This window comes from Nitrosococcus watsonii C-113 (assembly GCF_000143085.1).
GTDB classification, from domain to species: Bacteria; Pseudomonadota; Gammaproteobacteria; order Nitrosococcales; family Nitrosococcaceae; genus Nitrosococcus; species Nitrosococcus watsonii.
In genome coordinates, this window is sequence record NC_014315.1 from 805,001 (window position 1) to 862,248 (window position 57,248).

Sequence of the window (57,248 nt, forward strand, 5' to 3'; positions counted from 1 at the left end):
AGTAATTACTCTCTTGAATGCTCTTTAAAAACGAGGGGAAGTTTAAGAGAAGAAGGCGCATGAGCGGAGAGCTTGTGTGGTTTATATGGAATGGCGTTATAGCCCAGGTTGTTTGGGGTTATATGGTCAAGCGAAGAAGCGCATACGGTGGATGCCTTGGCGGTAGGAGGCGAAGAAGGACGTGGTAGTCTGCGAAAAGCTTCGGGGAGTCGACAAGCGGGCGTTGATCCGGAGATATCCGAATGGGGAAACCTAGCCATTGTGAGATGGTTATCGGCATCTGAATGAAATAGGGTGTCGAGGCGAACCTGGGGAACTGAACCATCTAAGTACCCAGAGGAAGAGAAATCAACCGAGATTCCCTGAGTAGCGGCGAGCGAAAGGGGAACAGCCCAAAAGCTGGTAAGAGCCTAGTGGAACGATCTGGAAAGTTCGGCCATAGACGGTGATAGCCCGGTACACGAAAGGGTCTTACGAGTGAAATTGAGTAGGGCGGGACACGTGTTATCCTGTCTGAATAGGGGGGGCCCACCCTCCAAGGCTAAATACTCCCTACCGACCGATAGTGAACGAGTACCGTGAGGGAAAGGTGAAAAGAACCCCGTAGAGGGGAGTGAAAGAGAATCTGAAACCGTATGCGTACAAGCAGTGGGAGCACCTTGAGGGGTGTGACTGCGTACCTTTTGTATAATGGGTCAGCGAGTTACTTTCAGTGGCAAGGTTAACCGAGAAAGGGGAGCCGAAGGGAAACCGAGTCTGAACAGGGCGACTGTAGTCGCTGGGAGTAGACCCGAAACCGGGCGATCTAGCCATGGCCAGGGTGAAGGTGGGGTAATTCCCACTGGAGGCCCGAACCCACTGATGTTGAAAAATCAGGGGATGAGCTGTGGTTAGGAGTGAAAGGCTAAACAAGCTCGGAGATAGCTGGTTCTCCCCGAAAGCTATTTAGGTAGCGCCTCATGTATCACTCCTGGGGGTAGAGCACTGTTTCGGCTAGGGGGGCGTCTAGCCTTACCAAACCGAGGCAAACTCCGAATACCGGGAAGTGCAATCATGGGAGACACACAGCGGGTGATAAGGTCCGTTGTGGAAAGGGAAACAGCCCAGACCGTCGGCTAAGGTCCCAAAATTATCGCTAAGTGGGAAACGATGTGGGAAGGCGAAGACAGCCAGGAGGTTGGCTTAGAAGCAGCCATCCTTTAAAGAAAGCGTAATAGCTCACTGGTCGAGTCGGCCTGCGCGGAAGATGTACCGGGGCTCAAGCGATATACCGAAGCTGCGGGTGCGAATTCTCTTTAAGGGGAATTTGCGCGGTAGGGGAGCGTTCCGTAGGCTGTTGAAGGTGTGCTGAGAGGCATGCTGGAGGTATCGGAAGTGCGAATGCTGACATGAGTAACGATAAAGGGGGTGAGAGGCCCCCTCGCCGAAAGCCCAAGGGTTCCTGCGCAACGCTAATCGGCGCAGGGTGAGTCGGCCCCTAAGGCGAGGCCGAAAGGCGTAGTCGATGGGAAACCGGTTAATATTCCGGTACCTGTTATAACTGCGATGGGGTGACGGAGAAGGCTAGGCTAGCCGGGTGTTGGAAGTCCCGGTTCAAACGTGTAGGGAGCGCTCTTAGGAAAAACCGGGAGCGCCTATTCCGAGGCGTGATGACGAGCCTCCTTAAAGGAGGCGAAGTGGTTGAGGCCCTGCTTCCAGGAAAAGCCTCTAAGCATCAGGTTATAGCGGACCGTACTCGAAACCGACACAGGTGGGTGGGGTGAGAATCCTCAGGCGCTTGAGAGAACTCGGGTGAAGGAACTCGGCAAATTGACACCGTAACTTCGGGAGAAGGTGTGCCCTCGGTAAGTGAAGGCCCTTGCGGCTGGAGCTGAAAGGGGTTGCAGTGACCAGGTGGCTGCGACTGTTTATTAAAAACACAGCACTCTGCAAACTCGTAAGAGGAAGTATAGGGTGTGACGCCTGCCCGGTGCCGGAAGGTTAAGTGATGGGGTCAGCCGTAAGGCGAAGCCTTTGAACGAAGCCCCGGTAAACGGCGGCCGTAACTATAACGGTCCTAAGGTAGCGAAATTCCTTGTCGGGTAAGTTCCGACCTGCACGAATGGCGTAACGATGGCCACACTGTCTCCACCCGAGACTCAGTGAAATTGAATTGGCTGTGAAGATGCAGTGTACCTGCGGCAAGACGGAAAGACCCCGTGAACCTTTACTATAGCTTTGCACTGGATTTTGAACCTGCTTGTGTAGGATAGGTGGGAGGCAATGAAGCGTGATCGCTAGATTGCGTGGAGCCATCCTTGAAATACCACCCTGGCATGTTTGGAGTTCTAACCTAGGCCCGTTAACCGGGTCGGGAACAGTGCATGGTGGGTAGTTTGACTGGGGCGGTCTCCTCCCAAAGGGTAACGGAGGAGCGCGAAGGTACCCTCAGCGCGGTCGGAAATCGCGTAGTGAGTGCAAAGGCAAAAGGGTGCCTGACTGCGAGACGGACAGGTCGAGCAGGGGCGAAAGCCGGTCTTAGTGATCCGGTGGTTCTTAGTGGAAGGGCCATCGCTCAACGGATAAAAGGTACTCCGGGGATAACAGGCTGATACCGCCCAAGAGTTCATATCGACGGCGGTGTTTGGCACCTCGATGTCGGCTCATCACATCCTGGGGCTGTAGCAGGTCCCAAGGGTATGGCTGTTCGCCATTTAAAGTGGTACGCGAGCTGGGTTTAGAACGTCGTGAGACAGTTCGGTCCCTATCTGCCGTAGGCGTTGGAGATTTGAGAGGAGCTGCTCCTAGTACGAGAGGACCGGAGTGGACGGACCTCTGGTGTTCCGGTTGTCACGCCAGTGGCATTGCCGGGTAGCTATGTCCGGAAGGGATAACCGCTGAAGGCATCTAAGCGGGAAGCCTTCCTTAAGATGAGATCTCCCTGAACCTACGAGGTTCCTGAAGGGTTGTTGGAGACGACAACGTTGATAGGCGGGGTGTGGAAGCGCAGTAATGTGTGAAGCTAACCCGTACTAATGGCCCGTGAGGCTTGACCATATAACACCCAAGCGAGTTGGGCGTGTTGCCTAGAGAGACTTCTCTTTTTTGCCTGGTGGCCATAGCGAGTAGGTCCCACCCGATCCCATTCCGAACTCGGAAGTGAAACTGCTCAGCGCCGATGATAGTGTGGGATTACCCATGTGAAAGTAGGTCACTGCCAGGCGCCTTAAATAGAAGCCCCCAGCGGGATAACTCCCGCTGGGGGCTTTCCTTTTTCGCTAGAAATAGCTCTAGCGTGCCATCTTTCTGTTCGTACAGCCATTTTTGCTGTGTGCGAGGGGGGCCAACGTCTATCTTTATTACATCTCTCCCTACAGCATTCTTTTTAATTAAGCCAAAAAATGAGGGGGATTAGTTTGAGATGTTAGTGTTCTTTATGGGAAGGCTCTTTATCTCTTCAGCAACTTGACTAAATTGTTTGATTTGATTAAATCCTAAGCTTACGATCTTTGAGCCAAAATCCTTAATAATAAGGAAAAACTTTGGAATTTTATAACCAAGGTATATGATACTTGCCACTACTGCTGTTGCAATTACAATAGCAAAAAAAGCATGCAGTCCAAAAAAATTCAGAATATTAAATAGATGATAAATGCCTGCAAGGGGTATAAGAAACAGTGCCCCTATGTAAACGAACATAATATAAATATAAAATACTAGAGCGCTAAATTGAATGAATCTCACTAGCGCTAAACTTAAGCATCGTGCCATAGCTCTGTAATTTATCATGAATTATATAGTTTATACTTAATGCTGCTCAATGCAGCCCCTACCCCTTAAAAATTGCCCTCTGCGCTGGCCAGCTTCCAAATATTTATCATGGCATAATTGTCGCCTTACATAGAAGTTTATAGAAAGTTTCTTCCGTAAATAAATATTGCTACCATTTATTATAGCTGCACAAGCGTCTTTAAAGCGACAGAATTCTCGCTAGAAACCAAGTAAAGTATTATTTACCTGGGTTTGAGAAAAGCTTAAGGATTATAAATATACCCTAGCGAGGTGTGTTAATACAATACGTGTTTTAGGTAAACCTTCTGCCACATTATTTTTTGAATTATTTACGCAGTAAACTTTTAACTCATATTAAATTATAAGCAAATGCGCCGACTGATGATCAATGGACTATAGTTATAATGATGAGCGGTAAAAAATGGTTATGAGGACCTAATATTTTATTTTGGGGGAACTGGTTTTTCAGCAAATAAATAAAGAGGCTGCAAATTCTTATGAAAAAAACAACCGATAAGCCTAATCATTTAAAAAATACAGCTAGCCAATTGGAAGGCTTCTCTAAAGAAGAAAAAAGACAACGTTCCCGTTTGGATATTGAAGCGGTGCAAAAAGCTTATAAACGCTATGCAGCCCTCTATGACACCTGGTTTGGGCCGATAATGCAACGGGGACGCAAGGAGAACATTGCAAGATTAACCTGCCAACCGGGTGATAGAATTCTGGAGGTGGGCGTTGGAACCGGCCTTTCTTTGCCGCTATACCCTTCTTTTGTCCAGGTAACGGGAATTGATATTTCCCCTGAGATGTTGGAGCGAGCAGATGCTCGGAAAAAGCGTTTAGGGTTGGAAAATGTAGTCGAGCTACGAGTGATGGATGCCGAATATATGGAATTCCCTGATAATAGCTTCGATAAGGTTACAGCGACCTATGTGGCTTCTGTAGTCCCTCACCCTGGGCGATTAGTCGATGAATTAAAGCGCGTCTGCAAACCGGACGGAGAGCTTTTTATACTGAATCATTTTCAAAGTACCAATCCAGTGCTTGCTGGAATGGAACATTTACTTTCACCTCTTTCTCGATTTCTTGGATTCCACCCGGATCTTTGTTTAGATTCTTTTGTGAAAGAAACCGATCTGGAAGTCATTGATATTACTTCTACCAATCTCTTTGGTTATTGGAAATTAGTACGAGCACGGAATAATAAGCGGTTAACAGCCGGAGTTGCGGATCAGTCAGCCGTTAAAATAGCTGCCTCTCACTAGAATACCTTTAAAAAAGGAGGAAGGATATATACCCCTCCCCGAATATCTCTAAGACATTCTTTAAAAGCCAACGCCGAGGTACCCACCAACGGTCCAGAATTGATTATCAGTAAAAGTTTGGTCATCGGTCCAGTGCCATCGGCCATCAACGCCTACCTTTAATGCCTTCCAGATCGTGTACTCAGCACCTGCGCCAACCTGGAAGCCAATATCTAAAACTGTTACCGGATCGGAAGGCGGGCTAATCACATGGATATCGAGTCCGGCTGGGATAATCCAGGGCTGAAATTTCCCCCACTGCGTAAACTTGATCTTAGGTGAGGCGCTTACGGTTAGCATCGTGAGTTCAGTATTTCCAGTTTCTGGAGAGGGCTTTGCGAGTACGGAGAGTGCTGTGGGCTGGGATCGTGAGCCGAAATGTTTATACTCCAAACCTAACTCAGCTAGTATTGATGCGCCATCCCATAGTCCCCAAACGTCGTCGCTTAAGAGAAAATCAAAACCACCACCCACGTACCAGCCATTATCATCGTTGTTGGCGCTAGTTCCTAGATCGGTGAGCACCTGCCCGGTGCGGGGGTCATTCAGTTCGGTATAACCGCCTCGGAAGAAAAGCATGTGACCTTCATCTTGCGAGGTCTTTATTCTTTCTACCTTTGTCACCCGTTCTTCAAGCTGCTCTACCTGCTGCTCAGGATCTCTGGCTTCTGCTTGAGTACGCATTAATTCTCCACGTAGCCTCTGTAGCTCTTCTTCCATCTGTTGGACCCGTTTTTCTAGTGCAGAAGTAGATTGCTCTGCAGAAGTTATTGGTGGAAAAAATAATGTAATGCTCATCAGGAATGGAATGATTACTACTGCCCTCGTCTTAGGGGTTCTCCCATTATGGGATTGCTTCATGCCTTTCTTCCTCTTAAATATTTTTATTTTGGCGTAAAACTCGCTCTTAGATGCTGAGTTAAAAGCTCTCGTTAAGATCTAGGACAGCTTTTAAGGCAAAGCAATAGGGCATGAAAAAAAAAGCATGTTTTTCATTCAACTTAAAAATGGTTCGATCTTTAAATTATCTCTAGGGAGCTTCTAAAAAGCCGAGCACCGACCCAGCGAACTTATTGCTTACCAGCTACCCTGATGATTTTCACAGCGACGTGCCCTTTCTTTTCTATTTCTCACTGATCAAGCAGCCAACCACGCCAGACGGCGCATGTTGTAAACTAAGTTCATCATTCTGATCTTAACCTCGGCCCTGGATTGGCCAATAGTCCGTATCAAACGATCCGACTGCTGGACACACACATGCTCTACCCGTGCCCGCACCTTCGATCTCTTTCGATTGGCAGCTTTTTCCCGCTCATTAAGCGGTCGTTTTCGGGTTCCCTTCCGGTGTATATGACTTCGATAGTTCGCCGTTGGTAGCTCCTTTTCCCTTGCTGGGTCGCGATAGGCCGCATCTGCTCCGACATCTCCGCTGCTATTGTTCTCATCCAACAGCTCCTCTGCTTCTTGGTCCAGCGGGCATCAACATCTTTCTGCGCCGCCTTGGCATCACGCCAGCTTTCGGCAGTTTCTCCCTCCTTGATCTGGGCATTCTCATCCCCGCTGTTGCGCCGCTCGGGTGCCGGAACAATGGCTCCATCTACGAGCTCTCCCTTGTGGGCAGTGAAACCGGCTGCATCAATCTGGCGTAGCACCTCGGTGAAAAGTTTATCGACAAGTTCGAGCTTCTTTAGCCTCTCCCCCCGAAATACCCCCATCGTCTTGGCATCTAGCACCTTCCCCTCAGAACTCAAACCAAGAAAACGACAGAAACTGTAGCGATCCCGGAGCTGGAATTCAGTCTGATCATCCGAGAGATGTAGAAATGCTGCAGCACAAGAACTTTCAACCTCAGCACTGCATCAAAAGGAGGATGCCCTCCTTGACGTGGATCACCATTCCGATAGATCGATCCGAGTATTTTTCGGAATACCTCCCACTGTACCGTTCGCTCCAATGTTGGCAGCGGGCCTCTGAGGCGCTCAAGTAGATCGAGCCGGACTCCATTAAATAGTGATCAAATTTTCTCTCAAGTCGATTTTGTTGCACGATAAAACAAAGGCACGAAGAGCATGCCGGCAGTAAAACCACTTAAATGGACTTCCCATGCCACGGCTGTTTGCTCGGTGTCGGCGGATATTCCGTATAGGAGTTGCAGTCCATACCAGAATATAAGTACCCATTCTGCTGGTACTTGACCAAGAGTAGGATAAATCCCCCGTAGATAAATAGCGACGATTCTGGAATGGGGAAATAATCGGAGATAAGCGCCTAATACGCCTGAAATAGCGCCACTTGCACCAATGATAGGATTTTGGGAAGCAGGATTTAGAAGAATATATGGCATTATTGCTATAATTCCACATAGAAAATAAAAAATAATAAAGCGAACATGTCCAGTAGCATCTTCAATTGTCTTTCCGAAGATCCAGAGAAATAGTAGGTTGCTGGCTAAATGCCATGTACCAGCATGAAGAAACATGGAAGTAATAAGAGTAAGTTGGATAGGTATTGGGCTATCAGCCGGTGTTATCTTATTTAGAAAAAATACGGGAGTAACCGCAAAGTGATAGACAGCTTGTGCAAATTCCCTTGAACTTAATGAACATTCCCATAGAAAGACTATGATGCAGATTCCTATCAAGCCAATGGTTGTTACTGGTAAAGTCGAAGTTGGGCTGGGGTTTCTTATTGGAAACATATAATTCCAGGTTTATTTTAGAGAGAATAGCTCATTGTAGCTTAGCTTAGTATGAAATTATTGGCCCTCGATACCTCGACAGAAGCTTGCTCTGCAGCTCTGCTGATGGCTGATCAAATCTGCGAGCGTTTTGTGGTTGCCCCTCGAGGTCATTCAGATCTTATTTTAGATATGTTAGAGGCATTATTGGCAGAGGCAGGAGTTTCTCTGGGTGCCATTGATGCTCTAGCTTTTGGACAGGGGCCTGGTTCTTTTACTGGTGTCCGTATTGGCGCTAGCGTAGCGCAGGGGATTGCTTTTGCCCGTGATTTGCCTGTAGTACCAGTTTCTTCTCTGGCCGCTCTCGCCCAATTCTGTAAAGAAAAAAAGATACTGGCTGCGATCGACGCCCGGATGGGCGAAATCTACTGGGGCGTCTATGAGCGAGAGGCAGAGGGTTTGGTTCGGCTGATGGATAGTGAGCAAGTTTGTATTCCTGAAGCTGTTCCCTTGGTGGCGGGGAAGGGGTGGTTTGGTGCGGGCACCGGCTGGGGGGTTTATAAAGATAAGCTGTGTGCGCGTCTTGGTAGAAGAGTGGATGGCTGGGAAGTAGAGCATTACCCTCGTGCTAGCGCAACGGCTCGACTTGCTGCCGCTGCTTTTGTTCGAGGCGAGAGCGTAATGGCGGAACAAGCACTGCCGGTCTACCTTCGAGATAATGTAGTAAAAAAACCTTCAAGAGCAAAAATAAACAATAAATCACCCTAGCCGAAGTAAGAGGCATATAGATAGTTTAATGCACGCAACCCTACCTTTATTGCAAGTTACGGATTTTCCTGCCTTGAAGCGTAAAAATCTGGAAGCGGTGCAGGTTAACCTTGGTTATCGCTGCAATCAACAGTGTGTTCATTGCCACGTCGGTGCAAGCCCGCATCGTAAGGAGGTTATGACTCAGGAGACTATTGAACAGGTAGTCGCTTTTTTGCAAGCGTCTAATGTGACTGCTCTTGACCTTACGGGGGGAGCGCCAGAGCTTAACCCCTACTTTCGGGATCTTGTTACTAGGGCGCGAGATTTAGGCATTCGCGTGGTTGACCGCTGTAATTTGACTATCCTTGAGGAACCGGGACAAGGAAACTTAGCTAAATTCCTAGCGGACCAGAAAGTGGAAATAGTGGCTTCATTGCCTTGCTATTTAGAAGAGAATGTTAACCGACAGCGGGGACGGGGAGTGTTTGAGGCAAGTATCCGCGCTTTGCAAGCACTTAATTGTTTGGGCTATGGCGATGAGAATTCAGCTTTGGTGCTCAATTTAGTTTATAACCCACAGGGAGCTACGTTACCCCCTCCTCAAGGAAAATTAGAAGCGGAATATAAACGCCAGCTTCGAGAGCGTTATGGAATTGCTTTTAATAATTTATTTAGCCTAACTAATATGCCGATTCAGCGTTTTGGCAGTATGCTTGTTTCCAAGGGGATATTTGGAAAATATATGGCCCTGCTGCGGGAGGCCCACCAAGCGGAAAACCTGGCTTCGGTGATGTGCCGAAAACTTATTAGTGTTGATTGGCAAGGATATGTTTATGATTGCGACTTTAACCAAATGCTTGGCCTATCACTGGTCTATGCTGGTAAATCCAGACTTCATCTTTCCCAGCTCATGGAGGTAGACTTGGCAGGCAATCCCATCGCCATCGCAGATCATTGTTATGGTTGCAGCGCCGGGCAGGGTAGTAGCTGCAGTGGAGCTTTAGGCTAATGCGGTTACTGAATTGTAGCGCTATTTGGTTTAGCCTACAGAGATAGGTAGATGAGTTGCGCTGTCTTTTTTTACCCGTTTCCTTTTTAAAATAGTTAAGGGGTGTATCGATGTCACAGCAAGCTAGTGTCTTAGAACGATATTCAGAAGGTGCCCAGGCGCGCCAGGTTGGGTTATGCTGCGCGGTGGAGTACGATTCACGGTCGCTGCGGATACTGCCCCAGGAGATCATTGATAAAGACTATGGTTGTGGTGATCCTTCCCTCTATGTTCGGGAAGGGGATGTGGTGCTCGATCTCGGCAGTGGTGGTGGTAAAGTCTGCTATATCGCAGCCCAACTCGTGGGCAACAAAGGGCGGGTGATAGGCGTGGATATGAATGACGATATGCTGGCCCTGGCCCGAAAATATCAAGCCGAGATGGCGAAGCGGTTAGGTAGTGATCGGGTCGGGTTTAAAAAGGGATTGCTCCAAGATTTGGCCTTGGACTTAAGTGCCGTAGATGCCTATTTATCCGCGAATCCGGTAAGTGGCAGTCAGGATCTAGCTCGCTTGGAGGCTTTTAAAGCCCGGCAACGCAAGGAAAGTCCGCTGATTCCCAATGCTTCGGTGGATCTGGTAATTTCCAATTGCGTATTGAATTTAGTGGATGAAGGGGCAAAGGCGCAAATGGTTGCGGAAATTTTCCGGGTATTGCGCCCAGGTGGGCGGGTAGCTATTTCCGACATTATTAGCGATGAGGAGGTTCCCCAGCATTTACGTAATGATCCGAAACTGTGGTCTGGTTGTATTTCCGGGGCTTTTCAAGAGAAAGCATTCCTTGATGCTTTCGTGGCGGCCGGTTTCATGGCGGTAAGTTACGATAAATGGGAATCTCAGCCTTGGCAGGTAGTAGAAGGCATCGAATTTCGCTCCGTGACTCTTACTGCCGTTAAGCTTGAAGGCGTCGAGTGCATGGATAGAGGCCAAGCAGTGATTTATAAAGGTCCCTATACTCAAGTCTATGATGAAGAAGGTCATGTTTTCCCACGGGGAGAACGTATTGCCGTCTGTGAGCGCACCTTTTATTTTTTGACGATGGGTCCTTATAAAGATGATTTTATTGGTATTTCTCCAGTCGCGCTCCAAGAACCGACGCCCTGGTGCGCGCCTGCGGGGACTCTGCGGCCTGCGCGGGAAACCAAAGGGGGAGTGCATAAGGGAAGTTCCGGCGCAGGGGCAAGTTGCTGTAGCTAATAGCTATTAGCCCTCTCTAGCGGGTACCAGCGAGGTCTAATAGCTGTTTGAGTTCGTAAAGTTTCGTTAAAGCTTGCCGGGGAGTGAGTTCATCTGGATCTAACTCCCGTAGTATTTGAACGGCGGGATGCTCTGCGGAGAGCGCAAGCAAGTCTAGTTGAGCGCCGTCTCCATGGGTGGATTTTTGCTCAGCATTACTTTCCAATTTCATAAGCCGCTGCCGCGCTTGGGCAATGACTTCCTGGGGAACACCCGCCAGCGCGGCTACCTGAAGACCATAGCTTTGGCTGGCGGGTCCCTCTTTCACTGCATGGAGAAAAACGATACGTTCCTTGTGCTCGGTTGCCGTAAGGTGAAGGTTAGCCACGCCGTCAAGATGCTCGGGAAGAGCGGTGAGTTCAAAGTAATGGGTTGCAAATAGCGTTAGGGAACGCGCGTTGTTTACCAAGTAGGAGGCCACCGCCCAGGCGAGAGAGAGGCCATCGAAAGTGCTGGTGCCCCGGCCAACCTCATCCAGCAGGACCAAACTGTACTGGGTGGCATTATGCAAAATGTTGGCGGTCTCGGTCATTTCCACCATAAAGGTGGAGCGTCCCCCGGCAAGATCATCGGCTGCGCCAATACGGGTAAAAATCCGGTCAATAGGGCCGATGACAGCCCGGCGGGCGGGTACAAAGCTGCCAATATGGGCGAGCAGGACAATTAAGGCCGTCTGGCGCATATAGGTAGATTTTCCTCCCATATTAGGACCGGTAATGATCAGCATCCGCCGTGTTTCCTGGAGAGTCAGATCATTAGGCACAAAAGGATTCTCTAAGGTTTGTTCCACCACGGGATGGCGGCCCTCTTCGATCAATATCCCTGGTTGATCGCTCAATAGGGGGACCACATACTCTAGGGTTTTAGCCCGCTCGGCTAGGTTATGGAGAACATCTAACTCCGCCAAGGCATTGGCGCAGGCGCGCAAAGCGGGAAGCGGTTCCATAAATTGTTCCAACAGCCCCTCGTAAAGGGCTTTTTCCCGCGCCAACGCCCGTTCCCGGGCGCTTAATACCTGGTCTTCAAAGCCTTTTAATTCCGGGGTAATGTAGCGTTCCGCTCCTTTTAAGGTCTGGCGGCGGATATAGTCAGGAGGCGCTTGATGAGCCTGAGCACGCGTGATCTCAAGATAGTAGCCATGAACTTTGTTGTAGCCTATCTTAAGAGTCGGGATTTTTGTGCGTTCCCGTTCCCGCTGCTCCAATTCTACTAAAAATTGCCCAGCATTGCCGCTTAAATGCCGCAATTCATCCAGTTCGGAGTCAAAACCGAGAGCGATGACCCCGCCATCTCGAATGAGCACCGGCGGGTTTTCGCAAATAGCCCGTTGTAGCAGCTCATGGAGCTTGGGAAAGGGACCCAAATCTTCTTGTAGCGACTGAAGTAAGATACTGTCTCTGTTTAACTGCAACAAGCTCTCTCGGATTTTAGGCAATAGCCCCAAGGCTTGCCGGAGCTGGACGAGATCTCGCGGGCGGGCGGAACGCAGGGCTACGCGGGAGAGAATGCGTTCAATATCGCCTATTCCTCGAAGTAATTTTTGTAAAATATCGGTCAGTCCTCCTTCTAGGAGGGCAGCCAGCGCCTGTTGGCGTTGTTTGAGCAGGGTTTGATCTCGCAGAGGACGGTGGAGATAGCGCCGTAGCAGGCGGCTACCCATGGCGGTTGCCGTTCGGTCCAGCACCGCGATTAAGGTATTATGGTTTGAATGGCCGCTCAGGCTTTCTTCTAATTCCAGGTTGCGCCGGGTGCTGGGGTCCAGAATAATGCTGGTTTCTTGGCGCTCTACTTGGAGCGCGTGAATGTGGGGAAGGTGGGCGCGCTGGGTATCCTGAACATAATGCAGTAAGCATCCGGCGGCGGCAATTGCGGTTTTCATTTCCTCGCAGCCAAAACCGGCCAGGTTCTGAGTCCCAAATTGCTGGCATAGCTGGCGCTGGGCACTTTCCCTATCAAAATGCCAGGGAGGCAAAGGCCGCACCACCGCGTCAGTTTTGGAATCGACCAGGGTAAGCGCCAGGTCTTCGCTCACCAAAAGTTCCGCTGGCCGAATGCGGGCCAGTTCGCTGATAGTCGCCGATTCACTAGCTACTTCTAAAATATTAAAGCGCCCACTGCAAAGATCAAGCACGGCAAAGCCAAAAACATCCCCCTCTCTTTGGAGCGCGGCCAGCAGATTATCCCGGCGGGCTTCCAAGAGAGCTTCTTCAGTCACCGTTCCTGGAGTGATGATTCGCGCCACTTGACGCTCCACGGGACCCTTGCTTGTTGCCGGATCGCCTACCTGCTCGCAGATGGCTACCGACTCCCCTTGGCGAACCAGTCTTGCCAAATAGGAATCCAATGCATGATAGGGAATCCCAGCCATGGGGATGGGCTCGCCGGCTGACTGCCCGCGGCTAGTCAGCGTAATATCCAGCAATTCCGCAGCGCGTTGAGCATCGTCATAGAATAATTCATAAAAGTCCCCCATGCGGTACAGCAGCAAGGTAGCGGGATATTCTGCCTTAATCCGCAGATACTGTTGCATCATGGGTGTATGGGGTTTCTGAGGGTCATTTGCTGGCATATATAGAAGCTTTTATGGTCAGCGATATACTAAATAATATATGGACTAGAAATTTCGTTACCTGGGCAAGCGCAGACTAAAACCCTCGGTTAGAGGATAGCGTTTTTATGGTTGGGTCAATTATAGCAGGCGTGAATAATCGCAAAGGAGAGTGGCGGCGCTGGGTGGCAAAACTGGGAGGGAACGGTGATAATGACAGCCGGAAGTTGCGTGAGCTATAAATAGTATAAGTATTGACCGCACGACGTAGCTAGCATAGGGGCCATAGCCTTTGTCAGCGTTCACTTGGGCCGGCCTGGTCCGGGTCTAAACAGAAGTTGCGCAAGCTCAATGGCCAAACTAAAGAGCCCTTAAACTCACCGGCGGCAATGCAGCGTAGCGTAATGGTTGCCGGTAAAGCACCTTGTTAGGCTGTTTCTTGATGCACAAGCCTCAGCCGCTGGTTCTTTGCTTTGTAAGTTTCTATGCGGCCACGCCTTTCAAGGAGGCTGGCACTCTGTAGTGTACGTCGTTTAAATGCCTTCCAAGGTTTTCCCCGTGTTCGCACGCCCACCTCTTTGAGCACGCGGGCAGTAAGTGAGTCCAGCGTACATGATTGATTCGGACACTCCCACAAAGCTTGCAGAATCGCATTCTCTATTTCCGATGGGGTTATCTCCTCCGCTCGGCGGCCTGATGAATGGATACTTTTCTCCAGATTATTTAACGAATAGCGTGCATGGTCAGCTTTGGAAGCCTCGCTATGGGGTTCGTCGCAATCCTCTTTCTCCATATCGATTTCGGGATCTAAATCCTTATGCTGTCGGCTAGGGAAAATCTCTCGCTCCTCTAACATACGCCAGAGTCCTGCCAGCGCGTCATCTTTATTAGCGTAGAAGGCTGATTCCCTAACGCGAAAAAACTCCCAGCCGCATCGTTCCAATTGCCGCTGGCGTTGCATATCGGCTTCATAACGATCAGCGCCATGCCAATGATCTCCGTCGCACTCGACCGCCAAGCGCGCTTGTCCACCTTCAACCACCAGGTCAATCCGTCTGCCTGCAACTTCATGTTGGGGAAGAATGCGGAATTCCTTCCGCAGCAGTTCCAAGGCAACCTCAACCTCGAACCAACTGTCAAAGGGCACGGGAGGACTCACGATGCGCCGATTATCTTGGGCCGCCCGCCGCTCCAGTTCATCTCGCTCGATGCCGGCAATTTGTTGTGGCTGCGTGTTTGCAAAGAATTCAAGCAACCGCCGCCGATAGCAAGAGGCTCTGAGATCGTTAACGGTGACAGAGTAAAAAAGAATCATCTTGTCGCGGGCACGGCTGGCCGCGACATTGAAGCGCCTTTTATCTGCTGGTTTAGTAAGAGGGCCGATGCGCTTGTTGGCGGCAGCAACAAGGGATAAGAACATAATGTCGCGCTCGTCTCCCTGGAAATTGTAAGAGTTGCCACAGATTAAGCGACGCCGTTCCATCTCCTCGGCGCCCAACCGCTCGAGGAGGAGACCCTCAATCAATGTTGCCTGTGCTTCTCCTTGAAGCACGACTACCCCCATTGACTTGCTGTCATATCGGCTGTCCTCGCATAACTCAGCGATTCTAGTAACAATGGCGTCGGCTTCTGGGCGGTTAATCGTACGATTGTTAGAACCTTCACGATACCCTCCAGGCACGAACACGTGCTCAAGAGGCGGTAAGCGGTCTGGCTTATATTGCCGCAAGGGAATAAGAGGCGTATCCGAATAGCAAAGATCGTTGCTGAATCGAATGATCTCTGGCATGCAGCGGAAATGCTCGCGCAACGTAATCCGCTGTGTCCCATAGCGCAATTTTCCATGATCGAACAAGCTACTTTCAACATCGAATGACGATTTGAAGCGGAAATCGTAAAGGAACTCCTCCATCAGGCAATGTATTGTATCGCGAGACAAGCCTATGGTCTCCGGGCTGATCTGCTTATCGTCGCCAACGATCACTACTTTCTTTCCCAAATAAAGTAATGGCAGCGCCTCGAAACCGCATTGTGACGCTTCATCAACAATAATTACATCGAACATGCCTGGCGTAGGTGACACCATGTCCCAGATCCGATGAAGTGGCATCACCCAGGCTGGAACTGCTTCGCGGCATTCATGCAAATGCCCCTGGGCCTCGCGGCGATGATGCGGCGCATGCTTTCCGGTTCCTTTACCAAGCCGTCCCATAGATTGTTGCCAAGCCCCCATGTGGCGCCGGTGGCTTTCCGTAAGCCGCGAGAAACAGAAGGACCAGGCATGAAGCGAGGCAAGCTCTGCAATAATGTCATTAATGGTATCTTCGATCTGTTTAACGCGTTTGCCGAGCGCCGGAACGTCTGCCTGCCTGATATAATCCTCGATCCAACACCGTGCTTGCGCCCAATGCCAGGCGTCGCCAATATGCCGGCTTCGTTCCTCCCAGTAGGGCTCGTTGCAGGTACGTTCCAGGCAATCGGCAAGCTGCGGAAGCAGCCACCGGAGTCTGGAGAGATTTTCATCCTGTTTTAGCAGATATTGACGCTGTTTCTCCAAGTCCTGGATTTTGCTTACACACTGCGCAAATTCATCGCGCTCGCGACCTTGAATTGCACCTAACACATTCATGGTGACTGGATGCGCATTGTCCGTAGCGGCAATCTGAGAAACTGGGGTTTCAATGCCTTGGAGTTCCGCGGCGGCAAGCCTCTTGCGGATACGGGCCAATGCGAGGCGACACAAGGCGATGATCCTTTCAATTTGGGATTCGTCGTTCCACAGGGGTTCCTCCAGTGCCGGGCACGCCTGTACCGCGTTACGGCACTTGTCAATAATGCTTTGCAGCGACAAGGCTTTTTCTAGCGCGCCACGCAGTGACTTAAGCGTGGTCAGTTGCAGCACATAGAGTCCTTGAATTTTGTCGCTCTGGCCTGTCCAGCACTGCCATGCCTTCTCGCACTCAATGTCTACGTGTAGCACGTCGGCAAGAAGCGAGAAATGCTCAATCGTAGAACAAGGACGTCCACCCACCTGTACCGACTTGATTACATAAAGCCGCTCTTTCACCTGTTTGGGCCGAATCGGCCCCCAGCCTAATTTTCCACCACTTTCCAAGTGCTCTTTCAGCCTGCGGGCATCCTCATGCAGCACTCTGATATCATCAATAGGTTCAAGAAATTCGATGCTAGTATTATCAGCGCTGGCAACGAGTCCTTCGACTGCCGAAATAATGTGGTCCGTAACCCGAAAAAGCTCGCGCCACAGAGAAGAATGGCCGCTCAAGATATCGCGCAGCGCCTCTTTCATCCACGAATGGCTCGTCGCCATCAATCTTCGTCGAACGTCCTGAAAACTAGCGAACGCATCCCGAATATTTTCGATGGTGGCGGAGCTATGGTTTGCTAGCAGATCGGCCACGTGGTCATCAGCCTTATCCGCTAAGAGACGCTCTTCCTTGCTGGCTTTCGCCTCGTTCCCCACGAGCTGGGCAAAGCGTTCCGAGGACAGCGCGGCGTCAGGCCAGACAAAATTCAATTCTTCGCGTTTTTCCGGCGTGAAGTGGCGCAAGGCTGTCAGAATCTCGCGTAGATCGATTCAGATATCTGCAATGTCTTATCCAGAGGTACAGAATCCGTAAACCAACCGAAGGTGCTTCGATCCTTGTTGACGGCTTCAGCTATCCTGGCCGCCGTTCCGCGATAGGTTCCCTCCGCGACGGATTGTGGATGCGTTTCAGCTTCCCGGATAGCGTGGAGGCGGCGATTGATCTCCGCCTTCTCCTGGCGGAGTTCCTGGAGACGCGTTTCAAGCTCCCCGCGTTGCCGCCCAGCATCCTCCTTTTTCTATTCCTCACTCTTTCGGAGAATGCCGCTAACGCTGGCTTCGAGAGAGCGTCTTTCCTCAGAGCCATCGCCAAGCAAATTAATGCAGAGCGGGCGCAACTCATCGGGAACTAGCTCCCCAAGAACCTGAAGCGCGCGTGGAGTTTTGGCGGTGATCAGCGTACGTTGCCCGGTGGCCAGCAGATGGCATATCAAATTGGCGATGGTATGGGATTTCCCGGTTCCCGGCGGCCCTTGCACGAGAACGCCATTTGCCGATCGGAGCTTGTCAATGATGCGACGCTGCTCATCGTTTGATGGTTTTGGGAAGTAGACTTCTCCATCGAACGTTGCGCAAAGCTCTTCCGGCCCATCGCCTGGTCTCCATTCGTTCCGGGCGCCAATTTCGGCCAGATCTGCGAACTCGCCAGGAACATTTTTATCGTTTTCGATCTGCTTTTTAATGCGTCCTAAAGTCTCGGTCAGCCCCTTGGTGGAACGTTTTCGTAAAATCAAGGCAGGCGTATATTCCACGACGGGCTTTGCCGAAGCGCGGATGTTTTTCATCTCCAGCGAGCCATCATAAGTGCCCTGGGAGTTAATGGAATGCACCAAGGCTTGAAGGACGCTGTCGATGCGCTCTTTTGTCCATGGATCGTCTTCGGCTCCGCTCAATGAAGATTTTGCGGTTTCCTCGGCCCGCGCCGGTCGTTCTTCGATATCGAGCATATCGAGTTCAGGGCGCAGTTCTGGGCCTTCCGTATGAGGACGGACGGTAAATCTACCCAAGCGGGCTTCAAACTCCAGGAGGGCATTGGCGGCAAGCAAGTGCCGGCGAACGCGTTGCCCGGTAGGCGTCTGCCAGGTCAGCAACCCCAAACCGAGCACCAGTTCATATTCCTCGCCCAGGCGAAGCTGCGCTTGATGGATAGCAAAAAGCGCCGAATAAACGCTGTGGATTTGTTCCCATATATTATGTTCCTCCATCCACGGCAGCCATTCGTTTTCGAGATACTGATTCCATGCGTGTTGCACGCCTGGGTGTTCCTCAAGACGTTCGATCATTGGGACGGTTGCTGGTTGATCCCATTCTTCGCGCCAATGTGGATTTTGTATTTGCCGAATGATCTCGGGACGAAGCTCGGGCAAGTGGTCCTTGTCGCGAAGCGTTGCTTGATTCACCCATTCCTTGCATTGTTCTGGAACAATAGGCAACTCTGGTTCCCGCCGGTTTTGCACTGCCAGCCATTCATCCGGTTCATGTTCTTCATCTCGACCCCATGCCCTTGTGAAGCAGCCGCGTTCATGGGGAACGTCTGATATCCACAGAACCTTTTCGTATTCAGTGAGATCTCGAATCGGTTTTGAGCGAAGAGAGGCAAGATGGGTCAAATAGTGGATAAGGCGAATAACCTTTTGGTTGTCCACAAGGAGGTTGTTTGTATTCATAGGATCGTTGAGTTAATGCTTAAGTTAAGCTGGGCGTACGGGGGAGCGCGGCGAATGATTTGAACGCGTGCTAGGCTTTAGGCTAGCGAACCGATAATTGCAAGCAATCCTGCAACCAGCATGATTACTCCTAGCACTACGGCAGTTTTTGCCAATACAGCCCAAAATCGCGGGCCTTTATATTTATTTGCTGCTTTCCAGATTCCCATGAGCACGGGAATCTCATAGGTCGTATATGCGATAATGAAAATAACTAACCCCCCAATGGAGGAGATAAAATTGGACAAGAGGTTAACAACCATGCCAACCAATACCCCGTATATCCAATACGTTTTGGCCAGTCCAAAGTCCCCGTTTGCTAGTTTTTCAAAAAAGCCTTGCTCATTATTGATGGGGCTATTCACAGCAGATTTAAATTCAGCCATTATATTTCTCCTCGTTGGAAAGCGTAGCTCTTCGGGATAGATAAATTCTGGACAGGTCATGAATAAAGTACTGATACCACCCTTTTCAGCTATCGGTGGGCAACATCGAGTCTGAAGGGTGTCAGCACATGGGTTTTTAATTATTCTTTGCAATGAAACTAAAATTATTGGCGCAGCAGCTTGGCGAGGTCCTCCAGGCTCACGGCTTGAGGGTGGTAACCGCTGAGTCTTGCACTGGCGGGTGGGTGGCGACCGCCATTACCGATATTAAAGGGAGTTCCCATTGGTTTGAGCGGGGATTTGTAACCTATAGCAATGAAGCCAAGCAGGAGATGCTTGGCGTCAGCAGTGAAACATTGGCTTGCTTAGGGGCGGTAAGCGAGGCTACCGTCAAGGAAATGGCAAAGGGCGCCTTGCTCCATAGTCGCGCTGGCATCAGCGTGGCCGTAAGTGGAATTGCCGGACCGGCAGGAGGCTCTCCAGAGAAGCCCGTGGGAACAGTCTGGTTTGCTTGGGCGCTAAAGACAGGGGGGGAATGGACTGCGCGGGAGTGCTTTGCGGGGGATCGGGAGTCGGTGCGGAAAAAATCGGTAAAACGGGCTTTGCAGGGACTACTCGATGTCCTGGAGCAGCCCACTGCCTGAAACCCAGCGTTTATTTTTTGCCCTCTGGCCGGAAGTCGGGGTTCGGGAACAGGCGGCCCGACTTGCCCGGCGGATGCTGGGGAAGCAAGGCAAGCGCGTCCGCCCCGAGAATCTGCACTTGACTTTGGTTTTCTTGGGGAGTATGACGGAACAGCAGCGAGCCTGCGCCGAAGCGGTGGCTGATACGATTGACGGCCCGGCATTTACCTTGCGGTTGGAACAGATAGGGCATTGGCCCCGGCCACGGGTGGTTTGGCTTGCTCCTCAGGAGACACCGAAACCGTTGCTAGAACTAGCGCAGCAATTAAACCAGGGGTTGGCGGCGTGCGGTTATCAGCCCGAAGCTCGGCCTTATCGGGCCCACATGACCTTGGCTCGTAAGGTTGCGGGGTACTTTCCGGCCCGTGAGGTAGCGCCCCTTGTTTGCCCGGTTGAATACTTTTATTTGATGCAATCGGTGACCTATCCTAGGGGGGTAGAGTATCAAGTATTGCGTACCTGGCCGTTAGCCCCCTAAAGCAAGGGTGATGCTGACAGGCTAGGAAGCCTTAGCCAGACTATGGGATAATGCTTAAAATTTGAGGCGAAGGGCTATACGCCGCGAACAAACAGAGGTTAAGCAATGGACGAGAACCGGAAAAAGGCGCTAGGAGCTGCCCTCTCTCAGATTGAGAAGCAGTTTGGCAAAGGCGCCGTGATGCGTCTTGGGGATGCGAGCATTGTACGCGAGGTCGAGGTAATCTCGACGGGGTCTTTAGGGCTCGATATCGCACTTGGGGTAGGAGGATTGCCGCGGGGTCGCGTGGTCGAAATCTTTGGCCCGGAGGCGTCGGGCAAGACAACGTTAGCCCTGCAAGTAGCAGCGGAAGCCCAGGCGTTGGGGGGAACGGCGGCTTTTGTGGACGCTGAACACGCCCTTGATCCCCAGTACGCCGAGCGATTGGGCGTGAATGTTGAGGATCTTCTCGTCTCCCAGCCGGATACCGGAGAACAAGCCCTGGAAATTGCTGATATGTTGGTGCGTTCAGGGGCAGTGGATGTGGTGGTCATAGACTCGGTGGCCGCGCTGACCCCGAAAGCAGAGATTGAGGGGGAAATGGGGGACTCCCATGTGGGCTTGCAAGCCAGACTCATGTCCCAGGCCCTGCGCAAGCTTACCGCCAATATTAAGCGCTCCAATACTCTGGTGATCTTTATTAATCAAATCCGGATGAAAATTGGGGTGATGTTTGGGAGTCCAGAGACGACTACGGGTGGTAATGCGCTTAAATTTTATGCTTCTGTACGGTTGGATATTCGACGAGTAGGGGCCCTTAAAAAGGGGGATGAAATCGTTGGTAACGAGACTCGGGTAAAAGTGGTTAAAAACAAAATGGCACCGCCTTTTAAACAAGTTTCCTTCGATATTCTTTATGGATCGGGCGTTTCCCGGGAGGGAGAAATTATTGATTTAGGGGTCCGGGAAGGGCTTATCGAAAAGGCAGGCGCTTGGTACAGTTATAAGGGTGAACGGATTGGTCAGGGCCGGGATAATGTGCGTCAGTTTCTCAAGGAGCACCGGGATATTGCCCAAGAGATCGAAGCCCATATTCGGGAGAAGCTATTGCCGGGCAAGGCAGCACTAGAGGAAGTCGAAGAGGTGGGAACCTGACTTTTCCCATGGGCGATGGAATCGTAGCAGAGGCTAGAAATTTGCTGCTGGGGATGTTAGCACGACGGGAATATTCCCGCTGGGAATTGCAACGTAAGCTTACCACTCGAGGCTATCCATCTTGGGTGATTGAGGGGGCGCTGGCGGATCTTTGCCAGAATAACTTACAAAGCGATGAGCGTTTTACCGAGAGTTATTTCCGGTCCCGGGTAGAACGTGGTTTTGGCCCCCGCCGTATCGCAGCCGAGCTTAAGCAACGAGGCATTGGTGTGGCGCTGATTGCCGAGAGCTTAGCCCAGGAGAGAAAAAACTGGCACAGTCAGGCGATGACAGTCCGCAATAAGCGCTTTGGGCAGGCGCTTCCTAGTAGCCCCAAAGAGCGGGCCAGGCAGATCCGTTTTCTGCAATACCGGGGGTTTACCCAGGAACAAATTAATCATGCCTTAAGCGAAAGGGATGGCTGAGTCGCCTAATATTAAGCAATCAATCATGAAAAGCAGCGCCGAACTCCGAACAATATTCCTTGATTATTTTCGCCGCCAGGGCCATGAGATTGTTCCGAGTAGCCCCTTAGTTCCTGCTAACGATCCCACCTTGCTGTTCACTAATGCGGGCATGGTGCAATTCAAGGAGGTTTTTCTGGGCAGGGAAGCCCGCACTTATGATCGTGCGGCAAGTTCCCAGCGTTGCGTCCGTGCCGGGGGCAAGCATAACGATTTAGAAAATGTAGGTTATACCGCCCGCCACCATACTTTTTTTGAAATGCTGGGTAATTTTAGTTTTGGTGATTATTTTAAGCGCGAAGCTATCGGTTATGCCTGGGAATTGTTGACTGAAGTGCTTAAACTACCGCCTGAACGGCTGTGGGTAACGGTGTTCAAAGAGGATGATGAGGCCGCCAATATTTGGTTGCGGGGAATCGGGGTAAGCCCGGAGCGTTTCTCCCGCTGTGGCGCCGAGGACAATTTCTGGTCCATGGGAGAGACGGGACCCTGTGGCCCGTGTTCTGAAATTTTTTATGACCATGGGCCGGAAATTGCCGGCGGGCCCCCTGGCAGCTCGGAGCAGGAGGGGGACCGGTACACCGAGATTTGGAATTTGGTTTTTATGCAGTATGACCGGGATAAGGAGGGCCGGCTTTCTCCCTTACCTCGTCCTTCGGTGGATACAGGGATGGGCCTGGAGCGGCTGGCGGCGGTGATGCAGGGAGTGCATAATAACTACGATATCGATTTGTTCCGTCATCTTATCGCCGCTATTACCGCCCTTCCTGGCGTTCAAAACCAAGAACAAACTTCCTTGCGGGTAATTGCCGATCATATTCGATCTTGCGCTTTTTTAATCGTGGATGGTGTCCAGCCCGCTAACGAGGGGCGGGGATATGTTTTGCGCCGCATTATCCGGCGGGCCATCCGCCATGGGCACGTGTTGGGCTTGCGCGATCCTTTTTTCTACCATCTAGCGCAGCCGCTGGTCCAGGAAATGGGAGAGGCTTATCCCGAATTGGTTCGGCTTCAAAGCCAAGTAGAGCGGGTGCTGAAACTGGAAGAGGAGCGTTTTAATGAAACCCTGGAGCAAGGGCTTAAGATTTTAGAGCAGGATATTATTCATTTATCAGATGGCGTGATTCCTGGAGAAACAATATTTCGGCTCTACGATACTTTTGGTTTTCCGGTGGATTTAACTGCCGACATTGCCCGGGAACGGAAACTTTCCCTGGATATGAAGGGGTTTGAGCAAGCCATGGCTAGACAACGGGAGCGAGCCCGGGCCGCCAGCCGTTTCAGTGAGGAGTATAGCGCTGAAGAATTACAAATAAATTTGGAGACCGAATTTATCGGCTATGAACAACTCTGTGCCAAGGGCCAGGTTGTCGCGCTATTCTGCCTGGCTGAGACTATGGAGGCCGTGGAACAACTCAACGCTGGCGAAAGTGGTATGGTGGTGCTGGACCAGACCCCATTTTATGCGGAGGCAGGCGGGCAAGTGGGGGATCGGGGAACCCTGCACGGCTCCAGTGGATTGTTTAATGTGACGGATACTCGCAAGCAAGGCGCTGCCCATGTTCATCTGGGAGAGGTCCGCTTAGGCCAACTTCGGATTGGCGATTCAATTCAATCCGAGGTGAATCGGCAATACCGGACTCCTACCCGGCTCAACCATTCGGCAACTCATCTTCTCCATGCGGCCCTGCGGGAAGTGCTAGGAGAGAGTGTGGCTCAAAAAGGCTCTCTGGTGGCTTCCGACCGCCTACGCTTTGATTTCTCCCATCTTGAAGCCGTGCAATCTGGACAATTGCGCCAAATCGAGCATCTGATAAATGCCAAGATTAGGGCCAACTTGCCCGTAGAAACACAGCTTATGCCTTTGCAACAGGCCCTAGATGCGGGTGTTGTGGCGTTGTTTGGCGAGAAATACGGCGAGCAAGTTCGGGTTTTGCGCATGGGAGACTTCTCGATGGAGCTGTGTGGTGGTACCCATGTGGATCGGACCGGTGATATTGGACTTTTTAAGATCATTAACGAAATGGGTGTTGCCGCAGGAATCCGTCGTATTGAGGCGGTTACGGGAGAAGCAGCGCTATCCTGGGTAGAAGAGAGCGAAGTATGCTTGGAAGCCCTTATGGGTCGGCTTAAGGCCTCCCGGGATTCAGCAGTTGACAAGCTGGAGCAGCTGCAGCAACAGAACCGCCAGCAGGAGAAGGAACTACAGAGGCTGAAAGCGAAATTAGCCACCGCGGGAGGGGCGGATTTAAGCGCTCAGGCACAAGAAGTTCGGGGCATCAAAGTTTTGGCGGCCCGGATTGATGGGGTTGACAGTAAAACCTTGCGCGCCACGGTTGATCAGCTCAAAGGCAAACTTACCATTGCTGCCGTTGTACTAGGCACTGTGGCGGAAGGTAAAGTAGTTTTGATTGCTGGGGTAACTAAAAATGCCACTGATCGGATTAAGGCGGGAGATTTAGTCAATTTTGTCGCTGAACAAGTAGGTGGCCGGGGCGGAGGTCGTCCGGATATGGCCCAAGCAGGGGGCAGGCATCCGGACAATTTAGATGCTGCCCTTGGTTTAGTCCCGAAGTGGGTAGAGGGACAGTTAACTTCCGGAGCGCAATAGTTTGCTTACTCTATGGCATTAATTGTTCAAAAATTTGGCGGGACCTCCGTGGGGACCCTCGAACGTATTGAGGCGATTGCGGATAAACTGGTGGCGTTTCAACGGAAGGGCGATAGCCTTGTAGCCGTGGTATCAGCCATGAGCGGTGAGACTAACCGCCTGTTGGCGTTGGCTCATGAAATCCATTCCCGGCCTAATCCCCGGGAATTAGATGTCCTGCTTTCTACGGGTGAGCAAGTGACCATCGCTTTACTGAGTATTGCTATCGAGAAACGCGGGATTCCAGCTCGCTCTTACACCGGATCTCAGGTGCATATCCGTACGGACAGCGCCCATAATAAGGCCCGTATTCAAGAGATTGACGCCAAGCGTATCCATAATGACTTGAGACAAGGGCGAATTGTGGTTGTTGCTGGCTTTCAAGGGGCAGACGAGAAAGGGAATATTACCACTTTGGGGCGAGGTGGTTCCGATACGACCGCTGTGGCGCTGACTGCGGCGCTCGGGGCGGGTGAGTGCCAAATTTATACGGATGTTGATGGTGTTTACACGACTGACCCGCGCGTGGTTCCAGAAGCTCGGCGGTTAGCTCGCCTGACCTATGAAGAAATGCTTGAGCTAGCTAGTCTTGGCGCCAAGGTTCTACAGATTCGGGCGGTCGAGTTTGCTAGCAAGCATCACGTGCCCTTAAGAGTGTTGTCATCATTTGAAAAAGGGGAGGGTACTCTGATTACATCTGAGGTAGAGGGAATGGAAGAGCCGCTAATTTCTGGAATTGCCTTTAATATTGATGAAGCTAAGCTAACTATACTAGGCGTACCTGATAAACCCGGTGTTGCCCATCATATTCTTGGCCCTGTCGCCGATGCTAATATTGGGGTGGATATGATTATTCAAAATGTGGGTAGAGATGGCACAACGGATTTTACTTTTACCGTACATCGGAATGATTACCTGAAAGCCCTTGAGATTTTACGCGAATCCGCGTCGACTTTAGGCGCACGTGAGGTCCGGGGAGATGATAAAATCGCGAAAATCTCAGTAGTTGGTGTTGGTATGCGTTCCCATGCGGGTATTGCTAGCACGATGTTTCATACGCTAGCACAAGAAGGAATTAATATTCAGACCATTTCTACTTCGGAGATCAAAATTTCGGTGGTTATAGAGGAGAAATATTTGGAACTCGGAGTACGAGCTTTACACTCGGCATTTGAATTAGAAAAGGCGCCGAGTAGAATATCCTCCTCTCTTTAAGAGGAAGTTCGGTAAGATGGATATCATGGATTAAATTAATTTGGAGCTTGGAAGCTATCCAAATAGAATGCTATATATTACAATTCGGTAAAAATATAATAATAGTGCTTGCCGCAGGTAGGGACGTGCCACGAAACAGAACAGGGTACAGGTATGATATCCCAGTCTAAAAGTGGGTGTTAACCTGAATTCCTGTTATATGGAGGCTGCGAGACCATGGTCTGCTTGTAGCGAGGCCATTTTTGAGAAGAGGAGAAGGAGCTATGTTGATTTTGACTCGACGCGTCGGCGAAGCCTTGATGATTGGAGATCAGGTCACCGTGACGGTGCTAGGCGTAAAAGGTAATCAGGTACGAATTGGGGTGACAGCACCTAAGGAAGTCACGGTTCATAGGGAAGAGATTTACGCACGCATTCAGCGTGAAAAGGAGCAGGCTAACGGTAGGGGTCAAGTCAGCGAGTCAGAGCTTACGGAAGAAGCGTTCCGAGCTGCACCTGCTATCTCCGGAGGCAGCGAATGACTATCGATTATATTTAAAATGAATTTTTCTCGGAGAGATGGCCGAGTGGCTGAAGGCGCTCCCCTGCTAAGGGAGTATGGGGTTAGTAGCTCCATCGAGGGTTCGAATCCCTCTCTCTCCGCCATATTATTTTTGCTACAGTTTCATAGCCTTATTCTTTCATCCTACGATTTACCTCGCGATGGAGTTTTTAGGCTGGAGTTAGCCTAAAAACTCCTCTTACCCTCGCCTAGGACAGAAAATTTTTTAGAAATGCTTGAAACAAGTAGCTAGCGAGGTGAGCTGTGGGAAATAAAATACCTGATGAAGGTCCGCGTATCTATAATCTTTTCCCCTTGTTAGTGGGATCGATACCCGATTGGGAGCAGCGCCTTCCCGAGATTGCTGCCATGCAGTTTAATTGGGTATTTTTAAACCCTTTCCATGCCCCTGGATTCTCAGGTAGTTTGTATTCTATTAAGGATTACTATCAACTGCATCCTCTATTTCAAGGGGAGTCCCAGGAGTCAGCGGAGCAATTGCTGAGGGAATTTGTCCGCCAGGCGGAGAATCGAGGGTTGGCGGTCATGATGGATTTAGTCATTAATCATACCGCTAAAGATTCACCCTTGGTTTCCCAACACCCGGAATGGTATCTTCATGAAGAAGACGGTTCTGTGCATTCTCCTTTTGTGATAGCGCCCGATGATCCACAAAACGTTACGGTATGGGAGGATCTGGCTGAGATTGATTACCGGCAGAGACCGGCCCGGGAAGAGCTCTTAGCTTATTGGAAAAAACTACTCCAGCATTACATCCAACTGGGCTTTCATGGTTTTCGCTGCGATGCCGCCTATAAGGTGCCGGGAGAAGTGTGGGCGGATCTGATTGAGACCGCCCGGGAACTCAACCCGGAAATCCGTTTTTTTGCCGAAACCTTGGGAGCGCCCCTCCATCAAGTTGAACAACTCCATTCCGCAGGCTTTGATTATTTTTTTAATAGTGCCAAGTGGTGGGATTTTCATGCCGATTGGCTATTGGAGCAATACGAGCAATTTCGCCATATCGCCCCTTCCATTGCTTTTCCGGAAAGCCATGATACGGAGCGGCTAGTAGCTGAATGGGGGGGAGAGGAGCGATATTCCCGCCTCTGGTATCTGTTCACCGCTTTCTTTTCGGCGGGGGTTATGTTGCCCATAGGCTATGAATACGGTTTTCGGCGTAAGCTGCATGTAGTGGAAACCCGGCCGAAAGATTGGGAGGAGCCGGAGTTCGATCTCACTTCTTTTATTAGCGCGGTTAATGCCATGAAGGCAAATACGCCTGTTCTGAACGAAGAAGGTCCCCAAAGACGTTTCACTTCACCCGATCATCCCCTAGTGGGGTTGTTGCGTCAATCGGAGTACTCAGCTGAAAAAGTGGCAGGCTTGATTAACACGGATACCGAACACAGCCATGACTTTGATCTTGACGACTTAGGGGAAGCGATGGGCGTGGAGGTAGAGGCTATACAGGAAATAACGCCTTTCTACCCAACTGATTCTTTGGCAAGACATCAGCCGATTCAGGTTGCACCTTACAGCATGCGTATTTTCCATGTGCCTGAGCAGGGAAGTTAGCACGATTCCACTGAATAAAAAACTGCTGGCTTAGAAAAATAAGGCAAGTAACCCTCCAAGGGGCGCAAGTGATGTTGATATTCTTGCTCCTCAGATGGGCGAAGATTCATTCAGAGGCTATTCGTACCATTGTTTGGTTCACCCCTGTATTTCCTGTAACTTTGTCGTAAGCGTAGACTATCATTTCATAAATTCCAGGTTCCTTAATTGCGGTCTTACCTTGAAAAAGATTGGCAGTACCAGTAAAGGGGAGTGTTATCTCTCTCAATTTTTCGCTATTTTGCATGAGAATGGCTTTGACTTCCAGCTTATCCGGTGGCCATAAGCCATCCTTCATGATGGGACAGCCGCACATCATCGTGATCTTTGCATAGATGTGGACCTGATTATCTTCTGATACATGAGTCCAAGCATCTACAATAAAGCCAGGTAGATTGATAATAATGCCATCGCCAACAATATCTCTACCAGGAATCACCCAAGAAGTTACCGCGGCTTCTTGCTGGGATTGGCGAGCACCCGAGGGACCCCATATTCGGAAACGGAGCAAGCGGGGCCGCTCAATATTCACGGTAGCTAGGTAGCCCGCAGTAGCTTCCGTGGCTATTTGCTGGCTACGTTCAAGAGGGGTTTTCATGAGTAAAGTAGTGTCGCCAGTGCTCCCTCGGATCTGGCCTTCATCGAGAATAACTCCCGTCTCGGGGTCTTCTACCACAGCTCGCATGCCGCCTACGCCGCTGCCAATGAATTTAGCATCTACAGCGCGCGCCCGAATCATGATATGGGTTTCCTCGGCAAAGGCGGGGCTGGCTCCTCCTGCCATCGCTAGATACCCTGTTAGGATCAGCCAAAACCAAGCTGTCAGAGATAATGTTTTCATCGATATTTCTTTAGGTATGTTGTTGTAGTAATGCTTGAGTGATGTCTTCCCATTCTGTTGCCAAAGGCGATTGGGGTGGAGTTTGGCCAGCGCGGGAATACCAATAGGCGGCGTTTGAAAGGTCTCCTTCCTTTCGATGCAGATAGGCATGCACCCAAGCCCCGGCTTTATCTCCGGCTGATTGGGCAAGGTGGTGAGCGTGATGCCAATCCCCTTTAGCCTCGTACCATAATGCCTGAAGGGGTAAGGGGAAGTCCTGGGGAGGCTGGCTGGCACTTAGTAACTTTTTGAATTCTTGCAGTTTCATTGGAGTCTCTGTCCTCCATTAAGACGAGGAAAATCAATATCTCTTTCGCGCCCGATTCTCATCGTGAATGTTGATACGGCGTTTATTAAGCCATGATACTTCAGATATAAAGAGGCTGTTGCCGACAAGATATAGAGTATATAGCTTTGGTAGAGAAGATTGTAGCCAAACCTCTCCTTGATTGAAATTAGATACTTCCGGAACGTGAAAGGTTATGAAAATAGCTGTCTGTAGTGCCCAGCCCTATGATCGCCAATTTTTGTTAGCAGCCAACCGTGATATCGGCCATGAATTAGTGTTTTTTGAAACATCCTTATGTGAGGAAACTCAGCAAATGGTAAGGGGGTTTCCCGCCGTATGTGTATTTGTGAATGACCGATTGAATGCTGCCGTGCTCAATACTCTCGCGGGGCACGGTACTCGCTTAATCGCACTACGTTGTGCAGGTTTCAATAATGTGGATATTCTGACAGCAAACGATTTGGGACTGTATGTAGTAAGGGTTCCAGCCTATTCGCCCCATTCGGTAGCGGAGCATAGTGTGGCGCTGATATTGGCACTCAACCGGCACTTGCATCGTGCTTATAATCGGGTGCGCAATGGCAATTTTGCCTTACAGGGGTTACTCGGCTTTGAATTGCGCGGCAAGACTGTTGGTATTGTTGGTACCGGGCATATTGGTTCTGCTGTTGCCGGAATATTACACGGCTTTGGCTGCCGCTTAATAGCCCATGATCCGCAGCAGAACGCTGAGTGCCTCAATTTAGGTGTGGAATATGTTTCCCTGGAACGGCTTTGTGCTGTTAGCGATATTATTACGCTGCACTGTCCATTGACCCCAGACACGCACTACTTAATCGGCACTACCGCAATAGCCTGCATGAAGCAGGGGGTTATGCTTATTAATACTAGCCGTGGCGCCGTCGTCGATACGCGGGCGGTGATTGAAGGACTAAAATCCGCAAAAATAGGCGCTCTAGGAATCGATGTGTATGAGCAGGAGGGGGATCTGTTTTTTCAAGATCTGTCCGAACGTGTGATACAGGATGATATTTTTGGGCGTCTGCTTACTTTCCCTAATGTGTTGATTACCGGCCATCAGGGATTTTTTACCGAGGAGGCGTTGGCTAGTATTGCGCAAACTACGTTGCAAAACATCAGTATATTCGAACGGGATGGGGTATGTGAGAATGCAGTCACTATGGAGTTGTTACGGTGAGGATAAGTAGCGGAATTTTTATGAGCAGCCAGATTTTTCTTCCATGCTTAACCTATCTTACGGTAGCCAAGGATAGGATCGCTTAGCCTTTATGTTGGCTTATATTGTTCGCCGTATCCTCTATGCTATTCCAATCCTGGCGGGAGTCAATATTCTGACTTTTGCTTTATTTTTTGGGATCAATAGCCCGGATGATATGGCCCGAATGCATCTGGGTACTAAGCGCGTTACTCAGGAAGCCATAGATGCCTGGAAGCAGGAGCGAGGCTATGATAAGCCCTTATTCTGGAACAGCGATGGGAAGGAAGGGGATAAATTTACTGAAACCATCTTTTTTACTAAATCTATTTCTTTATTCCTCTTCCAGTTCGGCCATGCTGATGATGGGCGAGATATTGGCCATGATCTCCGAACCCGTATGTGGCCTAGTTTAGCTATTGCAGTACCTATTTTTATAGGGGGCCTGCTAGTAAATACTACTTTTGCGTTATTAATGGTTTTTTTTCGTGGCACCTATTTGGATTTAGGAGGGGTGGTGCTTTGTGTAGCCTTAATGTCTATCTCTACACTGTTTTATGTAATTATGGGTCAGTACTTGGTCGGTAAGCTGATGCATTTGGTTCCTGTTTCTGGCTACGTGGGTGGATTGGATGCTTTCAAATTCATTATTTTGCCTATCATTATTGGGATTATCTCAGGTATTGGGGCTGGCGCCCGGTGGTATCGGACCTTATTTTTGGAAGAGGTGGGTAAGGATTATGTCCGTACAGCCCGTGCTAAGGGTTTATCCGAGCTTAAGGTACTGTTTAAGCACATACTAAAAAATGCTTTGATTCCTATTTTGACGGGAGCCGTGGTGATTTTACCTACTCTATTTTTAGGTAGCCTTATTTTGGAGTCTTTTTTTGGTATCCCCGGTCTTGGTAGTTATACCATTGATGCCATCCAGGCCCAAGATTTTGCCATTGTGCGCGCCATGGTATTTTTGGGTTCAGTACTCTATATCCTGGGTCTGATTCTAACTGATATCTCCTATACTCTAGTAGATCCGCGAGTACGTCTTAACTGAAATAATGTCTTTTCAGCCCGTTTTTCTCTGGACCGATATTCTCATCTACCTGCTACTAGCCATGCTGGCAGTCGCCATAGTTGTGATTCGCCGACGCAAATATCTGCGCGCGGCCTGGAAACATGTTTTGCGTAGCCGTCGGGGCCAAATTGCCTCGGTAATTCTTCTCGCCTATGCTTTAATAGGACTTTTGGATTCGATTCATTTACGCCAGGCTTTAGCACTTCCCCCGACTCTGCAGGCAACTACTTCGGTTCAATATTCTTCCGAGGCACTCAGCCTGTTAGATCTGTGGGTTTCTCATTTGCGAGAACGGATGGAGACCACCTATTCGGCTCCCTTTGCTACTCATCTTTATACGAAAGCGTTAGTAACGCTGCCAGATGGAGAGCAGCTGCGAGCTTATCCTCGATTAAAATATGGAGGTGCCCATTTAGCCGATCCGGCAGAACGTTGGCGTGATATAGCCCGGACAGTATCCCTAGCCGTCGGGAAAGGCATCCTTTGCTGGTTGTTTTTCACCCTCTTGGGGTTGGCCTGGTTAGCGAAACGGCGGGGTGTAAGTTATTCCGTTTATCTAGGGTGGGTACTGCGGGGTAGCCCGAGTGCCCCGTGGCGGGTTGCTTTGACCACAGTTGGGATTATGTTGGTATTCGCCTTTATGGCTGCTGCCTTAAGCCAGGACTACCATATTTTGGGAACCAATAAAGTTGGCCAAGATGTTTTTTATCAGAGTTTGAAGAGTATTCGTACTGGGCTTGTGATTGGTACATTGACTACCTTGGTGATGCTCCCCTTTGCGCTGGTGCTGGGAATCGTTGCAGGTTATTTTCGGGGCTGGATAGATGATATTATTCAATATATATATACTACCCTTAATTCTATTCCCGGGGTATTGCTGATCGCAGCGGCGATCCTCATGCTGGAAGTCTATATTGGTAATCATCCGGAGCAGTTTGGGACTGTAGCCGAGCGGGCTGATCTGCGTCTTCTTTTTCTCTGCCTTATTCTTGGAATGACCAGTTGGACTGGACTATGCCGAATCCTGCGGGGGGAGACCCTTAAGCTTCGAGAAGCCGACTATGTTTTGGCGGCCCAAGCCTTTGGAGTCAGCCGGAGTAAAATTTTGCTCCACCATATTTTGCCTAATGTGATGCATATTGTGTTGATATCGGTAGTGCTGGATTTCAGCGGGCTTGTGCTTGCTGAGGCGGTATTATCCTATGTGGGGGTAGGGGTTGATCCTTCCACTATGAGTTGGGGCAATATGATCAACAGCGCCCGCTTGGAGATGGCCCGGGAACCAATGGTATGGTGGTCTTTAACAGCGGCTTTCCTGTTTATGTTTATCCTAGTTCTCGCCGCCAATCTGTTTTCTGATGTGGTACAGGAGGCATTGGATCCGCGAATGGGCTAGTGACCTGCCCTCACGCTAAAACAACGTTGCCGGAAGGTAATTTTGGGGCCGAAAATTGTTCTGAGCCTGGAGAGCAAATATGGTCATTATCTGAAATTAGATAAATTAGAATATTATTACCGTTTTTATTGTTGAAGCGGCTTTCAAATTTTACGTGGCCGCGCTTCCTAGCCATTGCCATTTCGGCAATGGCTAGGGGGTATTTGATTATTTCTTCGTTAATCTCCGTTATTCCCGAAATGTGTCTCGTGATCAGCGTATTGGTTTGCTCTATTCCTAGTATGGGTTTTATAGTCATTAATTTATTTATTGCTGCGTTCTTGAATAAGGCGGAAGCATTTGGACGATCTGCCGTATCTTCCCACGGCCAAAGAATTGTTTGCCGAACTACGGCAAGCCACTTGGTGGTGGTTGCGGAAGCGGCTGGAAGCGGTAATGGATGCCCGCCCGTGGGAGGGAGTAAGGAGTGTACCTTTGACTGAATCCCTGCTGCGAGTCGAAGGGCTTAAAACTTGGTTTGAAACCTCAGCGGGGACGGTGCGGGCCGTCGATGGAGTGGATTTTGAAATTAATCCAGGCGAGACTTTTGTGCTGCTGGGAGAATCTGGCTGTGGTAAATCCATGACGGCACTTTCGGTAATGAGGCTGATAGCTGTTCCTCCAGGCCATATAACCGCACAAAGAATAGTCCTGGGTAATCGTAATCTGCTAGAGCTGCCAGAAAGGGCTATGCGCAAGTTACGAGGTCGAAAGATTGCGATGATCTTCCAAGAGCCCCAAACCTCCCTGAACCCCGTTTTTACCGTAGGAGATCAAATCGGCGAGAGTTTACGTGTCCATCTTGGCCTGCGGCGCTCCTCTCTCCGTCAACGAGTTTTAGAGCTTTTAGAAGCGGTGGGTATTCCCCATCCCAGGCAGCGCATCGATGATTATCCCCACCAATTTTCGGGAGGAATGAGGCAGCGGGTGATGATTGCTATGGCCCTAGCTGGAGAGCCCGAGCTGCTGATTGCGGATGAGCCTACGACCGCCTTGGATGTAACTATCCAAACCCAAATTTTAGAACTGCTCAAAGGATTGCAAAGGGAACGGGGTCTCTCTATTCTTTTGATTACACACGATCTAGGAGTCGTGTCCCAGATGGCTGATCGGATCGGAGTAATGTACGCGGGGCACTTAGTGGAACAGGCCAGCCGGGAGCGTTTTTTCACTGACCCGCTTCATCCATATTCCCGCAAGCTCTTTGAAGCACTTCCTACCCATGGCAAGCGGGATCAGCGTTTGAATGTTATCCAGGGAAGCGTTCCTCCTCTCACCCAGCTTTTTAAGGCTTGCCGTTTTGTTGATCGTTGTGACTTTGCCTGGGAAGCTTGCCGAATACAGGCGCCTAAGTGGATGTTGGCTGAATCGGGCCATCATGTTCGTTGCCATCTTTATGATCCGGAGATTGCTCCGAGTCGGCCTTCAGAGAGCCAGAGTAATTATGCCCGATCGCCTTTGCCAGCGGCACAACCTGCGGGTCAAGTGCTGCTCAAGGTAAAAGATCTGAAAGTGTATTTTCCCATTCGCAAGGGAATATTACGGCGGATGAGCGGCCATATCAAAGCGGTTGATGGCGTTTCCCTGGAAATTCGTCGTGCTGAAACGTTGGCTTTAGTGGGGGAATCGGGTTGCGGCAAGACCACCACGGGTAAAGGGATCTTGCAGTTGTTGCCGGTGACTGCTGGTAGTGTGCGACTTAACGGTGAAGAATTGACTAGGCTTAAGGGACGCGCTCTGCGCCAGCGGCGGGCTGATTTCCAGGTTATCTTCCAAGATCCCTTTGCTTCCATGAATCCGCGCATGACGGTTGCTGATATCGTAGAAGAAGGCATGATTGTTCAGCGAGTGGGGGGAAGTGCCGAGGCCCGGCAAGAGCGGGTTGCTGAATTATTGCAGTGGGTAGGGTTGCCGGCTGAAGCTCGGGATCGTTACCCCCACGAATTTTCTGGCGGGCAGCGGCAACGGATCTGTATCGCTCGTGCTTTAGCAGTTAAGCCCAAGCTTATTGTTTGCGATGAACCGACCAGTGCTTTGGATGTTTCCGTCCAGGCCCAAATTTTGAATTTGCTGCGCGAAGTTCAGCATGAGTTGGGTCTGTCCTATTTATTTATTACCCATAATCTGGCGGTAGTTGAATATTTGGCCCATCGGATAGCGGTGATGCATTTAGGCCGCATTGTGGAAGAAGGTACGGTAGCCCAAGTGCTCCAGCAACCCCAGCATTCTTATACTAAAATGCTTCTTGCCGCGGTGCCTTCGGTAGAGAGGGATTAAAAAATATTGGGCTTAGGTCAGCAAGCGGCAAAGCGCCTACAACGGTTATTATTGATGGAAAGAACATATCCCTTTCGATGTTATAGTGGTCATCGCCGTATCCGAACGAATCTAGATGCAGATGAAATAAGGGATCGGAAGGCCAAATAGAAATCTGGCGATTACCCCCCGTTAAGTGTGTTCCTTTTATCGGCAGTGAGAATTAAGCTGGATAAGGCGGTATTTACCGTGCCGGGAGCTATTCTTGAGTCTGCTATAATTTTAATTACTAGCCTATCTTTCCTATCTTTTCTCAAATCGCCTGTATAAAATTATGTCTCAGCCCGGGCAGGATTCCTGTTCATCCTATAAAGCACAAGGAATAGCGTTTATGGAAAAAGGGACGGATCGCTGTGTCAGATGTGGATTGTGTTTGCCCCATTGCCCTACTTACCGTCTGACCGGTGATGAAAGTGAATCTCCCCGGGGCCGGATTTCTCTTATTAGGGCATTAGCACAGAATCAGCTAACGCCTACTCCGCCCTTATTAGGCCATTTGGAACGCTGCCTAACTTGCCGTGCCTGCGAGTCAGTCTGTCCTTCTGATGTTCCCTATGGGCGTTTAATTGATACCGTTCGTGCTCAAGTTCGAGGCCAGCAGTCTCGTGGGCAGCGGATTAAAAAACATCTCCTTCACCAGTGGCTAATTCCTCGCCCGACCCTGCTTCGTGGCCTTGGAGGAGTAATGAGACTAGCTCAGCGCATGGGGGTGGTGGGATTAGCTCGGCGCAGTGGGTTGTTAGAAGCTTTAGGATGGGCTTCGCTAGAGGCTTTGCTGCCTGAATTGCCTCCTCGGCAAAGTTGGCGGCCTTTTTTCCCTGCTCAGGGCGAGGAGCGGGGTCAAGTTGCTTTATTTACGGGTTGCGTTACTGATGTGGTGGATCAACCCTCATTAATGGCAGCGGTGCAACTGCTAAACCAGATAGGTTATGGGGTCCATATTCCCAGGAAGCAGGTTTGCTGCGGTGCTTTGGCGAGACACGATGGCGAGCCGGAACGGGCCTCGGCGCTAGCGGTTGAAAACGTTAAAGCGTTTGCTACTACTGGGGATGTTGAAGCGATTCTCTGCGTTGCCAGCGGTTGCACAACGAGTTTGCTAGACTATCCCCAGTGGTTGCAAGAGATGGGAGCGGAGACTGTCGCCGCTTGTGGTTTTGCTGGTAAACTTTGGGATATTAACCAATTTTTACTTCAAAAGGCTTGGCCGACAAGTGTAACGCTGAAGCCTCTAGCAAAACGGATTGCGGTACAGGACCCTTGCAGCTTGCGCCATGTTTTGTGCCAGCACGAGGCAGTATATGCCTTATTGCGCCGAATACCAGAGGCTGATATTTTACCGCTCCCGAGCAATGGACAATGCTGTGGCGCTGCTGGAAGCTATATGCTAACCCAGCCGGAATTCGCTCAATGTCTACGTGCCGAGAAAATAAACGCCTTACAGCAAATTCAACCTGATATTTTGGTGTCCTCCAATATCGGGTGTGCGCTGTACTTGGTGGCGGGGATAAAAGAGGCGGCCCTTCCCATTGAAACCTTGCATCCTGTGCAATTATTAGCTCGGCAACTTAGTTTTTAGTAATAATATATACTTGGGTTTTTTATTTTTGTATGGGGAAGTGATTAAGAACTTCTTGTTACCTAAGGTTAAGCGAGACTATTCTTAGGTTAATTGATAAAGCAGTAATGGAGTAGGGAATGGAAGGGAGAAGATTGTCGCAGCTTGACCATGCCATCATTAATTTTGATAGTGCTTTACGTACGGTTTTCGGACAACCTCGGGCAACCGAAAGGGCTAGTCCTGCCTCTGGTATTGCAGAAGGAGCATTGAGTGAGAAAGAACGGAGGCTTTCAGGGTGCTTGATGCGGGTCAATCATGCGGGGGAAGTGGCTGCCCAAGCTTTGTATCAAGGACAGGCATTAACTGCGCGCCTTACCGAGATTCGAAAAGCTATGGAGAATGCCGCTAGGGAGGAGAACGAACATCTCGTTTGGTGCCAGCAGCGAGTACAAGAGCTTGGGGCCCATACCAGTTACTTTGGCCTCTTTTGGTATGGGGGCTCTTTTGTCATCGGCGCCTTGGCGGGGATGGCGGGAGACAAGTGGAGTCTAGGCTTTGTGGCCGAGACGGAACGTCAAGTCGTTAAACACCTAGAACGACATTTAGATCGTATTTCCGCTCAAGATACCCCAAGTCGGGCTATCTTAGAGCAAATGAAAGAGGATGAAGCTCGGCATGCTACAGTGGCTTTAGAAGCCGGTGGAGTGGAGTTACCTTCTTCCATTAAGGCCTTGATGGGGGCCACATCGAAAGTGATGACCCGAACGGCGTATTGGATATAGCCTTTCTAACCATTGTCAAGAGTAGCTAATATAAATATAGGAGCAAGAGCTATGGCTGATTTTAAACGTGGCGATTCTAACTACGTACGGTCCGCCTACAGGCGGTCAGGTTCTGAACGGCCCGAATATGGGCGTTCTAAAAATCGTGGGCAGATTTGGTCTGTCATCATCGTGCTTTTGCTGATCGTCGTGTTGGCGGGAGGCGCGGTATGGATGTATCTCAATGGTAAAGGCGAAGAAGAAGCCGTGGTAAGCAAAGAATCTGAAGTTGCTAGCCCGCAAATAGCTGAGTCAAGTACCACCGAGATGGAGCCTTCCCAGCAAGGAGGCACTGAAGAAGGATTTACCTCTACAGCTCCCAGTGACGAAGATGAGTTTGCATCTTCAACTCCCAGCGAGGAAGAAGATGAATTTGCTTCTATTTTAGAAGAATTAGGGGTAGGGAATGAGCCCAGCGAAGAAGAAACTTCCGCCTCCTCCAGTACGGTAGAGCCGCAAGCAAAGGGATCAGCCGCTGAAGATAATACTGCAATGGGGGCTGCGCCGGAGGAGCCCCAGTCCTTTGCTGAGGAAGAAGAGCAATTTTCTACCGAGGAATTTACTATACCTGAAGAAGAGCAGCCAGAAGAAGCGGGTGGAAGGCAAACTGAACTGGCTACCGGTCAGCCTAGAGGGGCTGGGACTGAGCGGCAATTAGAGGAAACCCAAAAGAGAGGGGAAACTAATAAAAAGGGAGCAGAAGAGGAAAGCTTTGCTGCGGTAACCCCGTCATTTGAAGAAACTCCAGCCCCCAGTAAGCCCCAATCGGCAGGATCATTTCCAGAGACGGTCACTGTTCGGTCAGGTGATTCCCTTTCCGTTATCGCTGACCGTGTTTATGGTGATGCGGGTAAGTGGCGTTTAATTTATGAAGCTAATCAGGATCAATTGGAAAACCCTGATCAATTATTGGTAGGGATGAAGTTAACCATTCCTGCTCCAAATGATTAGTTAATATATCCGGTATCCGGCGGTAAACATTAGCTAAAAAAGAAGGGCGAATCGCTAGCGATATTCGCCCTTCTTTATATTATAAAAGTTAGGGGACACGCTGGTTAATAACTACCGATACTGGTTTGGAAGAGGTAGCTGGAATAATACCTTCGGCAAATCCTTCGAAATCACCACTTTGAGGCACCGGATTACCTGACCAAGAAACTCGAGCCCCAATTTGAAACTCGCTAAAATTCGACATCTTCATGCTCGGCATCATCGCCATGGAATCATTTAATACTACTGTGATAGGTAGATCCTTAACTTGATGCCGGGCGGCTGCTAAGGGCATGGGAGGACCTTTAGCTGCACGGGCAAAAACGAAGACGGTAGAACTTTCAGAGACCTCACTCTGGAGGGCGGGATCAAGCGCTACTTTCACTTCGATGCTAGGAGCCGGAGTATTTCCTTCCTTCGTGTTGGTAGCGGTTGCCGAAGCTCGCGTTTCTGTAGTAGCGCGAGCGTCTGTTGTTGCCCCACTAGTCGCCATTTCTGGTGCTAATTGCGCCAAATGGGCGCGCACCATACGCTCTTCCTCGCTACCTGGTGGGAGCTGGGAAGCGAGCTGCTGAAGGTAGGTTTTTGCTTCTCCGTCCTGGTTCGTTTGGAGCGCGTTTACCGCTGCTAGCCACAACGCTTTGGGATGTTGGGGGGCAAGCTCAAGCGCACGATGTACCAGTTTCAAAGGCGCTCCCTGCAGACGCCGTCCTTGGCTCGCGGCAAGGGCTTCCGCATAGTCCAAAATGACATCAGGATTTTGGTCATCCAAGGTATAGGCTCGGCCTAATGCTTCGGAAGCTTTCGCAAATTCATTCGTAGCCAAATAGGTGCGGCCTAGCAATTGCCATCCTCTGACATCTTCAGGGTGTTCTGCAAGCCGTGCTTTAAGCCCCTCCATGGCATGACGCATAGTATCCATTTCTTGCTGAGATCCCTCTTCCATAGCCCAAAAACGTGCAACTTGATCACCCGCCCCAAGCTGTTGGTAGGCCACGAAGGCCAGTGAGGGCGTGAATAAGAGCAGAAAGAGCGCAGTGATCCAATGCCGTTTTGATTTGAGTTTAGTAAGAGGTGTGGTGTCCGTAGCAAGATCGGCGGCCATGGCTTCTTCTAGCTCACGTCGGGCCAGAGAAAATTGTTCTTCGCTCAGAGTACTATTACGAAGCTCTGCGCGTAGTTCCCGTAGTCGTTCCCGGTAAACTGCGATCTCCGCCGTAGTTTCGTCAAGAACCTGTTGATTAGGGCGACGTAATAAAGGTGGGAGCAAAAAACTGAGCGCAAGAAGCACCATTATTCCTGCAGCTATCCAAAATATTGACATGGAAGTCATGAGTCCTCTTCTTCCAGTAGTTTAGCCATACGGCGATGTTCCGCTTCAGAAAGGGTAGGGGTCAAGGCCTGGTGGCGCCTTCGCATGACAATGATGAATACCCCAAATCCCAGCAATAAAAGTAATACAGGCCCAAACCAAAGCAAATAGGTGGTAGGCCGCATTGGCGGGCGGTAAAGGACAAAATCCCCGTAACGTTGTACCAGAAAATCAACAATTTCTTCATTGCTGGCACCCTGCTGCATCTTTTGATGAATTTCGCGCCGCAAATCGCCCGCTAGATCAGCATGGGAATCGGCGAGGGATTGGTTTTGGCAGACCAAACACCGCAGCTCTTCAGCTAATTGCTGGAATCTGGCTTCTTGGCTTGGGTTATCAAATTTGAAAATAGCAGGATCAGCGGCAAAGACTGCCTGTGATCCCGCCAGGGTAACCATCAACAGTAGTGTCCGAATCATCTTAACCCCCTTGAGTCCCGAATGACTGAATTAGAGGGAACAGCTTGTCTTCTACAACCTTCCAGGTTAGGGGACCAATTTGCTTATAACGAATGACGCCTTTGGGATCGAGAAGAAAGGATTCAGGAACCCCATAAACACCCCATTCGATACCCACTTGTCCGTCCGTATCGACAGCAATGGCCGTATAGGGATCGCCCAGGTTGGCTAACCATTGTAATGCGGCCCCTCGTTCGTCTTTGTAGTTGAGACCAATGATGGGCAACTGGGTTTCTCTCGCCAGCCGAATCAGAACTTCATGTTCCGCTCGGCAGGCAACGCACCAACTGGCCCATACATTGATCAGGGCTGGCTTACCCAGGAGGTCACTGCGGTAGATTTCCTTGTCAGGCGTTCTGAGCTGGGGAACCCCCAGCTCCGGGGCCGGTTTGCCGATAAACGGCGATGGCACTTGTCGGGGATCCCGTTGTAAGCCAACAGCAAAGAATAGGACTAGGCCCGTAAAAACGATTAAGGGAATAGTATAGCGCAACATTAGATTTCAGCCGTAGCCTCAGGTTGGGAGGGTTTAAGCTTAAAGCGCATTTTTTGTGCGCTCACCCGATAGCGCCGATCACTGGCGGCAACCGCGCCGCCTAGGGCCATCAATAATCCACCCAGCCAGATCCAGCGTACAAAAGGTTTAAATTGAATGCGTAGACTCCAAGCATTATTCCCAAGGGATTCTCCCAAGGCAACGAATAAATCCCGGAATAGCCCTGCATCAATACCTGCTTCCGTCATGGGAGAAGTTTGTACTAGGTAGATGCGTTTTTGAGGGTGGAGAGTTGTGATCAAATCTTCGTCTTTGAAAACGGATACAGTTCCTTCAATGGCCCGATAGTTAGGACCATCAACTTCATGAACTTTATCTAGGCGAAACTCATAGGCGCCTAATTCCGCTGTCTCGCCCACGGTAATGCCCACATCTCGGTCCTGTCCATAGATAGTAGTTAAGGTGACGCCGACAATAGCGACCGCAAAGCCGGTATGGGCTAGAGACATGCCTATAAAGCTCCGCGATAAGGAGCGTGCTCCCGCCACAATCCCCCCCCGGTTCCGGAGTCGATTCCAGAGACCAAGCAGGGTCGTGAGGGCAATCCAAATAGCGACGGTCAGCCCGGCAGCCGCACTGAAAACATCACCTTTATCAACGACATAAGGAACTAGAATTCCAATCGTTAAGCTAATGGCAAAGATAAAACCTAGTTTTTTAATAAGCTCCCCCAAGCTTTGCTGTTTCCAGCGTGATAGGGGGCCCGCTCCTAGCAAGAAGGCTAGGATAACCATTAAAGGCACAAATACGGTATCAAAATAAGGTGGGCCAACCGAGATTTTACCTAACCCTAATCCTTCCAGAACCAATGGATAAAGAGTACCTAACAACACGCTGCCCGCAGCGACTATCAGTACGACATTATTCGCCAATAGAAGCCCTTCGCGGGAGAGAAGGTGAAAACGGCCTGTATCCCGTACCTGCGGCGCCCGCACGGCATAGAGAAGGAGTGATCCGCCTACGGCGAGCCCCAGCAATATTAGGATAAAAACACCCCGCGTAGGATCCGTTGCAAAGGCATGCACGGAGGTGAGCACCCCGGAACGCACTATAAAGGTTCCGAGCAGACTGAGGGAGAAAGTAAAAATGGCCAGCAGTACTGTCCAGCGTTTGAAGGCATCCCGTTTTTCAGTTACTGCAAGGGAATGAATCAGCGCGGTACCCACAAGCCACGGCATAAAGGAAGCATTTTCAACCGGATCCCAGAACCACCAGCCGCCCCAACCGAGTTCGTAGTAGGCCCACCAACTCCCTAAGGTAATCCCAATGGATAAAAATAACCAAGCAACTACCGTCCAGGGTCTAGACCAGCGCGCCCAGGCTGCATCTAGGCGTTTGCCGATAAGTGCTGCAATGGCAAAGCTAAAGGCGACGGAAAAGCCTACGTAACCCATATAAAGCATAGGAGGGTGCATCACTAGGCCGGGGTCTTGCAATAAAGGATTGAGATCTTGTCCGTCCAGGGGGGCGGGGAAAAGACGTAAAAATGGATTAGAGGTTAGGAGCATAAATAACAAAAAGCCCACATTAACCATGCCCATGACGGCTAATACACGGGCTACATAGGCTAATGGTATGCTACGGCTAAACAGGGCCACGGCTACTGTCCACAGGCCTAGAGTTAAGCTCCACAGTAATAGCGATCCTTCATGGGACCCCCAGATGGCGGCAAACCGATAGGCTGGTGGCAGCGCTGAATTAGAGTTATTAGCTACGTAGGCCACGGAAAAATCATTATTGAGAAAGCTGATGGCCAGGCAGGTGAAGGCAATGATTAGAAAGAAACACTGACCATAAGCGGCAGTTCGTGCTACATTCATCCAGCCTATGATTCCACGCTGGGCACCAATAAGAGGCAATATTGCCTGGGAGAGGGCTAGAGTGAGGGCTAAAATCAGTGCGAGTTGTCCAAGTTCTGGAGTCATAGCTTATCCTCGGTATTTGCTTTTGTTTTGGCGAGTGAGTCGGCGACCTCAGGTGGCATATATTCTTCGTCGTGTTTTGCTAATACTTCGCTAGCTTCAAACACTTTGTTAGGTCCTAGCCTGCCCATGGCAACGATCCCTTGTCCTTCGCGAAAGAGATCAGGGAGGAGACCGCTATAGACCACGGTGATTGTTTGCGCCATATCGGTGAGGTCAAATTGCACATCTAGATTGCCGCTTTCTCGCTTTACGCTGCCATTAACCACCACTCCTCCGACTCTAATGCTAGTATCCGTAGGCACTTCTCCAGCCATGATTTGAGTGGGATTGTAAAAAAAGAGAATGTTTTCTTGAAAGGCTTTTAGCCCTAGTCCAGTGGCAATGGAAACCCCTATGACCACCAGTATTACCATCGCAAACCGCCTTTGACGCACAGTCATAGCTTATCCTCCCGCTGTAGCTGACGGGTTATTCGGCGCTGCCGAAGCCGGGCATGTATTATGTTGCCCACTAATACGACGGCGGCAATTCCGTAGGCTGTCCACACGTAAAGGGCATATCCGCCCATATGGAAAAATTCCTGCAATGTATTCATAACTCAGGAAAAAATTTCAGGGTAGTGATTGAAAAAAGGAAAACTTGCCCGAAGAATGGACTCTAGAAAAGTCCACTAGTTCATTATTCATTGGTTCGTTAGCAAGATTTAAACAATAGAAGCTAAGAGGAACCTAGCACCTGTTTGACCCAACCATTATTGCGCTCCCGTTCCAGAAGTTCCGAGCGGGCCCGGAGTAGGAGCAAAGTTATATAGTAAGTTGTGAAGGCTGTTGCCATAATGAGCAATGGAACTAGCATGCTCCAGTGAATAGACGGAGCGTCGAATTTAGTGACTGTGGGGCCTTGATGCAAGGTATTCCACCACTCTACCGAATAGTGAATAATCGGCAAGTCGACTAGGCCCACTAGGGCAAGGATAGCGGCTGCCCGGGCAGCTTGCCTGGGATCTTCGATGGCCGATTGTAAGGCCATGTAACCTAGATACAGGAATAACAGGATTAGCTCCGAGGTTAGGCGCGCATCCCATACCCACCAGGTTCCCCACATGGGTTTACCCCAAAGCGAGCCCGTGATTAACGCCAATAAGGTAAAAGAGGCGCCCAATGGTGCGCTCGCACTGCCAATGACCTCTGCAACTTTGACCCGCCAGATTAGGGCAATAGCCCCTGCCGAAGCCATGACGACATAGATGAACAAGGACATCCAGGCGCTGGGGACATGGATAAATATAATTCGATAGCTGTCGCCTTGTTGGTAATCCGCCGGGGCGACGACTAATCCCCAATAAAGTCCTACGATTAACAAGATTGCAGTGATGCTCGCCAGCCATGGGAGTAGGCGGCCAGACCAGGTATAAAAATATTTTGGAGAGGCTAAGTGTTGGTATCGATGGTGGAATGGTAGATAATGCATCGGTTTAGCTCATTCGGATACATAAGGCGGCCGAAGTGGCGATGGGTGCCAAGGTTGCGGCCAATACTAATAAGGCGCCAAGGAGATAAAGCTGCCCATCGGCGGGCAGGCCCTGGGCCGCCGTCTCTACAGCGCCAGCGCTGAAGATCAAGATGGGAACATAAAGGGGGAGTAATAGCAGGGTCAGTAATAGTCCACCCCGCCTTAATCCTACGGTTAAGGCCACCCCCACGGCTCCTACTAAACTGAGGGCGGGCGTACCTACCAGGAGAGTTATCAATAAGACAACCAGGGGCCAACCCGAAATACCAAATATTAACCCCAAAAGGGGGGCGAGCAAAATCAATGGCAGTCCGGTAGCTAGCCAGTGCGCAAAGATTTTGGCAAGTACCAGTATAGGCAAAGGATGGGGGCTTAGAATAAGTTGCTCTAGACTGCCGTCATCAAAATCTGAACGGAACATGGCTTCCAAAGAGAGCAGGGTGGCAAGCAAGGCTGCAATCCAGATGATACCGGGTGCAATTTGCCGTAGTACTCCGGTCTCCGGCCCGATACCGAGCGGGAAAATACTGGCTACCATGAGAAAAAAGAGGAGTGGATTGGCGGCATCGCTGCGGTGTCTAAGGACCAATAAGAGATCGCGTTTAGTGAGCCACCAGCAGGCATGGGAGAGGGTGGATGCATTCATCGGTAGGGCTAAGCTGGTCATAGAGGTGTCTAAGCAGAGATTTCTAAGGTTCGAGCATGGGCAATATTGATGGCGTGATGACTGGTAAAAATCGCCATTCCTCCTGCAGCGGCATGTTCCTCTAGTAGAGTAGCGATGGTCCGTATAGCCACTTTATCCAAAGCGGTAAAGGGTTCATCCAGAAGCCACAACCATGCCCGGTTGACTAATAGGCGGGCTAATGCTAGACGGCGACGTTGTCCCGCTGAGAGAAATCGGCCGGGGAGTTCCCGTATTTTAGTTAAACCAACGCGCTCTAGCGCCTGTTCCGGATCTATGCCTCCCCCGTTAAGCGCTCCTGCTATCATAAGATTTTCGTGGGCGGTCAGCTCTCCCTTAATGGCATCGGTATGGCCCACATAGGAAAGTTCGCTGTGATACAGAGGTCTTATTTTATTGATCGGTTGCCCACGCCACTGGAGTGTACCTTCTTCGGGTAATAACAACCCGCACAACAGGCGCAGTAAGGTGGTCTTGCCTGAGCCATTGTGGCCAGAAACTTCAAGCACTTCTCCCGCGTCAACGGTGAAGTTCATGTTCTGAAAGAGTAATCGTTCACCACGGCGGCCCGCGAGTCCCTCCACTTGTAGCCGTGGTTGGGTTTGGTCTGAAACCGTCTGTTGCTTGTTATCCTTGCCCATAATTTAGGCTTTTCTTCCTTTGCTGTGGTCCGCTCAATCGAGCATAATAGCATGATCTGATTATACCAGCTTACCATTACTAGGCATGAGTTTGGGAGCATCATAACTTATGAAAAGGAATTTTTTGGGGCTAAATATCGTCAAACCCGCTAAGTATGCTACACTGATACCTTCATATCTGTGAAATTTTGCCTTCCTCTGCTCTGTTACTCAATAGCCATATTTATTGGCTTAGCCTGCTGTTTATTAAAGTGGGTATAAACGATAATTTAGTTCTGCCAAACAAATATCATAAATTATCATACCCAAGCAATTCGTCAGAAGCGGGTAACCCGTGTTTAAATATTATATTCCCTCTTAGAATAGGGACCCAGTCACCTTAATTGAGCAAGAAACCGTGGTTTTATGGAACAGGCAACCCATCATCGTTCGATCCTCGCTGATTTAGTGGATTTCAGTGCACAAATGGATTTGGATGCTACCATGGAGTCTGGCGATCTGCGCCACCGTGATCGTAGTATTGGGCGAGAGTTGGAACATCTTGTCAATAAGCCCCGGAGCCAGCTTCGCCAATGGCTATGGCGAGTTGCCGAGGACAAACAGAATCTCCCTGGTAATAACGCCGTTAAAACTCTTCGCTTAATTACCCTGGTGTTGTTTTTTCTCGGGATTACTGCCGGTTGGATAACTGCATTGGGGGTGTTTGCCTATGACGGTACGCAGCCAGTCAATGTGGTTAACGTATTGGCAGTATTTGTGGGACTCCAAATACTGCTTTTACTGATGTCTGCTATTATGGCTCTGCCCCAGAATATCCTCCGTTTTATCCCTGGAGCACGCTCATTGCAGGATCTTTTTGGTGTGCTGAGTCCGGGGCGGTTAGCGCCCACAATTGCACGGTTTTTATCGCCAGATTACCGCTTAGCCTTTGAGGCGATTTTGGGCCGCCAAAAGGCGCACCATATTACTTATGGCCGGGTAAAAAAATGGTTAATATTGCAGCTCTCTCAGGTATTTGCCGTGGCTTTCAACGTGGGCGCATTATTCAGTTGCCTTTATCTAGTTACGATTTCTGATCTAGCCTTTGGATGGAGTACGACATTAGCGTTTCAGGCTGAAAAATTTCATTGGTGGGTACAGCAATTGGCCTGGCCGTGGCGCGATTGGCTTGGGAGTGCCGTTCCTTCCGCCAATCTCATTGAAGTAACCCGGTTTTATCGTCTTGACGAAGGTATTTTACCAAATGCGATGAAGTTAGAGCCTAAAGATGCTTCCACCCTAGGTCAGTGGTGGCAATTTCTGCTTCTGGCGATTATTTTTTATGGTTTGCTGCCACGGCTTTTTACATTAGCTTTTGCTCGCTGGCGCCTTAATATAGCACTAAACAATGCTTTTATCCATGCGCCAGGAGCTACTCAGGTTCTTGATCGGATGAATCATGCGATGGTTGAAACAACAGCGGTAGAACCTGAGGCAAGAGCAGTACCTATGCCAGAGGTAGTATCATCTTTTCATACTGAGAATTTCGCCGGGGTTAAGGGGTATCTTGTTAATTGGGCTGGGATTAATTTGGCTGAAAACCAGCTAGAAAACGCGCTGCGGGTGGCCATGGCGGTAAAGATCGATCAGGTACTCCATGCGGGTGGTAAAAGCCCCATTGAGCAAGATCAGCGTGTTATCGGAAAATTGCAAGCGTCGGAGGACACGATGGCTATTGTGGTTGCTGTGAAATCATGGGAGCCTCCTCTCTTGGACTTATTAGATTTTTTAGAAGCGCTTCGTTCTGCATTGGGTCCGCAGCGATTAATTACCGTAATTCCGTTGGCGCTCAACCATAAGGGAAATCTGGTTTCTGCCGATTCCAGCGATTTAGATATTTGGCGGAAAAAGCTGCAAAGTCTGGGAGATCCTCAGCTTGATTTTCGCCCATTGAATTTTGAGGCAAGCTAATGTCCGCTCCCGTATTTGCGGTGGTGGGTCATCCTAACAAGGGCAAGTCGAGTATTGTAGCTACGCTTGCTCAGGACGATTCAGTCCAAATTTCATTGATACCTGGTACCACCGCTAAATGTCGTCATTTTCCCATGAAGGTGGATGGTGAAGTGCAGTATATTTTGGTGGATACACCAGGGTTTCAGCGGGCACGACAAGTATTGGCATGGATGAAAGCACGGGCAGCAACGGCGGCAGAAAGAACTGCGGTTGTTTGCCAGTTTGTAGAATCTCATCGCAATACGGGTAAATTCGTCGACGAATGTGAACTGCTTGAACCTCTTATGGAAGGGGCAGGCATTTTGTACGTTATTGATGGCTCTCGCCCCTATGGCGAGGAATATGAAGCTGAAATGGAAATTCTCCAATGGACCGGCCAGCCTAGCATTGCCCTTATCAATATGATTGGTCAAGATAGTTATATTGAAGAGTGGCGTGCTGCGTTAAGCCAATATTTTAGGATTGTGCGAGTATTTAATGCGGTTACGGCAGAGTTTCACAAGCGTCTTGAATTGCTCAAGGCTTTTGGGCAATTGCGAGAGGAGTGGCGGGTTCCGTTAAGACGGGCAGTAAAAACGCTAGAAGAAGACCGCCGTGCTCGGCGCCAGCGGAGTGCTTCATGTATCGCGGAGATGCTGGCCGGAATGATAGTGCTTAGCGTGACCAAACGGTTATCCTCCAAAGAAGATGCCCCATCTCATAAAGCATCCTTAACTCAAAAGTATCAAGCAAAGCTACGCAGCCTTGAGCAAAAAGGCCGGCGTGCCATTGAAGATATTTATGATTACCATGAATTAAAATGCCGGGAAAAAGAAATTGAAGTACTCGATGAGGATCTGTTTTCTCTTGACAGCTGGAATATTTGGGGCCTAAAACGGCGTCAGCTCCTTACCACGGGTGCGGCGAGTGGAGCCTTGGTTGGTTCGGGTGTCGATCTAGCAGTGGGTGGAACCTCTCTGTTACTGGGGGCTACTATTGGTTCTATGGTGGGAGGGGCCTCGGCCTGGTTCTCTTATAACCGTATTTCGGACGTTAAAATGCTAGGATTGCCACTGGGCGGAACAGAATTGCGGGTGGGGCCCGCCGGCAATATTAATTTTCCCTATGTCGTGTTGGGACGGGCGCTTTATCATCATGCAGCCGTAACCCGCCGGACTCATGCTCAACGGGATATTCTTAGCCTTGATAACGCAACTGAAACCGCCAGCGCCCGCTCTCTCCCAGAGCAGCAGCGGAAAAAATTAGAAAAAGTATTTACCCAGCTTCGAAATACGGAGGATAATAATGTCGATCCTGCTTTAATAGACCGCTTGGCTGAAATTATTGAGATCATTATGGAAGATTCAGATCGAATAGTTTAGGGTCCTTAGTTTAAAAGGCGCGATTAATAGATAGCTATTTTTTAGTGTCGGATAAAACTATCTCCGAGAGGATTCAATATCGGGATGGGGTATATTCTTACCGTAGAAGATTTCCAGCATTTCGTTCTTTACTCGATCAGCAATTGTTTGCTGCTCCTGGGAGGCAAGGTCAGAAGCATTTCCTCCAAATAGGTAATCATCAAGCTCAAAATCCTTAAGCATCATCTTAGTGTGAAAGAGATTTTCCTGATAAATATTCACGTCGATCATATGATACCGTTCCTTGGTGTCTTCTGCGATGAAATTTTGAATGGAGTTGATGGCATGATCAATAAAATGCTTTCCTCCATATACGTTGCGGGTAAAGCCCCGGACTCGATAATCCATAGTGACGATATCCGACTCTAAACTATGAATAAGATAATTTAGAGCCCGTAATGGCGATACCCGGCCACAAGTGGAAACATCGATGTCCGCGCGGAATGTACTAATCCCATTTTCCGGGTGACTCTCCGGGTAAGTATGGACGGTAAGATGGCTCTTATCCAAGTGACAGACGAGACTTTCTGGTAGAGGTCCCGGTTCTTCCGCGTTGGTAAACTGCTGATGTATCTCCGTCTCATCCTCAGCAATCAGCATGGTCACACTGGCCCCCTGGGGTTCATAATTTTGCCGGGCAACATTCAAGATGTTAGCGCCGATAATTTCGGCAACCTCAGTGAGGATGCGGGTTAACCGCTCAGCATTGTACTCTTCATCGATATATTCAATATATTCCCGGCGTTGCTGAAATGTTTGGGCATAACAAATATCATAAACATTGAAGCTCAACGTCTTGGTTAAATTATTGAAACCATGTAACTTAATTTTGTTAAAGGCACGGGTCATCGCTGGTGTCCCTTTCCTTCTGGCTGGCTAATGATGCTATTATTAATTACTCTAGCGGGCCGCGCATTATCCCCTATTTTGCAATAAAAGAGGAATGGTAAATAAACTGCAGGATTGTGCCCGCGGGATCAGTACAGTAGAAACTACGTGCGCCATCCCGATGGGTACGCGGCGTTGTTTTTATGGGAACATGCTGGGCCTTAAGATGCTCATACCAAGCATCTACTGTCTCAGGAGTATGAATAGCAAAGCCTATATGATCCAATCTTTGTGGCCCTTTCGGGAGCTGATCCGGAGGTGTTCGGTGTAACGCTAGACTGTCGTTTCCCGAGGTAAGATACACATTCTCTGGATCTGGACGCCATTCGACTCGCATCCCAAGGAGTTCTACGTAGAAATTTTCGCAGGCATCAAGATCGTTTACGAATAAGGCCACATGGCGCAGACCGGCCGTCACTGGAGGTTGATTCAACAGTCGCTATCCTCTCAAAAATTGTTTATAAATTTAAGTTCTACCATTACGGCGACTGCTAATACAAGCCCATTATCTTATTTTGGGAATAGATTGGGTTTGTCTTCAAACTAGTCAATATCAATGATTTCGTAATCATGGCTAATAGAAGCGGCTTTACCCAACATGATAGAAGCGGAGCAGTACTTTTCGCTAGAGAGTTTAATGGCTCTTTGGACATGGTGTTCTTTAAGTTCGTGGCCAGAAACCTTAAAATGGACATGAATATGGGTAAATACTTTGGGTATGCTTTCCGCCCGCTTGGCCGCAATTTCTACCACGCAATCGGTAATAGATTGCCGGCTTTTCTGTAAAATTTGCACAACATCAAAGGCGGTACAGCCACCTAATCCTAGCAGGAGCATTTCCATGGGCCGAACGCCCCGGTTGTGTCCGCCGCTCTCGGGAGGCCCATCCATCACTATGGTGTGGCCACTTCCTGATTGGCCGGTAAAACTGCTTTCCTCGATCCATTTAATACGGGCTTTCATAAACGATAACTCCAGGGTAATTAAAGATGTTCCTATTGTTGCCAATACTATTATAGGTTGAATTCACTTAGGATAAGAGATCTGAATCATGATTGGGTCTATGTTAGAAAGGACTACTATGGGAGAGAACTTGCCCCTAGCGAGCCAAGATTCCATCGAGTGTTTCCTTGAGTATTGTCATATTAAGAATCTTTCTGCCAAGGCACCTATTATTCGTCCTGGAGACCCAGCGGATACGCTGTATTACATTCGCAAGGGTTCCGTAACCGTCTATATAGAAGACGAGGAAGGAAACCAGCTTATTTTGGCCTATCTTAATCAGGGAGATTTTATCGGTGAGATGGGGTTATTCGCTGAGATTCAGAATCGGAGTGTGCTCATACGGGCCCGAACTCCTTGCCAGTTAGCGGCGATCACCTATGAGCGATTGCGGTATTTATCCCAAGGACCGCTGGCAGAGCATTATCATCAAATTTTGCTCGCTCTTGGCCGTCAACTTACTCGGCGCCTTCTGGAAACTAATCGTAAGGTTAGTCATCTAGCCTTTATGGATGTAGCCGGCAGGGTTGCGCGAACATTGCTGGATCTGTGCCAGCAGCCCGATGCCATGACTCATCCTGATGGTATGCAGATTCGCATTACTCGGCAGGAGATAAGCCGAATCGTAGGCTGCTCCCGGGAGATGGCCGGAAGGGTGCTTAAAGAGCTACAGCAGCAGGGTTCGATTTGGGCTAAAGGTAAGACCATTGTAGTTTATGGTACCCGCTAATTTAAACTTGTTTGCCCGGCTACTTAAAAAAATGAGATGGTGGGTCTGTTCAGTGGATTGTACAGTGTAAGCAAGCGTTAAGGCTACGATGAACAACGGGCTTTTTGTCAAATAAAGATCCATCTCTTTAGTGAATTTCAAGCTTTTGAGCATTTTCTGTTCTAGCATCAAATTTGCGTCGGCTGTTTAGTTCAATTTAATCTCATCTGAAAATTCCTAGTTTTTTATGGCTGCTCCTTGTCTTAGTAGGTAGGGGGTTACCCTTTCTATAGCCTGGATTTACGCAGGCCTTGATGAACAATGGGGACTTCTAACGGATTTAAGTTTGGCGTAGCCAAATATATTTTCTATAGTTATTTCATTTAATTATGGGACATGTTATGCTTTAGCATGACTTATTCACTTGATTTGAGAGAGGCCGCGCTCTCGTACATAAAAAACGGCGGCAGTAAGGTTGAAGCATCCCGTCTTTTCGGTTTTTCCCGCTCTACTCTATACAGATGGCTTGATATGGAAGATTTAACCCCGAAAATTCATGGTTCGAGAGATCGCAAGATTGATAAAGAGGCTTTAAAGAAACATGTTAAGGACCATCCCGATATGTTCTTGCATGAGCGTGCTGAGATTTTTGGCGTTGCTGTGAGCGGAATGCACTATGCGCTCAAGCGCTTGGGCATCGTAAAAAAAAGAGCGCGGGTATAGCGAGCGCTGTACTATGAAAAGGCAGGAGTATTTGGAAAAGCTCCGCGCCGAGCATCGCATGAGGGGCTTTAAGAACCTGATTTACATTGATGAGACTGGCTTTGATGCGCCTTGCTATAGAGATATGGGCTGGGTAACAAAGGGGCAAAAAATTCTTGGTCTTGTGAGCGGAAAACGCAAGCGCAGAACCAATCTGATCATGGCGCAACGTCACAATGCATCGGGACGTCAGAAAAAATGGCTGGCTCCCATCCTTTTTGAAGGCTCATGTACAGCAGCTCTTGTGGAAACATGGATTGAGCGATGCCTGATGAAAAAGCTGGATGAACCCACCATCATCGTCATGGATAACGCCAGCTTCCACAAGCATAAACGTATTCAGAAGTTCGTGGCGCCGGCTTATCACATGGTCATACCATTGCCGCCTTACTCGCCAGACTTTAACCCCATAGAAAAAACATTCGGCGCCATGAAAAAAAGGAGAAAATCCATCCCTCAAAACACAACAATCGACCAACTTATATTGTCTTATAATTCAATGAAATGACTATATCTCAGCATTCCCTCTTGAGGAGGGAGAGAGATCCGCCGGATAGATATAGAACTATCTCATTACTGGAACAGTTTTTAAAGAATTACTACAATAGAATCAAATACTTAATTTTTAGTTCCAATATTTATCTGGATTGTAATAGGCAGCCGACTTGATTTCTTTTTTTTCTTCCATATCCGGTAAATCCGCTTGGCTCTTGCAATTCTATCCCGTATTTTTAACTTCCTGATACCATAGATAATAAGCCCAAGACTAAGGAGCACAATTGGATCTGCCATATGCCCCACTTGCTCGGCCCCGTCTCCTAATGCTCCTCCTATTTTCCCCTCAGCAGTGGGAAAGCGTTTATTGCTGGATAGCTTTAAGTCCTTGTAATAAGCATTAGGATTAGCTTCTCTTAGATCACTGCGCTTTTGCATATTCAGGGCAAAGCGAGTCATTTTAGGATCAGAAGACATGGCTATCTTAAGGGAATCCACCATGGAGTTAAAAAAGTTATTCTTGATCCCTAAATCAGCCCGATAAGAGAGCACTTGAAAGGTGGTAGGCTCACGGTGGTAATGGGTTTTTCTTTTAAATTTTCAGGATATTTGTCAGCTAAGTACTGCGCCCCTACGCGGATATCCAGAAAAGGGGAAGCGGGGTCTCTTCTAGCCATAATGTTTATTGCTCCTCCTGTGGGATCAGGTTGCATGATTAAACCCTTTATCGGATTCTGGCGGTAAGGCTTTAAGCATATAGCTGAAAGAATTGGATATTAGTTCAGCCGGTTTTTCGGCACAGGTAGTAATAAGGCTTCCATATTGGCGATTATAGAGCACTTATACCATTTACCCATATCAACCTACTAGGTACACCTATTTAAGGCATAAATCAATTCTAAGGCACCTGACAGGCTCATATAGCCATTCTTAAGATATGGAGGCTTCTATAGCAAGGGTTTTAGATCATTCAACCAGAAGCTGTTATGAATAACCATACAATCTATACGGATATACAGCTAGAACTATTCAGCAATGGATAGATAGCAGGAATGTATTACATTGTAATATAATTGATCTACACGGGCAGCAGACGCTAACCAGTCAGGAGATAGACCGGATAGGTAATCACAAAACAACCCTTTGCGCCTTTGTAAAATTGCAATAATTCCGTAAACAGGCTCCCTGCCGAACTGAAGGAATCAACTTTGCCCCCCTACCCACCTTCCAAAGAAACAAGACCGGTGGCCTTAATATTTAAACCGATTTGAGATTAAAATAGAGAGCACACTTGGATCGGAAACTATTTCCTACCCCTTTTATGACACACTACAAGCTGAAATTGTGTCAGTTGACAAGCGGGTAAGTATTGGATTATATTAACGATTATTGAGAGGGAGCAGACTTCTAAGCCGAGGGTAGTAGGTTCGAATCCTACCGGGCGCGCCATATTAATCAATAACATAGCTCCTGATTCTCAGCCTCTCTAACCTCAAGGCGACGGTTTTGCGATACCAGATTTGTTGCTGCACATTTCGCCGCTTTATAATATTAGGATGGCCTTGCTTTCCCCACCTCCGGCTCCCGTGAAGCAAAGTATTCCAGTAGCATACGGTGAATGAAAATATATCCACCACCGACTTTGCGTAGGAATAATCGCTCGGCAGCATAATCCAGGAAATGAACGTAGTTCAAGGGAGCATAGTTGTAACGCCAAAGTAGAAAGCGCAAGACAAACGCTGTGGGATTCTGATAGGTTAAAGCTGCCACATCGAGCATGAGTGGAGTTTTCAACAGCTCCCATAAGGTCGAATCGTTATCTAAGGTGATGCGCACGCCCTCTAAAGGCTTTCCGGCCTTCGTCGAATAATTTTCTACCTGTGGGCGGGAAAGAGGGTGTATATAGATGGCCTTTGGCAAGTGCAAAGCAACTTCTAGTTCTTCATAATCTATGACTCGGCGGCATACCACCAGTGGGATGAGGCCGTGTTGTTGGCGGGTTGATGCCATCTTTTCTTAATTCTTCGACCAACCACTCTGCCAAGGGACGCGGTTGAACGGCCCAGGAGGATAAATTAAAGACGACTGGAATATAGGGAAAGGCGTCTTTTTCTGCTTGGTTCAGCAAATCACGAGCCAATTCTAATAATGAAGTGCTCTTTCCTGTGCCGGGTTCCCCCAAGATAAGTAGCGATTGCTGATTTCCCTCCTTAAAGACCTGGCTGATAGATGTCCCTGGTGGCAAGAGTTGAGGGCCTTGAACTGGGCGCTGCACGACGGACTTCCAGAGGGAGATGGCCGCTTCTGGTTTCGTTTCCAGTTCCAATTCAATGCGTGCCACATGGTAAAGTGATTGTTCCAATACGCCTTGAATCCAGTCATGCCTTACTTTCTTTAACATTTGGCGGCGGTTGCGTTCGGAGGAGTTTTTATCTGCGGAAGGAGAAGGTTGATGGGTGTAAAAAGCTTGATACATGGCTACGACGACAACAAGTATTACCAGAGAAATAACAACGAACTGCTGATTTGGTAAGTAGACTAGTGCTAGGGAAAACAGTACCGAGCAGAAGGTAAGTAGCCCGGTTAGAATAACCATGTGACGGCGTGACATGCGCTCTTACTCGACGTATTGGCTGCCTAAATTGATTGTTCCTTAACGTTAGCCAGTTTAATCCCCCAGGCGGAGATGCCATAAATACTACAATCGGTGAGCGTGGCTTCTGATAAATCTGTTTCGACCAGCGTAGCTTCTTCTATGTTCGCTCCATTAAGTTCTGCTTCGGAGAGATTAACTTTATAGAAGTTGGCCTGACAAAGTTTGGTATCGTTAAAGTGTGCGTTACTGAGGCATGTTCTGGTGAAGTTAGCTCCGGTAATATTCGTCCTAGTGAGATCCGCCCCCGTGAGATTGGCTACTCTAAATATCGCTCCAGGGAGGTCTGCGTCGATAAGATCTGAGTCGGATAGATTCGCCTCTCTCAAATCAGGCCGCGGCACCCTCTGGTTCTCTTTCCTCCACTTATTCCAGATTTCAACACCTTGCTCAATAATTTTTAAACGTTTTTCGTTCGCCACCTACACTCCCCTAAAGAGATTCCTGCCAAGTCTTGCTTCCTTTTTCAGCTATAGCCCCCCCTTCCTACGCTAGAAAATACTTTGTATTGAGCACCTGCGTTCAGGTCCAACCGGTTTGCTCGAAGGTGGCGGGGAAGGTGTTTTCCTCTAATCCGGTCTCCCGCGCCGCCACGATGAGCGCGACAGGGTAGGCGTCCTCTTCAACTAACTCAGGCAGAGAGAACCGTAAACTTGGGCTTTTTTCTTCAAATGTCTAGCAATTCGCTGTCTCTGTTCCTGCTTGGTTGCGCAAGCACAACTAAAGGCTATATTTAGCCGTTTATTTTTGCCATAATTAAAAGCGAGTTGAGCGAATTGAAATTAGTAATGGCGTCGCTTTTAAGAATTTAGCATCTTTACTATATGCCATGAAAATTCGTTTTTGCTAGCGATAAGACAGTTTAGATATTTAATATAAATAATTGATTATTATTGGTTTTTGTGAATGGTGATACGCCTTTTCTGGTTGAAAAGGGGGGCCTTCTTAAGCCGTGGGCAGTAGACTCGGATCTTACCAGGAGCACCATGTATACGGTTAAAGACTGCATTTTATCCCGTAACTGAGGTATAATTATTGGCTTTTATGGTGGGCGTAGCTCAGTTGGTAGAGCGCAGGATTGTGACTCCTGTGGTCGTGGGTTCAAATCCCATCGCTCACCCCAAATCTGGCAATTGTTTCCTATGCTTTTTTCCAATAGGAGCAAGGAGGCACAAGTAGGTAATTATAGCGGGTTTTGGGGCCATTAGCTCAATTGGTAGAGCAGCTGACTCTTAATCAGTTGGTTCAAGGTTCGAGTCCTTGATGGCCCACCATATAAAATCAGCGACTTACATAAAGAAGTCCGCTTAGGGAAATTGCCCGCGTAAATGCGTGGTGTGAATCGGTTTTACCCCCAACCGGCTGTCCCACGCACGCGGGGAACGGTATAAGCAAACCTCATGCCAATCTTATAGTGTAGTTTCCTTTTGGGATAAGTTGAAGGGGTGGATTACAGGAAGGAGTTTCTTTGCTAATATTAGAAGCAGCCATTTAGAGATCCTCAAAGTTCTATAGTTAGGCCCTAGTGGAGTACGCCAATACTCGCTAGGGCCGCTTCGTTTCAGGGCGTAACTCAAAACCTTCCTTAACAACATAGGGTGATTTGCTTCAATCTGCTAGTGGCAATTAAAAACCGCTAAGCCCTTCTGGCCGTGTATCGGTAAAAAGCCAAAACGGTTAAATAAAGTCCTAAGCTACGTGCCTTGCTTTGGCGGCAGGCTTCGGTATGGGCTCCCCCGACTGCTGGCAAGCCTCTAGCCATGCGGTCATA

At 49.2% G+C, this 57,248-nt stretch carries 50 protein-coding genes, 3 tRNA genes, 2 rRNA genes and 1 pseudogene (1 of these 56 cut by a window edge); 29 read left to right on the forward strand and 27 right to left on the reverse strand.

Annotated elements, in window-relative coordinates:
• Window positions 1-124 precede the first annotated feature (124 nt).
• The 3 genes from NWAT_RS03815 (at window position 125) to NWAT_RS03830 (ending at window position 5,036) form a co-directional block, all read left to right on the forward strand.
• A 23S ribosomal RNA gene (locus NWAT_RS03815) occupies window positions 125-3,036 on the forward strand.
• Between the two features lie 51 nt (window positions 3,037-3,087).
• Window positions 3,088-3,202 (forward strand): 5S ribosomal RNA (gene rrf, locus NWAT_RS03820).
• Between the two features lie 1,066 nt (window positions 3,203-4,268).
• Complete coding sequence (locus NWAT_RS03830) at window positions 4,269-5,036, forward strand: class I SAM-dependent methyltransferase (protein WP_013219839.1); 768 nt, start codon at window positions 4,269-4,271, stop codon at window positions 5,034-5,036.
• Window positions 5,037-5,096: 60 nt separating this feature from the next.
• On the opposite strand, the gene NWAT_RS03835 is transcribed toward NWAT_RS03830, so the two are convergent.
• From NWAT_RS03835 to NWAT_RS03845, 3 genes and pseudogenes are all read right to left on the reverse strand, one after another.
• Entirely contained in the window at window positions 5,097-5,759 is a 663-nt protein-coding gene (locus tag NWAT_RS03835) for a porin family protein (RefSeq protein WP_232420199.1), read from the reverse strand.
• A 578-nt stretch (window positions 5,760-6,337) separates the two neighbouring features.
• Window positions 6,338-6,844, reverse strand: a pseudogene (locus NWAT_RS17960) (hypothetical protein); the annotation flags it as partial.
• 257 nt (window positions 6,845-7,101) lie between these two features.
• On the reverse strand, window positions 7,102-7,773 hold the full coding sequence (locus NWAT_RS03845) for a rhomboid family intramembrane serine protease (RefSeq protein WP_013219841.1): 672 nt from the start codon (window positions 7,771-7,773) through the stop codon (window positions 7,102-7,104).
• Window positions 7,774-7,824: 51 nt separating this feature from the next.
• On the opposite strand from NWAT_RS03845, the gene tsaB reads away from it, so the two are divergent.
• The 3 genes from tsaB to NWAT_RS03860 all read left to right on the forward strand — a co-directional run bounded on the left by tsaB (window position 7,825) and on the right by NWAT_RS03860 (window position 10,746).
• The gene (gene tsaB, locus NWAT_RS03850) at window positions 7,825-8,520 is read left to right on the forward strand and encodes a tRNA (adenosine(37)-N6)-threonylcarbamoyltransferase complex dimerization subunit type 1 TsaB (protein WP_013219842.1); all 696 of its coding nucleotides are present in this window, start codon (window positions 7,825-7,827) and stop codon (window positions 8,518-8,520) included.
• 28 nt (window positions 8,521-8,548) lie between these two features.
• Window positions 8,549-9,511: an arsenosugar biosynthesis radical SAM (seleno)protein ArsS gene (gene arsS, locus NWAT_RS03855; RefSeq protein ID WP_013219843.1), complete on the forward strand. Its 963-nt coding sequence runs from the start codon at window positions 8,549-8,551 to the stop codon at window positions 9,509-9,511.
• Window positions 9,512-9,621: 110 nt separating this feature from the next.
• Window positions 9,622-10,746, forward strand: a complete 1,125-nt coding sequence (locus NWAT_RS03860; protein WP_013219844.1) for a methyltransferase domain-containing protein — start codon at window positions 9,622-9,624, stop codon at window positions 10,744-10,746.
• 16 nt (window positions 10,747-10,762) lie between these two features.
• Here the strand turns inward: NWAT_RS03860 and mutS are convergent, their stop codons facing one another.
• From mutS to NWAT_RS03875, 4 genes are all read right to left on the reverse strand, one after another.
• Entirely contained in the window at window positions 10,763-13,354 is a 2,592-nt protein-coding gene (gene mutS, locus NWAT_RS03865) for a DNA mismatch repair protein MutS (RefSeq protein WP_013219845.1), read from the reverse strand.
• A gap of 406 nt (window positions 13,355-13,760) precedes the next feature.
• Window positions 13,761-16,868, reverse strand: a complete 3,108-nt coding sequence (locus NWAT_RS17265; RefSeq protein WP_232420200.1) for an AAA domain-containing protein — start codon at window positions 16,866-16,868, stop codon at window positions 13,761-13,763.
• A 308-nt stretch (window positions 16,869-17,176) separates the two neighbouring features.
• A complete protein-coding gene (locus NWAT_RS17270; protein WP_232420201.1) occupies window positions 17,177-18,604 on the reverse strand; it encodes an AAA domain-containing protein in 1,428 nt (475 codons plus the stop codon).
• A gap of 77 nt (window positions 18,605-18,681) precedes the next feature.
• Window positions 18,682-19,029 carry a hypothetical protein gene (locus tag NWAT_RS03875; RefSeq protein ID WP_013219846.1) on the reverse strand — a complete coding sequence of 116 codons (348 nt, stop codon included), beginning with the start codon at window positions 19,027-19,029 and terminating at the stop codon, window positions 18,682-18,684.
• Between the two features lie 152 nt (window positions 19,030-19,181).
• On the opposite strand from NWAT_RS03875, the gene pncC reads away from it, so the two are divergent.
• The 9 genes from pncC (at window position 19,182) to NWAT_RS03920 (ending at window position 27,811) form a co-directional block, all read left to right on the forward strand.
• Entirely contained in the window at window positions 19,182-19,673 is a 492-nt protein-coding gene (gene pncC / locus NWAT_RS03880) for a nicotinamide-nucleotide amidase (RefSeq protein ID WP_013219847.1), read from the forward strand.
• On the forward strand, window positions 19,648-20,190 hold the full coding sequence (thpR, locus tag NWAT_RS03885; RefSeq protein ID WP_013219848.1) for an RNA 2',3'-cyclic phosphodiesterase: 543 nt from the start codon (window positions 19,648-19,650) through the stop codon (window positions 20,188-20,190). Before pncC ends, thpR begins: the two co-directional genes overlap by 26 nt.
• A 105-nt stretch (window positions 20,191-20,295) precedes the next feature.
• A complete protein-coding gene (recA, locus tag NWAT_RS03890; protein ID WP_013219849.1) occupies window positions 20,296-21,324 on the forward strand; it encodes a recombinase RecA in 1,029 nt (342 codons plus the stop codon).
• Between the two features lie 8 nt (window positions 21,325-21,332).
• Entirely contained in the window at window positions 21,333-21,788 is a 456-nt protein-coding gene (locus NWAT_RS03895; RefSeq protein WP_013219850.1) for a regulatory protein RecX, read from the forward strand.
• A 25-nt stretch (window positions 21,789-21,813) separates the two neighbouring features.
• Complete coding sequence (gene alaS / locus NWAT_RS03900) at window positions 21,814-24,438, forward strand: alanine--tRNA ligase (RefSeq protein WP_013219851.1); 2,625 nt, start codon at window positions 21,814-21,816, stop codon at window positions 24,436-24,438.
• Between the two features lie 12 nt (window positions 24,439-24,450).
• Window positions 24,451-25,692 carry an aspartate kinase gene (locus NWAT_RS03905; RefSeq protein WP_013219852.1) on the forward strand — a complete coding sequence of 414 codons (1,242 nt, stop codon included), beginning with the start codon at window positions 24,451-24,453 and terminating at the stop codon, window positions 25,690-25,692.
• Window positions 25,693-25,955: 263 nt separating this feature from the next.
• The gene (gene csrA / locus NWAT_RS03910; protein WP_013219853.1) at window positions 25,956-26,213 is read left to right on the forward strand and encodes a carbon storage regulator CsrA; all 258 of its coding nucleotides are present in this window, start codon (window positions 25,956-25,958) and stop codon (window positions 26,211-26,213) included.
• 31 nt (window positions 26,214-26,244) lie between these two features.
• A tRNA-Ser gene (locus NWAT_RS03915) sits at window positions 26,245-26,337 on the forward strand.
• Between the two features lie 160 nt (window positions 26,338-26,497).
• Window positions 26,498-27,811, forward strand: coding sequence for an alpha-amylase family glycosyl hydrolase (locus NWAT_RS03920; RefSeq protein ID WP_013219854.1), 1,314 nt, complete (start codon window positions 26,498-26,500; stop codon window positions 27,809-27,811).
• Window positions 27,812-27,917: 106 nt separating this feature from the next.
• Here NWAT_RS03920 and NWAT_RS03925 read toward each other — a convergent pair whose 3' ends face one another.
• Window positions 27,918-28,691: a hypothetical protein gene (locus NWAT_RS03925; RefSeq protein WP_013219855.1), complete on the reverse strand. Its 774-nt coding sequence runs from the start codon at window positions 28,689-28,691 to the stop codon at window positions 27,918-27,920.
• A 10-nt stretch (window positions 28,692-28,701) separates the two neighbouring features.
• Entirely contained in the window at window positions 28,702-28,998 is a 297-nt protein-coding gene (locus NWAT_RS03930; RefSeq protein WP_013219856.1) for a hypothetical protein, read from the reverse strand.
• 214 nt (window positions 28,999-29,212) lie between these two features.
• On the opposite strand from NWAT_RS03930, the gene NWAT_RS03935 reads away from it, so the two are divergent.
• The 3 genes from NWAT_RS03935 to NWAT_RS03945 all read left to right on the forward strand — a co-directional run bounded on the left by NWAT_RS03935 (window position 29,213) and on the right by NWAT_RS03945 (window position 32,703).
• Window positions 29,213-30,217: a 2-hydroxyacid dehydrogenase gene (locus NWAT_RS03935; protein ID WP_013219857.1), complete on the forward strand. Its 1,005-nt coding sequence runs from the start codon at window positions 29,213-29,215 to the stop codon at window positions 30,215-30,217.
• A 91-nt stretch (window positions 30,218-30,308) separates the two neighbouring features.
• The gene (locus NWAT_RS03940) at window positions 30,309-31,286 is read left to right on the forward strand and encodes an ABC transporter permease (protein ID WP_013219858.1); all 978 of its coding nucleotides are present in this window, start codon (window positions 30,309-30,311) and stop codon (window positions 31,284-31,286) included.
• Window positions 31,287-31,290: 4 nt separating this feature from the next.
• A complete protein-coding gene (locus NWAT_RS03945) occupies window positions 31,291-32,703 on the forward strand; it encodes an ABC transporter permease (RefSeq protein ID WP_013219859.1) in 1,413 nt (470 codons plus the stop codon).
• A 10-nt stretch (window positions 32,704-32,713) separates the two neighbouring features.
• On the opposite strand, the gene NWAT_RS03950 is transcribed toward NWAT_RS03945, so the two are convergent.
• Window positions 32,714-33,001, reverse strand: coding sequence for a hypothetical protein (locus tag NWAT_RS03950; RefSeq protein WP_013219860.1), 288 nt, complete (start codon window positions 32,999-33,001; stop codon window positions 32,714-32,716).
• Between the two features lie 137 nt (window positions 33,002-33,138).
• Between NWAT_RS03950 and NWAT_RS03955 the strand changes: the two genes are divergently transcribed.
• The 4 genes from NWAT_RS03955 to NWAT_RS03970 all read left to right on the forward strand — a co-directional run bounded on the left by NWAT_RS03955 (window position 33,139) and on the right by NWAT_RS03970 (window position 38,388).
• Window positions 33,139-35,019: an ABC transporter ATP-binding protein gene (locus NWAT_RS03955; RefSeq protein WP_041350868.1), complete on the forward strand. Its 1,881-nt coding sequence runs from the start codon at window positions 33,139-33,141 to the stop codon at window positions 35,017-35,019.
• A gap of 370 nt (window positions 35,020-35,389) precedes the next feature.
• Window positions 35,390-36,634 carry a (Fe-S)-binding protein gene (locus NWAT_RS03960; RefSeq protein ID WP_013219862.1) on the forward strand — a complete coding sequence of 415 codons (1,245 nt, stop codon included), beginning with the start codon at window positions 35,390-35,392 and terminating at the stop codon, window positions 36,632-36,634.
• A gap of 119 nt (window positions 36,635-36,753) precedes the next feature.
• Window positions 36,754-37,398, forward strand: a complete 645-nt coding sequence (coq7, locus tag NWAT_RS03965) for a 2-polyprenyl-3-methyl-6-methoxy-1,4-benzoquinone monooxygenase (protein WP_013219863.1) — start codon at window positions 36,754-36,756, stop codon at window positions 37,396-37,398.
• A 51-nt stretch (window positions 37,399-37,449) separates the two neighbouring features.
• A complete protein-coding gene (locus NWAT_RS03970) occupies window positions 37,450-38,388 on the forward strand; it encodes a LysM peptidoglycan-binding domain-containing protein (RefSeq protein ID WP_013219864.1) in 939 nt (312 codons plus the stop codon).
• A gap of 88 nt (window positions 38,389-38,476) precedes the next feature.
• Here the strand turns inward: NWAT_RS03970 and ccmI are convergent, their stop codons facing one another.
• From ccmI to ccmA, 9 genes are all read right to left on the reverse strand, one after another.
• Window positions 38,477-39,760 (reverse strand): c-type cytochrome biogenesis protein CcmI, encoded by a 1,284-nt coding sequence (ccmI, locus tag NWAT_RS03975; protein ID WP_041350449.1) that lies wholly within the window; start codon window positions 39,758-39,760, stop codon window positions 38,477-38,479.
• Window positions 39,757-40,218 carry a cytochrome c-type biogenesis protein gene (locus NWAT_RS03980; RefSeq protein ID WP_013219866.1) on the reverse strand — a complete coding sequence of 154 codons (462 nt, stop codon included), beginning with the start codon at window positions 40,216-40,218 and terminating at the stop codon, window positions 39,757-39,759. Before NWAT_RS03980 ends, ccmI begins: the two co-directional genes overlap by 4 nt.
• Before the next feature lies 1 nt (window position 40,219).
• A complete protein-coding gene (locus NWAT_RS03985) occupies window positions 40,220-40,753 on the reverse strand; it encodes a DsbE family thiol:disulfide interchange protein (RefSeq protein ID WP_013219867.1) in 534 nt (177 codons plus the stop codon).
• On the reverse strand, window positions 40,753-42,738 hold the full coding sequence (locus NWAT_RS03990; RefSeq protein ID WP_013219868.1) for a heme lyase CcmF/NrfE family subunit: 1,986 nt from the start codon (window positions 42,736-42,738) through the stop codon (window positions 40,753-40,755). Before NWAT_RS03990 ends, NWAT_RS03985 begins: the two co-directional genes overlap by 1 nt.
• A complete protein-coding gene (ccmE, locus tag NWAT_RS03995; protein ID WP_013219869.1) occupies window positions 42,735-43,178 on the reverse strand; it encodes a cytochrome c maturation protein CcmE in 444 nt (147 codons plus the stop codon). The genes NWAT_RS03990 and ccmE overlap by 4 nt, the downstream gene beginning before the upstream one ends.
• Window positions 43,175-43,333, reverse strand: coding sequence for a heme exporter protein CcmD (gene ccmD / locus NWAT_RS04000; RefSeq protein ID WP_002810698.1), 159 nt, complete (start codon window positions 43,331-43,333; stop codon window positions 43,175-43,177). Before ccmD ends, ccmE begins: the two co-directional genes overlap by 4 nt.
• Before the next feature lie 122 nt (window positions 43,334-43,455).
• The gene (locus NWAT_RS04005; RefSeq protein ID WP_013219871.1) at window positions 43,456-44,208 is read right to left on the reverse strand and encodes a heme ABC transporter permease; all 753 of its coding nucleotides are present in this window, start codon (window positions 44,206-44,208) and stop codon (window positions 43,456-43,458) included.
• Window positions 44,209-44,212: 4 nt separating this feature from the next.
• Window positions 44,213-44,917 carry a heme exporter protein CcmB gene (gene ccmB / locus NWAT_RS04010; RefSeq protein WP_013219872.1) on the reverse strand — a complete coding sequence of 235 codons (705 nt, stop codon included), beginning with the start codon at window positions 44,915-44,917 and terminating at the stop codon, window positions 44,213-44,215.
• 8 nt (window positions 44,918-44,925) lie between these two features.
• Entirely contained in the window at window positions 44,926-45,576 is a 651-nt protein-coding gene (gene ccmA / locus NWAT_RS04015) for a cytochrome c biogenesis heme-transporting ATPase CcmA (protein ID WP_013219873.1), read from the reverse strand.
• Between the two features lie 405 nt (window positions 45,577-45,981).
• Between ccmA and NWAT_RS04020 the strand changes: the two genes are divergently transcribed.
• Window positions 45,982-47,526, forward strand: coding sequence for a DUF2868 domain-containing protein (locus tag NWAT_RS04020; protein ID WP_013219874.1), 1,545 nt, complete (start codon window positions 45,982-45,984; stop codon window positions 47,524-47,526).
• On the forward strand, window positions 47,526-48,929 hold the full coding sequence (locus NWAT_RS04025) for a DUF3482 domain-containing protein (RefSeq protein ID WP_013219875.1): 1,404 nt from the start codon (window positions 47,526-47,528) through the stop codon (window positions 48,927-48,929). Before NWAT_RS04020 ends, NWAT_RS04025 begins: the two co-directional genes overlap by 1 nt.
• 57 nt (window positions 48,930-48,986) lie before the next feature.
• On the opposite strand, the gene speD is transcribed toward NWAT_RS04025, so the two are convergent.
• The 3 genes from speD to NWAT_RS04040 form a co-directional block, all read right to left on the reverse strand.
• Window positions 48,987-49,817, reverse strand: a complete 831-nt coding sequence (gene speD / locus NWAT_RS04030) for an adenosylmethionine decarboxylase (protein WP_013219876.1) — start codon at window positions 49,815-49,817, stop codon at window positions 48,987-48,989.
• A gap of 73 nt (window positions 49,818-49,890) precedes the next feature.
• A complete protein-coding gene (locus NWAT_RS04035; protein WP_013219877.1) occupies window positions 49,891-50,289 on the reverse strand; it encodes a VOC family protein in 399 nt (132 codons plus the stop codon).
• Between the two features lie 110 nt (window positions 50,290-50,399).
• Complete coding sequence (locus NWAT_RS04040) at window positions 50,400-50,819, reverse strand: OsmC family protein (RefSeq protein WP_013219878.1); 420 nt, start codon at window positions 50,817-50,819, stop codon at window positions 50,400-50,402.
• A 118-nt stretch (window positions 50,820-50,937) separates the two neighbouring features.
• Between NWAT_RS04040 and crp the strand changes: the two genes are divergently transcribed.
• From crp to NWAT_RS04055, 3 genes are all read left to right on the forward strand, one after another.
• Window positions 50,938-51,588, forward strand: a complete 651-nt coding sequence (crp, locus tag NWAT_RS04045) for a cAMP-activated global transcriptional regulator CRP (protein ID WP_013219879.1) — start codon at window positions 50,938-50,940, stop codon at window positions 51,586-51,588.
• Between the two features lie 390 nt (window positions 51,589-51,978).
• The gene (locus NWAT_RS16935; protein ID WP_013220071.1) at window positions 51,979-52,290 is read left to right on the forward strand and encodes an IS630 transposase-related protein; all 312 of its coding nucleotides are present in this window, start codon (window positions 51,979-51,981) and stop codon (window positions 52,288-52,290) included.
• A 13-nt stretch (window positions 52,291-52,303) separates the two neighbouring features.
• Window positions 52,304-52,837, forward strand: coding sequence for a transposase (locus NWAT_RS04055; RefSeq protein ID WP_013219491.1), 534 nt, complete (start codon window positions 52,304-52,306; stop codon window positions 52,835-52,837).
• A gap of 110 nt (window positions 52,838-52,947) precedes the next feature.
• Here the strand turns inward: NWAT_RS04055 and NWAT_RS04060 are convergent, their stop codons facing one another.
• The 4 genes from NWAT_RS04060 to NWAT_RS04075 form a co-directional block, all read right to left on the reverse strand.
• Entirely contained in the window at window positions 52,948-53,301 is a 354-nt protein-coding gene (locus NWAT_RS04060) for a hypothetical protein (RefSeq protein ID WP_157679790.1), read from the reverse strand.
• Window positions 53,302-54,375: 1,074 nt separating this feature from the next.
• Window positions 54,376-54,834, reverse strand: a complete 459-nt coding sequence (locus NWAT_RS04065; RefSeq protein WP_157679792.1) for a hypothetical protein — start codon at window positions 54,832-54,834, stop codon at window positions 54,376-54,378.
• Window positions 54,767-55,435 carry a hypothetical protein gene (locus tag NWAT_RS04070; protein WP_157679794.1) on the reverse strand — a complete coding sequence of 223 codons (669 nt, stop codon included), beginning with the start codon at window positions 55,433-55,435 and terminating at the stop codon, window positions 54,767-54,769. Before NWAT_RS04070 ends, NWAT_RS04065 begins: the two co-directional genes overlap by 68 nt.
• A gap of 26 nt (window positions 55,436-55,461) precedes the next feature.
• The gene (locus NWAT_RS04075; protein ID WP_013219883.1) at window positions 55,462-55,899 is read right to left on the reverse strand and encodes a pentapeptide repeat-containing protein; all 438 of its coding nucleotides are present in this window, start codon (window positions 55,897-55,899) and stop codon (window positions 55,462-55,464) included.
• 625 nt (window positions 55,900-56,524) lie between these two features.
• Between NWAT_RS04075 and NWAT_RS04080 the strand changes: the two genes are divergently transcribed.
• Both NWAT_RS04080 and NWAT_RS04085 read left to right on the forward strand, forming a co-directional pair.
• Window positions 56,525-56,600, forward strand: a tRNA-His gene (locus tag NWAT_RS04080).
• A gap of 75 nt (window positions 56,601-56,675) precedes the next feature.
• Window positions 56,676-56,751: transfer RNA gene (locus NWAT_RS04085), tRNA-Lys, on the forward strand.
• 415 nt (window positions 56,752-57,166) lie between these two features.
• Here NWAT_RS04085 and NWAT_RS04090 read toward each other — a convergent pair.
• Window positions 57,167-57,248: the 3' end of a type II toxin-antitoxin system HicB family antitoxin gene (locus NWAT_RS04090; RefSeq protein ID WP_013219884.1), read on the reverse strand. It continues 128 nt past the right edge of the window; only the last 82 of its 210 coding nucleotides appear in the window; its start codon lies beyond the right edge, outside the window; it ends in the stop codon at window positions 57,167-57,169.

Excerpts from the sequence above, each read along its gene's own strand:
- NWAT_RS03830 (WP_013219839.1), top strand. The coding sequence starts at position 4,269 with ATGAAAAAAACAACCGATAAGCCTAATCATTTAAAAAATACAGCTAGC.
- NWAT_RS03835 (WP_232420199.1), bottom strand. The coding sequence starts at position 5,759 with ATGCGTACTCAAGCAGAAGCCAGAGATCCTGAGCAGCAGGTAGAGCAG.
- NWAT_RS03845 (WP_013219841.1), bottom strand. The coding sequence starts at position 7,773 with ATGTTTCCAATAAGAAACCCCAGCCCAACTTCGACTTTACCAGTAACA.
- tsaB (WP_013219842.1), top strand. The coding sequence starts at position 7,825 with ATGAAATTATTGGCCCTCGATACCTCGACAGAAGCTTGCTCTGCAGCT.
- arsS (WP_013219843.1), top strand. The coding sequence starts at position 8,549 with ATGCACGCAACCCTACCTTTATTGCAAGTTACGGATTTTCCTGCCTTG.
- NWAT_RS03860 (WP_013219844.1), top strand. The coding sequence starts at position 9,622 with ATGTCACAGCAAGCTAGTGTCTTAGAACGATATTCAGAAGGTGCCCAG.
- mutS (WP_013219845.1), bottom strand. The coding sequence starts at position 13,354 with ATGCCAGCAAATGACCCTCAGAAACCCCATACACCCATGATGCAACAG.
- NWAT_RS17270 (WP_232420201.1), bottom strand. The coding sequence starts at position 18,604 with ATGAATACAAACAACCTCCTTGTGGACAACCAAAAGGTTATTCGCCTT.
- NWAT_RS03875 (WP_013219846.1), bottom strand. The coding sequence starts at position 19,029 with ATGGCTGAATTTAAATCTGCTGTGAATAGCCCCATCAATAATGAGCAA.
- pncC (WP_013219847.1), top strand. The coding sequence starts at position 19,182 with ATGAAACTAAAATTATTGGCGCAGCAGCTTGGCGAGGTCCTCCAGGCT.
- thpR (WP_013219848.1), top strand. The coding sequence starts at position 19,648 with ATGTCCTGGAGCAGCCCACTGCCTGAAACCCAGCGTTTATTTTTTGCC.
- recA (WP_013219849.1), top strand. The coding sequence starts at position 20,296 with ATGGACGAGAACCGGAAAAAGGCGCTAGGAGCTGCCCTCTCTCAGATT.
- NWAT_RS03895 (WP_013219850.1), top strand. The coding sequence starts at position 21,333 with ATGGGCGATGGAATCGTAGCAGAGGCTAGAAATTTGCTGCTGGGGATG.
- alaS (WP_013219851.1), top strand. The coding sequence starts at position 21,814 with ATGAAAAGCAGCGCCGAACTCCGAACAATATTCCTTGATTATTTTCGC.
- NWAT_RS03905 (WP_013219852.1), top strand. The coding sequence starts at position 24,451 with ATGGCATTAATTGTTCAAAAATTTGGCGGGACCTCCGTGGGGACCCTC.
- csrA (WP_013219853.1), top strand. The coding sequence starts at position 25,956 with ATGTTGATTTTGACTCGACGCGTCGGCGAAGCCTTGATGATTGGAGAT.
- NWAT_RS03925 (WP_013219855.1), bottom strand. The coding sequence starts at position 28,691 with ATGAAAACATTATCTCTGACAGCTTGGTTTTGGCTGATCCTAACAGGG.
- NWAT_RS03930 (WP_013219856.1), bottom strand. The coding sequence starts at position 28,998 with ATGAAACTGCAAGAATTCAAAAAGTTACTAAGTGCCAGCCAGCCTCCC.
- NWAT_RS03935 (WP_013219857.1), top strand. The coding sequence starts at position 29,213 with ATGAAAATAGCTGTCTGTAGTGCCCAGCCCTATGATCGCCAATTTTTG.
- NWAT_RS03940 (WP_013219858.1), top strand. The coding sequence starts at position 30,309 with ATGTTGGCTTATATTGTTCGCCGTATCCTCTATGCTATTCCAATCCTG.
- NWAT_RS03945 (WP_013219859.1), top strand. The coding sequence starts at position 31,291 with ATGTCTTTTCAGCCCGTTTTTCTCTGGACCGATATTCTCATCTACCTG.
- NWAT_RS03950 (WP_013219860.1), bottom strand. The coding sequence starts at position 33,001 with ATGACTATAAAACCCATACTAGGAATAGAGCAAACCAATACGCTGATC.
- NWAT_RS03955 (WP_041350868.1), top strand. The coding sequence starts at position 33,139 with ATGGATGCCCGCCCGTGGGAGGGAGTAAGGAGTGTACCTTTGACTGAA.
- NWAT_RS03960 (WP_013219862.1), top strand. The coding sequence starts at position 35,390 with ATGGAAAAAGGGACGGATCGCTGTGTCAGATGTGGATTGTGTTTGCCC.
- coq7 (WP_013219863.1), top strand. The coding sequence starts at position 36,754 with ATGGAAGGGAGAAGATTGTCGCAGCTTGACCATGCCATCATTAATTTT.
- NWAT_RS03970 (WP_013219864.1), top strand. The coding sequence starts at position 37,450 with ATGGCTGATTTTAAACGTGGCGATTCTAACTACGTACGGTCCGCCTAC.
- ccmI (WP_041350449.1), bottom strand. The coding sequence starts at position 39,760 with ATGACTTCCATGTCAATATTTTGGATAGCTGCAGGAATAATGGTGCTT.
- NWAT_RS03980 (WP_013219866.1), bottom strand. The coding sequence starts at position 40,218 with ATGATTCGGACACTACTGTTGATGGTTACCCTGGCGGGATCACAGGCA.
- NWAT_RS03985 (WP_013219867.1), bottom strand. The coding sequence starts at position 40,753 with ATGTTGCGCTATACTATTCCCTTAATCGTTTTTACGGGCCTAGTCCTA.
- NWAT_RS03990 (WP_013219868.1), bottom strand. The coding sequence starts at position 42,738 with ATGACTCCAGAACTTGGACAACTCGCACTGATTTTAGCCCTCACTCTA.
- ccmE (WP_013219869.1), bottom strand. The coding sequence starts at position 43,178 with ATGACTGTGCGTCAAAGGCGGTTTGCGATGGTAATACTGGTGGTCATA.
- ccmD (WP_002810698.1), bottom strand. The coding sequence starts at position 43,333 with ATGAATACATTGCAGGAATTTTTCCATATGGGCGGATATGCCCTTTAC.
- NWAT_RS04005 (WP_013219871.1), bottom strand. The coding sequence starts at position 44,208 with ATGCATTATCTACCATTCCACCATCGATACCAACACTTAGCCTCTCCA.
- ccmB (WP_013219872.1), bottom strand. The coding sequence starts at position 44,917 with ATGACCAGCTTAGCCCTACCGATGAATGCATCCACCCTCTCCCATGCC.
- ccmA (WP_013219873.1), bottom strand. The coding sequence starts at position 45,576 with ATGGGCAAGGATAACAAGCAACAGACGGTTTCAGACCAAACCCAACCA.
- NWAT_RS04020 (WP_013219874.1), top strand. The coding sequence starts at position 45,982 with ATGGAACAGGCAACCCATCATCGTTCGATCCTCGCTGATTTAGTGGAT.
- NWAT_RS04025 (WP_013219875.1), top strand. The coding sequence starts at position 47,526 with ATGTCCGCTCCCGTATTTGCGGTGGTGGGTCATCCTAACAAGGGCAAG.
- speD (WP_013219876.1), bottom strand. The coding sequence starts at position 49,817 with ATGACCCGTGCCTTTAACAAAATTAAGTTACATGGTTTCAATAATTTA.
- NWAT_RS04040 (WP_013219878.1), bottom strand. The coding sequence starts at position 50,819 with ATGAAAGCCCGTATTAAATGGATCGAGGAAAGCAGTTTTACCGGCCAA.
- crp (WP_013219879.1), top strand. The coding sequence starts at position 50,938 with ATGGGAGAGAACTTGCCCCTAGCGAGCCAAGATTCCATCGAGTGTTTC.
- NWAT_RS16935 (WP_013220071.1), top strand. The coding sequence starts at position 51,979 with ATGACTTATTCACTTGATTTGAGAGAGGCCGCGCTCTCGTACATAAAA.
- NWAT_RS04055 (WP_013219491.1), top strand. The coding sequence starts at position 52,304 with ATGAAAAGGCAGGAGTATTTGGAAAAGCTCCGCGCCGAGCATCGCATG.
- NWAT_RS04060 (WP_157679790.1), bottom strand. The coding sequence starts at position 53,301 with ATGTCTTCTGATCCTAAAATGACTCGCTTTGCCCTGAATATGCAAAAG.
- NWAT_RS04065 (WP_157679792.1), bottom strand. The coding sequence starts at position 54,834 with ATGGCATCAACCCGCCAACAACACGGCCTCATCCCACTGGTGGTATGC.
- NWAT_RS04070 (WP_157679794.1), bottom strand. The coding sequence starts at position 55,435 with ATGTCACGCCGTCACATGGTTATTCTAACCGGGCTACTTACCTTCTGC.